The 56523-nt window shown below is 72.9% G+C and carries 47 protein-coding genes and 1 pseudogene (1 of these 48 only partly in view); 12 read left to right on the forward strand and 36 right to left on the reverse strand.

Annotated elements, in window-relative coordinates:
* A pseudogene (locus tag ACZ4SV_RS00005) lies at window positions 1-105 on the forward strand (ATP-binding protein); the annotation flags it as partial.
* Between the two features lie 67 nt (window positions 106-172).
* Window positions 173-478: a hypothetical protein gene (locus ACZ4SV_RS00010; protein ID WP_468000217.1), complete on the forward strand. Its 306-nt coding sequence runs from the start codon at window positions 173-175 to the stop codon at window positions 476-478.
* A gap of 92 nt (window positions 479-570) precedes the next feature.
* Here the strand turns inward: ACZ4SV_RS00010 and ACZ4SV_RS00015 are convergent, their stop codons facing one another.
* The 5 genes from ACZ4SV_RS00015 to ACZ4SV_RS00035 form a co-directional block, all read right to left on the reverse strand.
* Window positions 571-762: an acyl-CoA carboxylase subunit epsilon gene (locus ACZ4SV_RS00015; RefSeq protein WP_365877087.1), complete on the reverse strand. Its 192-nt coding sequence runs from the start codon at window positions 760-762 to the stop codon at window positions 571-573.
* Between the two features lie 35 nt (window positions 763-797).
* Window positions 798-2393 carry an acyl-CoA carboxylase subunit beta gene (locus ACZ4SV_RS00020; RefSeq protein WP_468000219.1) on the reverse strand — a complete coding sequence of 532 codons (1596 nt, stop codon included), beginning with the start codon at window positions 2391-2393 and terminating at the stop codon, window positions 798-800.
* A gap of 154 nt (window positions 2394-2547) precedes the next feature.
* Entirely contained in the window at window positions 2548-4866 is a 2319-nt protein-coding gene (locus ACZ4SV_RS00025) for a polysaccharide lyase 8 family protein (protein WP_468000221.1), read from the reverse strand.
* A gap of 19 nt (window positions 4867-4885) precedes the next feature.
* Window positions 4886-5392: a hypothetical protein gene (locus ACZ4SV_RS00030; protein WP_468000223.1), complete on the reverse strand. Its 507-nt coding sequence runs from the start codon at window positions 5390-5392 to the stop codon at window positions 4886-4888.
* A 112-nt stretch (window positions 5393-5504) separates the two neighbouring features.
* Entirely contained in the window at window positions 5505-5903 is a 399-nt protein-coding gene (locus ACZ4SV_RS00035) for an ATP-binding protein (protein ID WP_365877095.1), read from the reverse strand.
* A 112-nt stretch (window positions 5904-6015) separates the two neighbouring features.
* Between ACZ4SV_RS00035 and ACZ4SV_RS00040 the strand changes: the two genes are divergently transcribed.
* Both ACZ4SV_RS00040 and ACZ4SV_RS00045 read left to right on the forward strand, forming a co-directional pair.
* Window positions 6016-6837 carry a helix-turn-helix domain-containing protein gene (locus ACZ4SV_RS00040; protein ID WP_468000225.1) on the forward strand — a complete coding sequence of 274 codons (822 nt, stop codon included), beginning with the start codon at window positions 6016-6018 and terminating at the stop codon, window positions 6835-6837.
* Window positions 6834-7070, forward strand: coding sequence for a DUF397 domain-containing protein (locus ACZ4SV_RS00045; protein WP_468000227.1), 237 nt, complete (start codon window positions 6834-6836; stop codon window positions 7068-7070). Before ACZ4SV_RS00040 ends, ACZ4SV_RS00045 begins: the two co-directional genes overlap by 4 nt.
* Before the next feature lie 3 nt (window positions 7071-7073).
* On the opposite strand, the gene ACZ4SV_RS00050 is transcribed toward ACZ4SV_RS00045, so the two are convergent.
* Together ACZ4SV_RS00050 and ACZ4SV_RS00055 are read right to left on the reverse strand one after the other, a co-directional pair.
* A complete protein-coding gene (locus tag ACZ4SV_RS00050) occupies window positions 7074-8453 on the reverse strand; it encodes a hypothetical protein (RefSeq protein ID WP_468000229.1) in 1380 nt (459 codons plus the stop codon).
* Between the two features lie 53 nt (window positions 8454-8506).
* Window positions 8507-11521, reverse strand: coding sequence for a glycoside hydrolase family 3 protein (locus ACZ4SV_RS00055; RefSeq protein WP_468000231.1), 3015 nt, complete (start codon window positions 11519-11521; stop codon window positions 8507-8509).
* Window positions 11522-11645: 124 nt separating this feature from the next.
* Between ACZ4SV_RS00055 and ACZ4SV_RS00060 the strand changes: the two genes are divergently transcribed.
* Together ACZ4SV_RS00060 and ACZ4SV_RS00065 are read left to right on the forward strand one after the other, a co-directional pair.
* Complete coding sequence (locus ACZ4SV_RS00060) at window positions 11646-13508, forward strand: ricin-type beta-trefoil lectin domain protein (RefSeq protein ID WP_468000233.1); 1863 nt, start codon at window positions 11646-11648, stop codon at window positions 13506-13508.
* 95 nt (window positions 13509-13603) lie between these two features.
* On the forward strand, window positions 13604-14206 hold the full coding sequence (locus tag ACZ4SV_RS00065) for a GOLPH3/VPS74 family protein (RefSeq protein WP_468000235.1): 603 nt from the start codon (window positions 13604-13606) through the stop codon (window positions 14204-14206).
* Window positions 14207-14259: 53 nt separating this feature from the next.
* Here ACZ4SV_RS00065 and cimA read toward each other — a convergent pair whose 3' ends face one another.
* The 12 genes from cimA to ACZ4SV_RS00125 form a co-directional block, all read right to left on the reverse strand.
* The gene (gene cimA / locus ACZ4SV_RS00070; protein WP_468000237.1) at window positions 14260-15870 is read right to left on the reverse strand and encodes a citramalate synthase; all 1611 of its coding nucleotides are present in this window, start codon (window positions 15868-15870) and stop codon (window positions 14260-14262) included.
* A 285-nt stretch (window positions 15871-16155) separates the two neighbouring features.
* Window positions 16156-17466, reverse strand: a complete 1311-nt coding sequence (locus ACZ4SV_RS00075) for an MFS transporter (protein WP_468000239.1) — start codon at window positions 17464-17466, stop codon at window positions 16156-16158.
* A gap of 6 nt (window positions 17467-17472) precedes the next feature.
* A complete protein-coding gene (locus tag ACZ4SV_RS00080; RefSeq protein ID WP_468000241.1) occupies window positions 17473-18090 on the reverse strand; it encodes a TetR/AcrR family transcriptional regulator in 618 nt (205 codons plus the stop codon).
* An 18-nt stretch (window positions 18091-18108) separates the two neighbouring features.
* Entirely contained in the window at window positions 18109-19149 is a 1041-nt protein-coding gene (locus ACZ4SV_RS00085; RefSeq protein ID WP_468000243.1) for an agmatine deiminase family protein, read from the reverse strand.
* A gap of 11 nt (window positions 19150-19160) precedes the next feature.
* Window positions 19161-20885, reverse strand: a complete 1725-nt coding sequence (locus ACZ4SV_RS00090) for an urease subunit alpha (protein WP_468000245.1) — start codon at window positions 20883-20885, stop codon at window positions 19161-19163.
* Complete coding sequence (gene ureA, locus ACZ4SV_RS00095) at window positions 20882-21670, reverse strand: urease subunit gamma (RefSeq protein ID WP_468000247.1); 789 nt, start codon at window positions 21668-21670, stop codon at window positions 20882-20884. Before ureA ends, ACZ4SV_RS00090 begins: the two co-directional genes overlap by 4 nt.
* Before the next feature lie 192 nt (window positions 21671-21862).
* The gene (locus ACZ4SV_RS00100) at window positions 21863-22951 is read right to left on the reverse strand and encodes a branched-chain amino acid aminotransferase (RefSeq protein WP_468000249.1); all 1089 of its coding nucleotides are present in this window, start codon (window positions 22949-22951) and stop codon (window positions 21863-21865) included.
* A gap of 244 nt (window positions 22952-23195) precedes the next feature.
* Complete coding sequence (locus tag ACZ4SV_RS00105) at window positions 23196-24239, reverse strand: 3-isopropylmalate dehydrogenase (protein ID WP_468000251.1); 1044 nt, start codon at window positions 24237-24239, stop codon at window positions 23196-23198.
* Window positions 24240-24315: 76 nt separating this feature from the next.
* Complete coding sequence (locus tag ACZ4SV_RS00110; RefSeq protein WP_268744354.1) at window positions 24316-24447, reverse strand: hypothetical protein; 132 nt, start codon at window positions 24445-24447, stop codon at window positions 24316-24318.
* 266 nt (window positions 24448-24713) lie between these two features.
* A complete protein-coding gene (locus tag ACZ4SV_RS00115) occupies window positions 24714-25253 on the reverse strand; it encodes a GNAT family N-acetyltransferase (RefSeq protein WP_468000254.1) in 540 nt (179 codons plus the stop codon).
* A gap of 88 nt (window positions 25254-25341) precedes the next feature.
* Window positions 25342-26973, reverse strand: a complete 1632-nt coding sequence (pruA, locus tag ACZ4SV_RS00120; RefSeq protein WP_468000256.1) for an L-glutamate gamma-semialdehyde dehydrogenase — start codon at window positions 26971-26973, stop codon at window positions 25342-25344.
* Between the two features lie 39 nt (window positions 26974-27012).
* On the reverse strand, window positions 27013-27939 hold the full coding sequence (locus ACZ4SV_RS00125) for a proline dehydrogenase family protein (protein WP_365874731.1): 927 nt from the start codon (window positions 27937-27939) through the stop codon (window positions 27013-27015).
* Between the two features lie 164 nt (window positions 27940-28103).
* On the opposite strand from ACZ4SV_RS00125, the gene ACZ4SV_RS00130 reads away from it, so the two are divergent.
* From ACZ4SV_RS00130 to ACZ4SV_RS00140, 3 genes are all read left to right on the forward strand, one after another.
* Window positions 28104-29402: a PucR family transcriptional regulator gene (locus ACZ4SV_RS00130; RefSeq protein WP_468000258.1), complete on the forward strand. Its 1299-nt coding sequence runs from the start codon at window positions 28104-28106 to the stop codon at window positions 29400-29402.
* Window positions 29403-29520: 118 nt separating this feature from the next.
* Window positions 29521-29928, forward strand: a complete 408-nt coding sequence (locus ACZ4SV_RS00135; RefSeq protein WP_397943019.1) for a YciI family protein — start codon at window positions 29521-29523, stop codon at window positions 29926-29928.
* Between the two features lie 8 nt (window positions 29929-29936).
* Window positions 29937-31121, forward strand: coding sequence for an RNA polymerase sigma factor (locus ACZ4SV_RS00140; RefSeq protein WP_468001263.1), 1185 nt, complete (start codon window positions 29937-29939; stop codon window positions 31119-31121).
* Window positions 31122-31222: 101 nt separating this feature from the next.
* On the opposite strand, the gene serA is transcribed toward ACZ4SV_RS00140, so the two are convergent.
* The 6 genes from serA to ACZ4SV_RS00170 form a co-directional block, all read right to left on the reverse strand.
* Complete coding sequence (gene serA / locus ACZ4SV_RS00145) at window positions 31223-32812, reverse strand: phosphoglycerate dehydrogenase (RefSeq protein ID WP_468000261.1); 1590 nt, start codon at window positions 32810-32812, stop codon at window positions 31223-31225.
* A gap of 226 nt (window positions 32813-33038) precedes the next feature.
* On the reverse strand, window positions 33039-34037 hold the full coding sequence (gene ilvC / locus ACZ4SV_RS00150) for a ketol-acid reductoisomerase (protein WP_365874739.1): 999 nt from the start codon (window positions 34035-34037) through the stop codon (window positions 33039-33041).
* Between the two features lie 116 nt (window positions 34038-34153).
* Complete coding sequence (gene ilvN / locus ACZ4SV_RS00155; RefSeq protein ID WP_365874741.1) at window positions 34154-34678, reverse strand: acetolactate synthase small subunit; 525 nt, start codon at window positions 34676-34678, stop codon at window positions 34154-34156.
* Window positions 34679-34708: 30 nt separating this feature from the next.
* A complete protein-coding gene (locus ACZ4SV_RS00160) occupies window positions 34709-36559 on the reverse strand; it encodes an acetolactate synthase large subunit (RefSeq protein WP_365874743.1) in 1851 nt (616 codons plus the stop codon).
* A gap of 243 nt (window positions 36560-36802) precedes the next feature.
* Window positions 36803-40054, reverse strand: coding sequence for a putative bifunctional diguanylate cyclase/phosphodiesterase (locus tag ACZ4SV_RS00165; protein WP_468000265.1), 3252 nt, complete (start codon window positions 40052-40054; stop codon window positions 36803-36805).
* Between the two features lie 377 nt (window positions 40055-40431).
* Window positions 40432-41409 carry a 2-hydroxyacid dehydrogenase gene (locus ACZ4SV_RS00170; protein WP_468000267.1) on the reverse strand — a complete coding sequence of 326 codons (978 nt, stop codon included), beginning with the start codon at window positions 41407-41409 and terminating at the stop codon, window positions 40432-40434.
* 75 nt (window positions 41410-41484) lie between these two features.
* Here ACZ4SV_RS00170 and ACZ4SV_RS00175 point away from each other — a divergent pair, with 75 nt between their 5' ends.
* Both ACZ4SV_RS00175 and ACZ4SV_RS00180 read left to right on the forward strand, forming a co-directional pair.
* Window positions 41485-42483: an aldo/keto reductase gene (locus tag ACZ4SV_RS00175; RefSeq protein ID WP_398215683.1), complete on the forward strand. Its 999-nt coding sequence runs from the start codon at window positions 41485-41487 to the stop codon at window positions 42481-42483.
* Window positions 42484-42597: 114 nt separating this feature from the next.
* Window positions 42598-43770: a PQQ-dependent sugar dehydrogenase gene (locus tag ACZ4SV_RS00180; protein WP_468001265.1), complete on the forward strand. Its 1173-nt coding sequence runs from the start codon at window positions 42598-42600 to the stop codon at window positions 43768-43770.
* A 333-nt stretch (window positions 43771-44103) separates the two neighbouring features.
* Here ACZ4SV_RS00180 and ACZ4SV_RS00185 read toward each other — a convergent pair whose 3' ends face one another.
* From ACZ4SV_RS00185 to ACZ4SV_RS00205, 5 genes are all read right to left on the reverse strand, one after another.
* Window positions 44104-44409: a DUF6191 domain-containing protein gene (locus ACZ4SV_RS00185; protein ID WP_468000270.1), complete on the reverse strand. Its 306-nt coding sequence runs from the start codon at window positions 44407-44409 to the stop codon at window positions 44104-44106.
* Window positions 44410-44445: 36 nt separating this feature from the next.
* Entirely contained in the window at window positions 44446-47487 is a 3042-nt protein-coding gene (locus ACZ4SV_RS00190) for a helix-turn-helix transcriptional regulator (RefSeq protein ID WP_468000272.1), read from the reverse strand.
* A 227-nt stretch (window positions 47488-47714) separates the two neighbouring features.
* The gene (locus ACZ4SV_RS00195; protein WP_468000274.1) at window positions 47715-47903 is read right to left on the reverse strand and encodes a hypothetical protein; all 189 of its coding nucleotides are present in this window, start codon (window positions 47901-47903) and stop codon (window positions 47715-47717) included.
* Between the two features lie 181 nt (window positions 47904-48084).
* A complete protein-coding gene (locus tag ACZ4SV_RS00200; RefSeq protein ID WP_468000276.1) occupies window positions 48085-48765 on the reverse strand; it encodes a hypothetical protein in 681 nt (226 codons plus the stop codon).
* Between the two features lie 35 nt (window positions 48766-48800).
* Window positions 48801-49367, reverse strand: coding sequence for a GNAT family N-acetyltransferase (locus tag ACZ4SV_RS00205; protein WP_468000278.1), 567 nt, complete (start codon window positions 49365-49367; stop codon window positions 48801-48803).
* 184 nt (window positions 49368-49551) lie between these two features.
* Here ACZ4SV_RS00205 and ACZ4SV_RS00210 point away from each other — a divergent pair, with 184 nt between their 5' ends.
* A complete protein-coding gene (locus ACZ4SV_RS00210; protein WP_397943001.1) occupies window positions 49552-50349 on the forward strand; it encodes an SAM-dependent methyltransferase in 798 nt (265 codons plus the stop codon).
* A 50-nt stretch (window positions 50350-50399) separates the two neighbouring features.
* Here ACZ4SV_RS00210 and gatB read toward each other — a convergent pair whose 3' ends face one another.
* The 6 genes from gatB to ACZ4SV_RS00240 all read right to left on the reverse strand — a co-directional run.
* On the reverse strand, window positions 50400-51914 hold the full coding sequence (gene gatB / locus ACZ4SV_RS00215; RefSeq protein WP_468000280.1) for an Asp-tRNA(Asn)/Glu-tRNA(Gln) amidotransferase subunit GatB: 1515 nt from the start codon (window positions 51912-51914) through the stop codon (window positions 50400-50402).
* A gap of 16 nt (window positions 51915-51930) precedes the next feature.
* Window positions 51931-52170 carry a hypothetical protein gene (locus ACZ4SV_RS00220; RefSeq protein WP_365883766.1) on the reverse strand — a complete coding sequence of 80 codons (240 nt, stop codon included), beginning with the start codon at window positions 52168-52170 and terminating at the stop codon, window positions 51931-51933.
* Window positions 52167-53663: an Asp-tRNA(Asn)/Glu-tRNA(Gln) amidotransferase subunit GatA gene (gene gatA, locus ACZ4SV_RS00225; protein WP_365941844.1), complete on the reverse strand. Its 1497-nt coding sequence runs from the start codon at window positions 53661-53663 to the stop codon at window positions 52167-52169. The genes ACZ4SV_RS00220 and gatA overlap by 4 nt, the downstream gene beginning before the upstream one ends.
* 5 nt (window positions 53664-53668) lie before the next feature.
* A complete protein-coding gene (gene gatC, locus ACZ4SV_RS00230) occupies window positions 53669-53965 on the reverse strand; it encodes an Asp-tRNA(Asn)/Glu-tRNA(Gln) amidotransferase subunit GatC (RefSeq protein ID WP_006130840.1) in 297 nt (98 codons plus the stop codon).
* Window positions 53966-54059: 94 nt separating this feature from the next.
* A complete protein-coding gene (locus tag ACZ4SV_RS00235; RefSeq protein ID WP_397942998.1) occupies window positions 54060-54554 on the reverse strand; it encodes a cupin domain-containing protein in 495 nt (164 codons plus the stop codon).
* 140 nt (window positions 54555-54694) lie between these two features.
* A protein-coding gene (locus ACZ4SV_RS00240; protein ID WP_468000284.1) for a putative bifunctional diguanylate cyclase/phosphodiesterase crosses the window boundary here: on the reverse strand, window positions 54695-56523 show its 3' portion. 403 nt of this gene lie beyond the right edge of the window; 1829 of the gene's 2232 nt are visible here — the last part of the coding sequence; its start codon lies beyond the right edge, outside the window — the gene reads right to left on this strand; its stop codon occupies window positions 54695-54697.

Genomic DNA, 56523 nt, shown 5'->3' on the forward strand with positions numbered 1-56523 from the left:
GGCCCCGACACCCCCATCATCACCACCGACGCCCGCCACCGCGCCGACGCCAAGAGCGCCCTCATCACCCTCGTCGAACACGCCCTGATGGCACGGCTGCGGTAACACCGCCGGTCAGGGAACCCGTGAGGGCTCCTGTGACTCTTTTTTGAGTGACAGGAGCCCTTTCGTCATGTCTACGGGGATGAACGTGCTGAACGTGATCGAGATCGACGGCTGGCCGGCGCTGGTCTGGGCGGCGGTGCTGCTGGCGCCGAGCGCGCTGGTCTCCTCGGCCCTGCTGTTCCCGCTGCGGGCCCGGCTGCGCGGCAGGCTGGTCCTGGGCTGGCTGACGGTCTTCCTGACGGCCGTCCTGCTGTCCCTGTGGACCCCCGGCCTGCGTCTGACGTCCCTGTGGCCGGCCCTCTGCCTGGCCACCGTGTCCGTGCCCGTGGCCGCGTGGGCGCGGAAGCGGGACGGGGGACGCCGGGACGGCTGACCCCAGGTCCGGGCCGGAGCAGGGTGCCGTGGGTATGCCGCGGCCCCGCAACTCCCGGAGGAGTGGCGGGGCCGTGAGGGGCGCTCGGGGCGTCAGTGCCAGCTATGCGGGGCGCGGAAGCCGCCCTCGCGTTCCAGGCGGCGCCAGCCGGCCCGGGCGCGGCCGCGGTGGACCGGGGTCGTGGACGGCTGGGCGGCGGCGCGGGCCATGAGGATCGCGGTGATGGCGGCGACCTCCTCGGGCTCGGCGTGGCCCTTCTCGACGCGGATGTCAGCAGTGCTCATGGGTGTCAGTCTCCGGGAGAGAGGTGTCCGCTGGGTTACTGCGGGGGGTTGCCGTGCTTGCGCGAGGGCAGGTCGGCGTGCTTGGAGTGCAGCATCGCCAGGGACCTGACGAGCACCTCGCGGGTCTCGGAGGGGTCGATGACGTCGTCGACGAGGCCCCGCTCGGCCGCGTAGTACGGGTGCATCAGCTCGGCCTTGTACTCCTTGACCATCTTCTGCCGCATGGCCTCGGGGTCCTGGGCGGCGGCGATCTGCCGGCGGAAGATGACGTTGGCCGCGCCCTCCGCGCCCATCACGGCGATCTCGTTCGTCGGCCAGGCGTAGGTGAGGTCGGCGCCGATCGACTGGGAGTCCATGACGATGTAGGCACCTCCGTACGCCTTGCGCAGGATGAGGGAGATCCTCGGCACGGTCGCGTTGCAGTAGGCGTACAGGAGCTTCGCGCCGTGGCGGATGATTCCGCCGTGCTCCTGGTCGACGCCGGGGAGGAACCCGGGGACGTCCAGGAAGGTGACGATCGGGATGTTGAAAGCGTCGCACATCTGGACAAAGCGTGCAGCTTTTTCGGACGCCTCGATGTCCAGGACGCCCGCCAGGACCTGCGGCTGGTTGGCGATGATGCCGACGACCTGGCCGTCGAGCCGGGCGAGGGCGCAGATGATGTTGCGCGCCCAGCGCTCGTGGACCTCCAGGTACTCGCCGTCGTCGACGATCTCCTCGATGACCTTGGCCATGTCGTAGGGCCGGTTGCCGTCGGCCGGGACCAGGTCGAGGAGGACGTCCGAGCGGCGCTCCACCGGGTCGGAGGAGTCCGCCCGCGGCGGGTTCTCGCGGTTGTTCTGCGGCAGCAGCGACAGGAGGTAGCGCACCTCGGCGATGCACGTCTCCTCGTCGTCGTAGGCGAAGTGGCAGACGCCGGAGGTCTCGGCGTGCACGTCGGCGCCGCCGAGGCCGTTCTGCGTGATCTCCTCGCCGGTCACGGCCTTGACCACGTCGGGGCCGGTGATGAACATCTGCGAGGTCTCGCGGACCATGAAGACGAAGTCGGTGAGGGCGGGGCTGTAGGCCGCGCCGCCCGCGCACGGGCCGAGCATCACCGAGATCTGCGGGATGACACCGCTGGCCTTGGTGTTGCGCTGGAAGATGCCGCCGTAGCCGGCGAGGGCGGAGACGCCCTCCTGGATACGGGCGCCGGCGCCGTCGTTCAGGGAGACCAGCGGCGCGCCGGCCGCGATGGCCATGTCCATGATCTTGTGGATCTTGGTGGCGTGGGCCTCGCCCAGCGCGCCGCCGAAGATCCGGAAGTCATGGGCGTAGACGAAGACCGTGCGGCCCTCCACCGTGCCCCAGCCGGTGATGACACCGTCGGTGTACGGCTTCTTGGCCTCCAGGCCGAACCCGGTCGCCCGGTGCCGGCGAAGCTGCTCGACCTCCTGGAAGGACCCGGGGTCGAGGAGCAGCTCGATCCGCTCGCGCGCCGTCAGCTTGCCCTTGGCGTGCTGCGCCTCGGTCGCCTTCTCGCTCGGGCCGGCCACGGCCCGGGCGCGGATCTCGTGCAGTTCGGCGACCCGTCCGCGCGCGTCCGTCGGCTCGCCCGTCGGCTCACCCGTCGTCTCTTCCAAAACGGTCATGTAGCGACCTTACGAAGGACACGAAGAAAAGCGAGCCGTCGACTCTGTACAGTCTCCGGCCCGTTTTCCTGGTGCCAGTGAACAGAACCATCAGGCGATGCAGGCGTTCCGACTGCTCAGACGGGCATCCTTTTGTAGGGAAGCCACAAGGCGGTCAGCCGAGGGCCACCTCACATTCGTGGGTGGCGCATGCCATCCCCGGAGTGACACGGAGCCTCAGACGGCGGTCCGCCGAGAGCACCTGGACGCCGTCGCCGGCCCGGGTGACCGCGCGCACCGGATGGTCCCAGACCAGCTCCAGCGGGACGCCGGTGCGGGGTGGCTCGCTCACGCGCAGACTCGCCGTACGGCCCCGGCGGACGACGAGCACGCTCGCGCCGGCCGAGACGGTGAGGTCTCCTACCGTACCGCTCCCCCAGAAGGTGTACGCCGTCAGGCCCAGCCGGGGGACGGCGACGGCCTGGGCGGTGGTGTCGTTGGCGAGGACGGTCAGCCAGTGCGGGCCGGCGGCGCGGGCGGCGGTCTCGGCGCGGCCGGCGCCGGGCAGCAGGACGTAGGTGTAGCGGGCGTCCCGCGGGTCGGTGCCGTGGTCGAGCCAGAGGGTCTGCCAGCGCCGGGTGCGCCGCTCGGCGGTGCTGGTGGTGTTGATGTCGGACCAGGCGCCGGTGCGGTCCTCGCGCAGGGTGCGCAGGTCGCCGCCGTGCGGCAGGAGCCAGCCGCCGTGTCCTTCCAGGTGCGCCCATCCCGGGCCGCGCGCGAAGGTCTGCGTGCCGTTCTCGCCGAGGTTGCGGTTGTCCACGACCGTCACGGCCGGGACACCGTCGGCGGAGGTGATCCCGGCGCCGAGGCAGACCACGGCGTCGTCGAGGAAGAACCAGGACTTGCGGGCCTGGAGGGTGGAGCCGAGGCCCTTGAGGTGCTGGCCGACGGCCGCGTAGGTGCCGTCGGTGGTGCCGCCGACCCAGCGGACGTCCGGCCGGGGGGCGCCCCACTCGCCGCCGGCCCGGTCGGCCAGCGGGAGGGTCGACACGGTGGTGCCGGGCAGCCGGTACCAGTCGACGGTGGGCCAGTACCAGTCGGTGTACTGGTCGCTGCTCCCGGACGGCCACCAGTACAGCATTCCGGAGCCGGTGTGCCAGCCGCGCGGGTTCTCGCCGTTGCCGCACTCGTAGTGGGCGATGCGGTCGCCGGCCATGGCGAGGGCGGCGGTGAAGCGGGGCGTGCGGTGGACGGCGCGGTCCATGGCCGGGAAGAGGCGGTGGCCGGGGGGCTCGGGCGCGGCGGGGACCGGTGAGGCGGCGACGGCGTGCAGCCGCGCCAGGTCCGCGACCCCGAACTGACGGGACGTCAGCATCGGCACCACGGTGTCCCGTTCGATCCAGCCCTTGATCATGCCGTGCCAGCGCTGCCGTTCGGCCTCGCTCGCGCCGGCCGCGAGCAGCGCGAGGGCGGCGATCAGGGCCTGCCCGTGGTAGTGGTCGCTGCGCAGGACGTGCTGGTCGTCGGAGCGCAGGTAACCGCGGCTGATGGCCCGGCCGTTGACGCAGTCCATGACCAGTCCGTCGTGGATCAGCGGCGCGTAGGCGTGCTCGACGCTGTCGAGGACGTGCTGCCGGGCGGGGTCGGTGATCTCCCACGGCGATCCGGCGAGCAGCGCGAACAGCCGGCCGAGGCCGTCGAGCAGGACCTGGCCGTAGGTGCCCGAGTAGGCGACCCAGGTGTGCTGGACGAAGGAGCCGTCGGCGTAGAGCCCGTCGCCCTCGGTGACGTACGGGAAGACGGGCGAGAGGGCGTCGCGGGCGAGGGCGGTCTTCTCCGGGCTGCGGCCGAGGATGCCGCGCAGGGCGACCGAACGGCACAGGTCGACGCGGTTGGCGCCGGTGGAGGTGCCGGAGTAGTCGGCGAGCAGGGCGTCCGGGAGGAAGTGGTCGACGGCCGCGCAGGCCGCCGCGATCCGGTCCGGGCCCGCCTGCTCGTACAGCGCGGCCGTGATGTCCAGCAGGAGGCGGGGGCTGCCGATCTGCCACTCCCACCAGTTGCCGTAGCGGGTGGTGGCGGGGTGGTAGACGGTGGCGGAGAGGTGGTCCAGGCCGCGCAGTACGGCGGTGAGCAGCGCGGGGTCGCCGGTGGCGCCGGTGCCGGGCTGCGCGTACGCCTGGGTCATGGTCCACAGGCGGCCGTAGCTGAAGGTGATGCCGGACGGCGGGTCGAAGGGGTGGCCGGGCCAGAGGGAGGCGGGGGCCGGGGCCATGGCCGCCTGGAACTCCCGGGCCCGCTGCCCGAGTGCGGCGAGCCGGGAGGCGTACGGCTCGGCGGCCGGGTCGTATCCGGTGCCGAGCGCGATGCCGAGCCAGCGCCGGCGCAGCGTCTCGTACGGGTCCTCGCCGGCCGCCCGCGCGCCGGGCGCGGGGGCGGCGGCGAGGGCGGCGGCCAGCAGCAGCGCGCGTCGGGTCGGGCCCCGGGCCCCGGTCACCGCCTCTCCCCCGGCCGGCTCAGCAGCCGCCGCAGTTGTAGTAGAGGACGTCCCAGTGGCTGCCCTCGTCGGCGTAGATGTTGCCGGAACCCGACTGGTACTGCGGGGCGCCGTCGCCGCGCAGACCGATGTAGGTGAAGGTGTTCTTGACGTACGACGTCACGCACGTGTTCTTGCCGTAGTCCAGTTTGTAGCCGTTCCAGTGCGAGTAGGTGCCGGAGGCGTGGCCGGTCTCGGTGCCGCCGGTGATGTTGAGGGCGCAGCCGCTGGCGCCCTTGAGGGTCTGGGCGCCCTGGGCGGTGGCCAGGTTGAGCTGCTCGAACGACGTACAGGTGGAGTTGTTGCGGTCCGAGCAGTTGCCGGACGACGACCAGGTGATGCCGGCCTGGCGGAACATCGACGTGGCGGTCGCGTGGCTGATCTTCGTGACGGCGAACGCGTCGGTCGCCGTGCCGAGGACGGCGATGCCGGGCGCGGCGACGAGGGCGAGCGCGGTGACGAGCGAGCGCAGCGTGAACGGTTTCATGGGGACCTTCCTGCGGTGGGCCGTGGTTTCGCGGGGGGCGGCTGTGCAGGGGGTGCAGGCAGATGGTGCCCGAGGAGCCGGGGGCCGCGCCAGAGGGCGGACACGACCGGGCCTAGCCGAACTCGCACCACACGATCTTGCCCGGATCGCGTTCCCCCACGCCCCACTTGTCCGCCAGCGCGGCGACGAGGAGCAGCCCCCGGCCGTGTTCCGCCACCGTGGACGGCTCCGGGACGCGGACCTCGCCGGGACCGCTGTCGTGCACCTCCACCCGCAGGACGCCGTCGGCGTGCCGGGCCAGGCGGAGCAGGAAACCCCGGCCGGCGGGGACGCCGTGCAGCACGGCGTTGGTCGTCAGCTCGCTCACGCAGAGCAATACGTCGTCGCCGCGCTCGGTGGCGGCCCACTCGGCCAGCGTCCGCCGGGCGAACTCCCGTGCGAACCGTACCGACCTGCGGTCACGGCGGCAGAAGACCTGGCGGGCGTGGGGGTGCTGAGTCTGTGCGTTCACGAGGCGAGTGTCACTGTGCGTCACTACAGTGGGTCAGTGAGTGAGGTCGTAGTTCTCATTGCTACGAGTCCACTACGACAGATCGGCGTGCGTTCGGGGGAAAGGAACGGCCATGCACGCGGCATCGAGGCCCAAGAAAGTCGGTTCGTGGTACGCGGTGGGTGCGCTCGTGGCGCACTACAGGAAGAAGGCGCGTCTCACGCAGGAACAGTTGGCGGAGCTGGCCAGCATCTCCGTCGACACGGTCAGGTCGATCGAGCAGGGGAGGCTGGCCCTCCAGCCGGATCGCGCCGAGCAGTTCGACGAACTGCTGGGCACGGGCGGGGCGTTAACGGTGGTGGTGGCGAAGCTGCCGGTCCGGGACCGGATCGTGCAGTTCGCGCAGGGGCTGGTGGATCACGAGCAGGAAGCGGTAAGCGTCCTCTCGTACCAGAGCCTGGTGGTTCCAGGACTCCTTCAGACACCCGAGTACTGCCGTGCGGTCTTCGACTACCGCTATCCGGCGATCGGCAGCGAGACAGCCGAGCAGTGGGTGAACGCCCGCATGGAGCGGCAGGCGATCTGGCAGCGGGAACGGCCGACCGTGGGCCACTTCGTCCTGGAGGAGAGCATCCTGCGACGGGGGGTCGGCGGGCCGGACGTGATGCGGGCGCAGATCCGGCAGATCCTGGAGTACACCGAGCCCGTCCACATGAGCTTCCAGATCATGCCCACGGACCGGACACCGCATGCTTGTCTGGACGGCCCCATGGTGCTGCTGGAGACCCCCGAGTACGAGCGTCTTGTCTACCTGGAGGTACAGCGCGCCAGCTTCCTCGTCGACGACCCCGACGAGGTCAGCGATTACCACCTCAAGTATGGAATGCTGCGGTCCCAGGCCCTCTCACCCGACGAGAGCGTGCGCCTCCTGAAGGGACTGCTAGGAGAGTCATGAGCACCGCAGCACTGGCATGGTTCAAGTCGAGCTACAGCGGCAGCGAGGGCGGCGACTGCGTCGAACTCGCCTACACCTGGCGCAAGTCCAGCTACAGCGGCAGCGAGGGCGGCAACTGCGTCGAGGTTGCCGCGCACCCTGCCGCCATCCACATCCGCGACTCCAAGATCCCGACCGGACCCGTCCTCACCCTCTCCCCCGGCACCTGGAGCGACTTCCTCAAGGGCGTCTAGGGCTCAGTAGCCTCCGCCGAAGTCGCCGCCGCCCCCGCCGAAGTCCCCTCCGCCGCCGCCGTCGAAGCCGCCTCCGTCACCGAAGCCGCCTCCGAAGTCTCCGGGGTCGAAGTCGGTGCCGGAGACGTCTCCGCCCTGGTAGCCGCCCGCGCCGTAGTCGCCGAAGTCGCCGTACCCGGTGCCGTAGTCGGCGGCGTAGGCGGGGCCCGCCATCAGGCCGCCGAGCATGGTGCCGACGAGGAGGCCGGGCAGCAGGCCGCCGCCGAAGTAGCCGCCCGCCCAGGGGCCGTAGGCCGGGCCCGCGTCCCAGTAGGGGCGGCGGCCGTAGTCGGTGTCGACCTCGCGGACCACGGGATCGCGGCCGTCGGCCAGCCGGGTGGCGTCGGCGGCGCAGACCGGGACCCGGCGGTCGGCCCCGCCCGGCGGGGTCCAGGTGGCGTCGGTGACGGACGGGCCGTGGCGGGGGTCGAAGAAGCACGGCGGGCGGCGCTCCGGCAGCGGGCGCCCCTCCCGGCGGGCGGCGAGCTGGGCGAGGGAGAAGCGGCCGTCCTCCAGCGCCTCGGTGACCCCGCGCACGTCCTCCGGGCGCTCCGCCATGGCCATACGCTGCTTGGCGGTGTCGTAGGCGTCGAGCGCGTGCTCGTAGTCGGCGCGCTGGGCGTCGTCGGCGCCGGGTTCGGAGGGACGGAAGTCCAGGCGGTCCAGTTCCTCGCCGAACGCGGTGATGTCCTCGTCCACGACCACCCGCAGCCGGTCCAGGGCGGCCCGCTGCTCCTGCTCGCGCCGCCGCCGGTTGCGCCGGACCAGCGCGTAGGCGCCCGTGCCGGCGGCCACCAGGACCGCGGCCGTCGCGATCAGGGCCGTGCCGGACACGCCGTCGTTCCCGGCCGAGCCGCCCCAGCTCTTCGGGGCACGGCCGCCCATGTTGGCCAGGGCGCGGTCGGTGAAGTCGGCGAGCTGGGCCTTGGCGTCCTCGCCCTGGACGCTGGCGACCAGATTGCGCCGGGCCGTGGGCGACAGGACGGAGGAGTCGGCGCGGGCGTCGAAGCGGTCGCCGAGGCGGATGCCGTACAGACCGGTGACGCCGGTCGCGGCGCGCAGGTCGGAGAAGAGGTTCGCGGTGCGGTAGCCCGCCGGGAGGACCGCGATGAACACGGGTTTCCCGGCGTCCTTGATCCGCCGGCCGAGGGTGTCGGCGTCGGCCGCCGAGAGCTGGTCCCGGGCGGCCGGGTCGACGTAGACCGGGTTCGCCCGCAGGGCGCGGGCGATCTCGGAGACGCCGGTGTCCGCGCGGGCCCCGGGTGCGAACGTGGTTGTCAGCACCAGGACCAGCACGGCCAGCAGCAGTGCGGGGAGGCTTCGGTTCCGCGGCACGGCCTTCATACCTCGAACCTACCCGAAGCCTCCCCAAAGCGGTCGGTCGTCCGGCGTCCGGGTCAGGCCGCCCGGTAGGCCGCCGCCAGCTTCTCCACCGCCTTTCCGTACCGTCCGGTCAGCAGCAGGTGGTCGGCGTCCGCGAAGGGCCGGGAGACCGCCTCGGTGAGATGGCCGGCCGCCTTCTGCTGGACCAGCAGCCGGGCCCGGGCCACCAGCGCGCGTCCGGTCCGCCCGTCCCCGTGCCGTTCGGCCGCCGCCGCCCGGACGGCGAGGCCGCGCAGGGTGGCCGCGTCGCCCTTCGGCGCCGGGGCGAGGGTGGTCAGGCCCCAGCCGTACGGGAACTGCGGGTCGTACGCCGTGTCGCCCACGTTCACCGGGAGCTGCGCCTCGGACTTCGGCCAGGTGACCGGGAGCTGTCCGGTGAAGGCGCGCTTGCCGTAGAGGACGTCGGCGACGCCGTCGCCCTCGGTGCCGGGCAGCCAGGAGGCGACCAGCGCGTCGATCCGGTCCAGCCGGTCGCCGATGAGCTGCGGGCGGCCGGAGACGATCAGCACCGCGCACTTCATCGCCGCGCAGACCTTGTCCACGGCGGCCTGGTCGGCGGCGGACAGGGCCAGGTCGTGGCCGTTGCCGACATCGCCGGCGCCCTCGGCGTACGGGGTCTCGCCGACGACGACCACACCCACGTCGTAGCCGTCGGTCGGAGCGGAGGCGTCCTTGGAGTAGGTGACGTTCCCGCCCGCCCGGCGCATGCCCTGGAGGATGGTCGTGCCGGGCACGATGTTCCCGGAGGAGCCCTGCCAGGTGACGGTCCAGCCGCCGGTCTGGTTGCCGATGTCGTCGGCGTTGGACCCGGCGACGTACACCTTCTCGCTCTTCTTCAGCGGCAGCACCCCGCCCGCGTTCTTCAGCAGCACCTGCGACTCGGCGGCGGCCCGGCGGGCGACCGCGCGGTGGGCCGGCGAGCCGATGGCGGCGGCGCCGCGGGTGTCGGCGTACGGGTGCTCGAAGAGGCCCAGGCGGAACTTCTGGGTGAGGATGCGGGCGACGGCGTCGTCGATCCGCCGCTCGCTGATCCGGCCCGCCCGCACCTCGGCGACGAGATCGGTGGCGAACTCCTTGTACGAACTGGGCACCATCGCCATGTCCACGCCCGCGTTGACGGCCGTGCGGACGTGCGTGGCGTAGTCGCCGGGGAGCTGGTCGAGGGCGTTGTAGTCGCTGATCACGAAGCCGTCGAAGCCCAGGCGGCCCTTGAGCACGCCGTCGATCATGTCGCCGCGCGCGTGCATCTTCACGGCACCCCGGCCGTCACCGGCGATGTCCAGCGAGGAGTACGACGGCATGACCGTGCCGACGCCCCGCTCGACGGCCTGCCGGTACGGCGCGAGGTGGATGTCCTCCAACTGCTCACGGGTGACCTTGGTGACGCCCTGGTCGATGGTGTAGCTGCCCGTGGTGGAGGAGCCGTACGCGGTGCCGCCGTCGGCCACGAAGTGCTTGGCGGTGGCGAGCACCTTGTCGGCGCGGTCCAGGTCGGAGCCGTCGGCGCGGCCCTGGAGGCCCTGGATCACCGGCTCCATGGCCTGCACGAGCGCCGGGTCCTCGCCGTAGGACTCGTACGAGCGGCCCCAGCGTTCGTCGCGGCTCACGCACAGGCAGGGCGCGAAGTCCCAGGGGACGCCGGTGGCGCGGACCTCGGCGGCCGTCACCGCGCCGGTCTCGTAGGCCAGCCGCGGATCGCGGGCGGCGCCGATGCCGATGTTGTGCGGCAGGATCGTGGCACCGACGAGGTTGTTGTGGCCGTGCACCGCGTCCACGCCGTAGACCAGCGGTATCTGGAAGCGGGTGGCCTGCGCGCGGAGCTGGAAGCCGTCGATCATCCGCGCCCACGCCTCGGGGGTGTTGGGCGTGGGGGTCGAGCCGCCGCCGGACAGCAGGGAGCCGAGGGCGTAGCCGGTGATGTCGGCGCCCTGGCCCACGGCGCCGCGCTCGGCCTGGGTCATCTGGCCGGCCTTCTCCGCCAGGGACATCCGGCCCAGCAGGTCGGCGACCCGCTTGCGGACCGGCAGCCGGGCGTCCAGGTACGGCAGTCCGTGGGCGTCGAGGACGATCTGCGGGGTCTCGGCGGGTGCCTTGGCGCCGGTGACCGTCAGCTTCAGCGGGACGGTCTCGGCGGGTTCGGCGGCCTTGTCCCGGCGGGTGGGCACCTCGACGGTCCGCGCGGTGCCGGAGGCGGTGCCGGCCGGGAAGGTGAGGGTGCCGGTCACGGGCGTGTAGTCGGCGCCGGCGGTGGCGGTGCCGTCCGCCGTGGCGTAGGCGACGGTCACCGGACCGGCGAGCGGCTGGTCGCCGGTGGTGGCGACGGTGACCTTCACCTTCGCCGTCCCGCCCTCCCGCACCGGGTACACGGCCGCGTCCGTGGTGACGGAGGCGCGCAGTGCCGGGTCGGCCGTGCCGTACAGCTCCACGCCGTCCATGGCGAAGTCGCCCTTGGCGCCGGGCGGGAGGGTGACGGAGTAGCCCCACATGGCCGTGAGGCCGAGGACGTGGTCGATGCCGCCGACGGGCTGGTAGTCGGTGCGGTACGCGAAGTCCGTGAAGGGCAGTTCTATCTGCTTCCAGCCGGTGAAGTCGTCGGTGAAGGAGGCGTTCCACAGCTCGGACGCCTCGCCGTGGGCGCCGCCGTCCTTGATCTCGAAGGTGATCTTCCGGCCGTTGTTCCGGCCGTCCCACCAGAAGCGGATGCCCCGGCGGCCGGACCAGTCGTGGGCGGGCGCGGCGGCGGCGTAGTCGTGGGTGAAGCCGCCGTAGCCGCTGATGTCGTAGCTCCCGGCGAGCACCTTGGCGCCCTCGGGTGCGTCGGCGCGGTCGGCGAGGCGGAGCGCGGGCCGGTCGTCGGTGTCCCCGCCCCAGGTGAAGATGCCCTCGGCGGGCTGGGCGGCGAAGGGGACCTCGCCTTCGAAGCGGTCGACGGCGACGGGCGCCGGTGTGTCGGCGGCTCGCGCGGTCGCCGCCCAGGGCAGCAGACCGGCGAGGAGCGCGGCGGAGGCGAGCAGGGCGGTTCTGCGCATGGACCTTCCCTCGGCTCTCATGTTTCACTCATGGCTTAGCTCACGCCGTGAGTTAACTAGGGGTGCACATTCCCGTCAAGACGACCCGTCAGCTCGCCTGAGCCGACAGGAAGGGCGACGCACCATGAGGAGAACCCCCCGCGCGGTCCGGCTGCTTCTCGCCGGACTGCTCTCCGCCGCCGGCCTCACCCTGGCCGTACCTCCCGCGCACGCCACCGGTGAGCAGGTCACCGCCTGGCTCACCACCACCGACGACTCCGCCGGCCGGCACGTCGTGCGCGGCCTGCAACCGCAGACGCCGTTCGCCTTCCAGTCCGGGACGGGCGGCGGCGAGCACATCAGCGTGGACGAGAACACCCGCTACCAGACCTTCACCGGCGGCGGCGCGTCCTTCACGGACACCGCGGCCTGGCTGCTGAACAGCAGCGGGGCGCTGTCCCCGGCGACCCGGGACGCCACCCTGCGCAAGCTGTTCTCGCCCACCGACGGCATCGGCCTGTCGTTCCTGCGCAACCCGATGGGCGCCTCCGACCTGGCCCGCTACGGCTACACCTATGACGACGTGCCGGCCGGCCAGAGCGACCCGTCGCTGGCGAAGTTCTCCCTGGCGCACGACCTGGCCGACGTGGTCCCGCTGACCCGGCAGGCGCTCCAGCTCAACCCGTCCCTGACCGTGATGGCCTCGCCGTGGACGGCACCGGCCTGGATGAAGGACAGCGGCTCGCTCAACGGCGGCTGGCTGAAGGCGGAGGACTACGGGGCGTACGCCTCCTACTTCGTCAAGTACCTCCAGGCCTACAAGGACCAGGGCATCGACGTCCGGTACGTCACCCCGCAGAACGAGCCGACCTGCTGCTCCGGCTACCCGTCGATGAGCTGGAACGGCAGCGGCCTCGCCTACTTCACCAAGAACGAGCTGCTGCCCAAGCTCCAGGCGGCCGGCCTGAGCACCAAGGTCCTCGCCCACGACTGGAACTGGGATGTCTACGACTCCTACGCCGCCCAGACCGTGGACGACCCGGCCGTGCGCAACCACCCCAACTTCGGCGGCATCGCCTGGCACGGCTACGGCGGCGACATCGCCAAGCAGACGTCCGTGCACAACCAGTACCCGGGGCTGGACGCCTTCGGCACCGAGCACTCCGGCGGCACCTGGATCGCCGACCAGCAGCACGAGGACATGGCGAACATCATCGACTACACCCGCAACTGGGCGAAGTCGGTGACCAAGTGGTCGCTGGCCGTCGACCAGAACATGGGCCCGCACTACGGCGGCTGCGGCACCTGCACCGGCCTGGTCACCGTGCACAACGGCGACGGCGCCAGCGGGACCGTGGACTACACCGTCGAGTACTACGACATGGGCCACCTGACCAAGTTCGTCCGGCCCGGCGCCCAGCGGATCGCCTCCACCGCCTCCGCCACGGTGCCCAACGTGGCCTGGCGCAACCCGGACGGCGGCAAGGCGCTCATCGCCTACAACGGCTCCTCCGCCGCCCGCACGGTCACCCTCGACTGGGGCTCCCAGCACGCCACGTACACGCTGCCCGCGAGGACCTCGGCGACCTTCACCTGGTCCGGCACCCAGTCCGGCGGCGGCGCCCGCACCGGCGCGTTCACCGGACTGGCCGGCAAGTGCCTGGACGCGGCGGGCGGTTCCGCCGCCAACGGCACGGCGGCGCAGCTCTACGACTGCAACGGCAGCGCGGCCCAGCAGTGGACCGCGGGCACCGACGGCACCGTCCGGGTGCTCGGCAAGTGCCTGGACGTGACGGGCGGTTCGACGGCGGACGGGGCGAAGACGCAGTTGTACGACTGCAACGGAACCGGTGCGCAGCAGTGGTCGTACGACGCGGCCACCGGTGACGTGGTGAACACGGCGGCCGGCGAGTGCCTCGACGTCACCGACAACTCCTCGGCGAACGGCACCCGCACCCAGATCTGGAGCTGCACCGGAGCCGCCAACCAGAAGTGGACCCTGCGGTGAGACGGTAGGGCGGTCATGCGACACACGGGGGCCGCGGCGGCGGTGCCCGGTGTGCCGCGTCGCCGAACGGGCACCCGCGGACCATGGTGGTGACCATGACGACACCGCAGGATCTCTTCCTCGTGAGCCTGGACGTGCCCGGCGAGCACCCCGTCCAGCAGGGCGATCTGTCGCTGGCGCTGGCCGGCGCGGAGCTGATCGACCTGCTCGGGGTGCGCGCGCTCACCCTGGAGGGCGAGCGCATCGTGCCGGGACCGGTGCTGACCACGGGTGACCGGATGCTGGACGAGGCCGGCGCGAAGCTGGTCCGCGAGGAGCCGTACGAGACGGTCGAGGACTGGCTGTGGCGGCGCGGCGAGGGGCTGGCCGTGGCCTACCACGACGTCCTGGAGGCCGCCGGGCAGATCACCGGCAGGCGCCGGCACTGGTGGCCGGTGCGGGGCGGCGACGCCGTGCACGCCGACACCTCCGCCCGGCGCCACGCGACCGACCGCTGGGAGTCCCGCGACCCGGTCCTCACCGGGCTCGCGGACACCCTGGGCATCGGCGCCGGCCGGCCGCCCGGGACGGCCCCCGAGGACGAGGCCGTCGTCACCGTGCTGCTCGCGGTCGGCGACGCGGTCACCGAACTGGAGGCCGTGCGCGAGCGGCGCCGCATCGAGAACGTCGCCTTCGACAACATCTGGCGGGCGCCCTGAGCGGCCGGACGGCTGGACAGCGGCTCAGGGCGCCCACTTGAGCGGCCGGACGGTTACTCGGGGGGCTCCACGCCCGCCCGGAGCAGGCCGTAGGTGTAGGCGTCCTCCAGGGCCTGCCAGGAGGCGGCGATGACGTTCTCCGCCACACCGACCGTCGCCCACTCGCCCGAGCCGTCCGAGGTGGAGATCAGCACCCGGGTGGTGGAGGACGTGCCGTGCTTGCCCTCCAGGATGCGGACCTTGTAGTCGACCAGCTCCAGCCGGGCGAGCTGCGGGTAGATCTTCTCCAGCGCCACGCGCAGCGCCCGGTCGAGCGCGTTGACCGGGCCGTTGCCCTCGGCGGTGGCGACGATCCGCTCGCTCTTGGCCCACAGCTTGACCGTGGCCTCGTTGGCGTGGGTGCCGTCGGGACGGTCCTCCACGATGGCCCGCCAGGACTCGACGTCGAAGTACCGCAGCGGGCGGCCCTGGACCTCGGCGCGCAGCAGCAGCTCGAAGGAGGCGTCGGCGGCCTCGTAGGTGTAGCCCTTGAGCTCCCGCTCCTTGACCCGCTCGACCACCCGGCCGACCAGCTCCCGGTCGCCGCCCAGGTCGATGCCCAGCTCCTTGCCCTTCAGCTCCACCGAGGCGCGGCCCGCCATGTCGGAGACGAGCATGCGCATGGTGTTGCCGACGAGTTCGGGGTCGATGTGCTGGTAGAGGTCGGGGTCGACCTTGATGGCGGAGGCGTGCAGCCCGGCCTTGTGCGCGAAGGCGGAGACGCCCACGTACGGCTGGTGCGTGGACGGGGTGAGGTTGACGACCTCGGCGATGGCGTGCGAGATGCGGGTGGTCTCGCGCAGCTTGCCGTCGGGCAGCACCTTCCTGCCGTACTTCAGCTCCAGCGCCGCGACCACCGGGAACAGGTTGGCGTTGCCGACGCGCTCGCCGTAGCCGTTGGCCGTGCACTGCACGTGGGTGGCGCCCGCGTCCACGGCGGCCAGGGTGTTGGCGACCGCGCAGCCGGTGTCGTCCTGGGCGTGGATGCCGAGCCGGGCGCCGGTGGCGGCCAGGACGGCGGCGACGGTCGCGTGCACCTGGGCGGGCAGCATGCCGCCGTTGGTGTCGCACAGCACCACGACGTCGGCGCCGGCCTCGGCGGCGGTGCGGACGACGGCCTCGGCGTACCGCGGGTTGGCGCGGTGGCCGTCGAAGAAGTGCTCGCAGTCCACGAAGACCCGGCGGCCCTGGTCCTTCAGGTACGACACGGTGTCGCGGACCATCTCCAGGTTCTCGTCCAGCGTGGTGCGCAGCGCCAGCTCCACATGCCGGTCGTGCGACTTGGCGACCAGGGTGATGACCGGGGCGCCGGATTCCAGCAGCGCCCTGACCTGCGGGTCCTCGGCGGCTTTCGCGCCGGCTCGGCGGGTGGCGCCGAAGGCGACCAGCTCGGCGTGGCGGAAGTCGATCTCCTCGCGGGCGCGGGCGAAGAACTCGGTGTCCCGCGGGTTCGCCCCGGGCCAGCCGCCCTCGATGAAGCCGACGCCGAAGTCGTCCAGGTGCCGGGCGATGGCGAGCTTGTCCGCGACGGTGAGGCTGATCCCCTCGCGCTGCGCGCCGTCGCGCAGCGTCGTGTCGAAGACGTGGAACGAGTCGTCGCGCTCGCTGGTGGCCGTCTCGGTCATGTCTCAGGACTCCTGTTGTGAATCTTCGGTCTTACCGGAATGACCGGTTCCACCGTCCCCCCAATACTCCCGCGCGCTCCGCTCCCGGCCGAAGGTGGGGCCGTAAAACGAAAAAACCCCTCGCGGGTGCGAGAGGTCTGCGCGCGGGTCGAGGACGACGGTGGCCACCCGCACCTGGTTGTACGAGGTGGTCACTGCGGACCGGCGCGCCTGCTGCCCATAATCATGGCGAACGAGAACACGGGGGCAGTCTGGCACAGCCCCGCCCCCGGCTCACCGCCCGTCTCAGGATGCGGGCGTCAGGCTGGACTCCCCGGAGTCCTCGGCGGCCTTGACCCGGGCCAGGTCCAGGTCCTTGGTCTCGCGCATCGTGACGTACACGACCAGGGAGACGGCGGCGCAGGCGGCCACGTACCAGTAGAAGCCGGACTCCATGCCGGCCTTCTTGAACCACAGCGCGACGTACTCGGCGGTGCCGCCGAACAGGGCGTTGGCGAGGGCGTACGGCAGCGCCACACCGAGCGCGCGGATACCGGTCGGGAACAGCTCGGCCTTCACACAGGCGTTGATCGAGGTGTAGCCGGTGACCACGACCAGCGCGAGCAGGGCGAGGCCGAGGGCGGACCAGTAGCCGTCCGCGTGCCGCAGCAGCGTCATGACCGGCACCGTCAGGAAGGTGGAGCCGACCGCGAAGGTGATCAGCAGCGGACGGCGGCCGACGCGGTCGGACAGGGCGCCCGCGAGCGGCTGGAGGCAGGCGAAGACGATCAGCGCGGTGAAGGAGACCAGGGTCGCCGTCTGCTTGGACAGGCCCGCCGAGTTGGACAGGTACTTGGTGAGGTAGGTGGTGTACGTGTAGTACGCCACCGTGCCGCCCATGGTCAGGGCGATCACCAGGAACGCCTCCCGCCGGTGCCGCCACAGGGCGCGCAGCGTGCCCCGCTCGGCCGCGCCCGAGGTGTCCTCCGCGTACACCTCGGTCTCCAGCATGGTGCGGCGCAGATAGAAGACGACCGCCGCGCCGAGCGCGCCCACGATGAACGGGATGCGCCAGCCGTAGCTGTGCAGGGCCTCGTCGGACATGGTCCGCTGGAGGATGATCTGCAGGCCCAGGCCCGCGATCTGGCCGGCCGTCATGGACACGTACTGGAAGCTGGAGGCGAAGCCGCGCCGGGCCGGGTCCGACGCCTCGGTGAGATAGGTGGCGCTGGCCGCGTACTCGCCGCCCACGGACAGGCCCTGGAGCAGCCGGGCGACGAGCAGGACCAGCGCGCCGCCGTAGCCGGCGACGCCGTAGGTGGGGGCGACGGCGATGAGGAGAGCCGAGGCCGACATGAGCGTGACGGTCAGGGTGAGGGCCGCCTTGCGGCCCTTGCGGTCGCCGACCCGGCCCAGCAGCCAGCCGCCCACCGGGCGCATGAAGAAACCGACGGCGAAGATGCCGGCGGTGTTCATGAGCTGCGCGGTGGGGTTGCCGCTCGGGAAGAACGCGCCGGCGAAATAGGTGGCGAAGCTGGCGTAGACGAACCAGTCGAACCACTCGACCATGTTCCCCGCCGAACCGACCCAGATCTTCTTCCAGTGGTGACGTCCCATGGGCCCTTACCTGCCCGGCGGCACCGCCGACAACGCCTCCTCGACGAACTCCCGCACATGTCCGAGCACATGCTCCCGGTCGGTGCCGCGCAGCCCGATGGCCACGTGGATGGAGAACCCGTCGAGCAGCGCGCGCAGCCGCGTGGCGAAGCGGTCCGCGTCGACCGGGCGGAACTCGCCGCGCGAGACGCCCTCGGCGATCAGCGCGACCAGGTCGCGGTGCCAGGCCCCCTCGATCGCGGCCTGCCGCTCGCGCGCGGCCGCGTCGGCGTTCTGCGAGCGGTTCCAGACCTCCAGCCAGAGCGTCCAGTGCGGATCGCGGTGGCCGTCCGGGACGTACAGGTCGACGTAGGCCGCCAGGCGTTCCGGGGCCGTTCCCGGGCCGGTGAGCAGCCGGGCCCGCTCGGCGCCGAGCCGGCCCTCGCTCCACTCCAGGGTGCGCAGCAGCAGCTCGTCCTTGGAGCCGAAGTAGTACAGCAGATGGCCGCTGCTCATGCCGACCTCGCGGCCCAGCCCCGCCATGGTGAGCTTCTCCAGACCGCGTTCGGCGATCATGCTCATGGCGGTCGCGAGGACCTCCTCGCGCGGCGGCGCGTTCCTGCGCGCCCGGCCCGCACCGGCCATCTGCTGCTCCCGTGTGTGTCAGACCCTCGGCTGCTGCTGGGTGATGCAGTGGATGCCACCGCCACCGGAGAAGATCGTACGGGCGTCCACCAGGGTCACCGTCCGCTCCGGGAAGAGACGGCGGAAGATCCCGGCGGCGATCTCGTCGCGCGGGTCGTCGAAGCCGCACAGCACCACGCCGCCGTTGCAGAGGTAGTGGTTGATGTAGGAGTAGTCGGCCCAGTGGCCGTCGGCCTCCAGGGCGGTCGGGGCGGGCACCTCGACGACCTCCAGCGTGCGGCCCCGGGCGTCGGTCGCCGACCTGAGCAGGCCGATGACCTCCCGGGTGACCTCGTGGTCGGGGTGCGCCGGGTCCGGCTGGTGGTGCGCGACGACGACACCGGGGCGGGCGAAGGCGGCCACGATGTCGACATGGCCGAGGGTGCCGAAGCCGTGGGGCGGGTAGTCGCCGGTCAGGCCGCGCGGCAGCCAGATCGCCTTGCTCGTGCCGAGGTGGGCGTGGATCTCCGCCTCGACCTCCGCCTTCGACCAGTGCGGGTTGCGCTCGGGGCCGAGCTGCACGGTCTCGGTGAGCAGGACGGTGCCCTCGCCGTCGACGTGGATCGCGCCGCCCTCGTTGACCAGCTCCGAGGCGTACGTCCGCGCGTCCGCGCGTCCGGCGACGAACGCGCCGACCTTCGCGTCGTGCTCCCAGCGGGCCCAGTGCTGGGCGCCCCAGCCGTTGAACGTCCAGTCGACGGCGGCCAGCCGGCCCTGGCCGTCGGTCAGGAAGGTCGGGCCGATGTCCCGCATCCAGGCGTCGTCGAGCTCGTGCTCCACGGTCTCGACGCCGGGGCCGAGCAGGGCCCGCGCCCCGGCGGACTGACCGGGACCGCACACCACGGTGACCGGTTCGAAGCGGCGGACCGCGCGGGCCACGGACGCCCAGGCGGCCCGGGCGGCGGCCAGGTCCTCCGGGTCCTCGAAGGTGGGGTTGGGGCCCGGCCACGCCATCCAGGTGCGCTCGTGCGGGGTCCACTCGGCGGGCATGCGGAAGCCGTCGGCGGCGGGGGTGGTCATGCGGCGGGTCCTTAGAGGAAGTAGAGGCGGTTGAGGGAGACGGAGTCGGCGGGCGCGGAGGTGACCGGGTCGCCGTCGAGGGTGACCAGGCCGGTGCGCTGGTCCACGTCGACCGCTCCGGTACGGGCGTTCAGCCGCAGGTCGGCGGGGCCGATGCCCCGGGTGCCGCGCACCGCGACCCGGCGCCGGCGGGTGGGCAGCGCGTCGCCGCCCTGCTCGGCGGCGGCCCGCGCGACGAACGCCACCGACAGGTCGGCGGCCGTGGCGCCGTACGCCCCGAACTGCGGTCCGAGGACGAGGGGTTCGCAGGTGTCGGTGGCCGCGTTCGGGTCGCCGACCACGCCGTACGCCGGGAAGCCCGCCTTCAGCACGAGCTGCGGCTTGGCACCGAAGTACTCCGGGCGCCACAGCACGATGTCGGCCAGCTTGCCGGGCTCGATGGAGCCGACCTCGTGGGAGAGGCCGTGCGCGATGGCCGGGTTGATGGTCAGCTTGGCGATGTAGCGCAGCACCCGGGCGTTGTCGTCGCCCTCGCCGTCGCCCTCCAGCGGGCCCAGCTCGGCCTTCATCTTGCCGGCCATGGCGAACGTCCGGCGGACCGTCTCGCCGGCCCGGCCCATGCCCTGGGCGTCGGAGGAGGTGATGCCGATCGCGCCCAGGTCGTGCAGCACGTCCTCGGCGCCCATGGTGCCGGCCCGGATGCGGTCGCGGGCCATCGCCGCGTCGCCGGGCAGGTCGGGCTTGAGGTCGTGGACGGAGACGATCATGCCGTAGTGCTCGGCGACCGCGTCCCGGCCGAAGGGCAGGGTGGGGTTGGTGGAGGAGCCGATGACGTTCGGGACGCCGGCCATCTTCAGCACGTTCGGCACGTGTCCGCCGCCGCAGCCCTCGATGTGGAAGGCGTGGATGGTCCGGCCCTCCAGCACGCGCAGGGTGTCCTCGACCGACAGGCACTCGTTCAGCCCGTCGCTGTGCAGGGCGACCTGCACGTCGTGCTCCTCGGCGACCCGGAGCGCGGTGTCCAGGGCGCGGGTGTGGGCGCCCATGTCCTCGTGCACCTTGAAGCCGCTCGCCCCGCCCTCGGCCAGCGCCTCGATCAGCGGCGCCGGGTCCGAGGACGAACCCCGGCCCAGGAAGCCGATGTTGACCGGCCAGGCGTCGAAGGCGTTGAAGGCGTGGCGCAGCGCCCAGGGCGAGTTGACGCCGACGCCCCAGACCGGGCCGAACTCCTGGCCGATGATCGTGGTCACCCCGGAGGCGAGGGACGCCTCCATGATGCGCGGCGACAGCAGGTGGACATGGGTGTCGACGGCCCCTGCGGTGGCGATCAGGCCCTCGCCGGAGACGATGGAGGTGCCGGTGCCGACGACGACGTCCACGCCGTCCAGGGTGTCCGGGTTGCCGGCCCGTCCGATGGCCGCGATGCGTCCCTCGCGGATGCCGATGGACACCTTGCGGATGCCCTGGACGGCGTCGATCACGACGACGTTGCTGATCACGACGTCACAGGTATCGCGGACGGCGGCGGCCTTCAGGTGCAGTCCGTCGCGGGCGGTCTTGCCGAAGCCGGCCAGGAACTCGTCGCCGTACTTCTGGGCGTCGGACTCGACCCGGACCGTCAGTCCCGAGTCGCCGAGACGGACGCGGTCGCCGGCGCGCGGGCCGTGGGTGGCCGCGTAGGCGTGCGGGTCGACATGGACCGACCGGCTCACCTCGCGCCCCTTGGAGCGGCTCATCGTTCCTCGTCTCCTTCCGGTGCCGCCGGGCCTGCCGGCTCTTCCGGTCCTTCCGGTGCTGCCGGGCCTGCCGGGCCTGCCGGGCCTGCCGGGCCTGCCGGGCCTGCCGGTGTCGCTCCCAGGTAGCCGCAGGCGGCGGCACGGCGCAGGGCCTCTTGCCGGGCGCCGGGTGCGTCCAGCGGGCCGTCCACCAGGCCGGCGAAGCCGATCGCGACCCGCTCGCCGCCGATCGGCACCAGACCGACTTCCTCGCTCTCGCCCGGGCCGAAGCGGACCGAGGAGCCGGCGGGCACGGCGAGCCGCATGCCGTAGGCCGCGCCGCGGTCGAAGTCGAGCCGCGGGTTGGCCTCGAAGAAGTGGAAGTGCGAGGTGACGGAGACGGGCACGGTCGCGGTGTTGGTGACGCGGAGCCGGACCGCGGGCGCGGGGTCGGCGTGCGGGGGGCCCGGGAGCAGCGCGCCGGGGGCGTCCTCGCCCAGGCCGCCGCCGATCGGGTCGGAGACGACCGCGAGCCGGGAGCCGTCGTCGAAGACGGCCTCGACCATCACCTCGGTGACGACGTCGGCGACGCCCGGCAGCACGTCGCCGGGGCCGAGCACCGACCGGGCGGCCTCGACGGCCTCGGCGAGCCGCCGGCCGTCCCGGGCCGCCTCGCAGACGGTGTCCGCGATCAGCGCGGTGGCCTCCGGCACGTTCAGCCTCAGACCGCGCGCCCGGCGGGCCCGGGCCAGCTCGGCGGCGCCGAAGAGCAGCAGCCGGTCGCGTTCCGTGGGAGTCAGTCGCACGGCGCGGCACCTCCTTGTCCTCCACAGGTTAGAGCAACACTCTAAACGCAGAATCCGGGAAACCGAAGGATTGACCGGGGAACGCGCCCCATGCCACATCGAACGTCGCTCTAAAGCGAAGTGCCCCGCAGGAACGCGCGGGGAACCGCGCGCCCCTGCGGGGCACTTTCGGCCGGGCAGGCGGCCGGGCGCTTAACCGACCCGGTGCATCCAGCCGTGCTTGTCCTCGGTCATGCCGCGCTGGATGCCGAGCAGCGCCTCGCGCAGCCGCCGCGTCACCGGGCCCGGCGTGCCGTCGCCGTGGGACCAGGCGTCCGTCCTGGTCTTGACGTGGCCGATCGGGGTGACCACCGCGGCGGTGCCGCACGCGAAGACCTCGGTGAGGGCGCCCGACGCGGCGTCCGCGCGCCACTGCTCCAGGGTGACCACGCCCTCCTCGGCGGTGTAGCCGAGGTCGCGGGCGACCTGGAGGAGCGAGTCGCGGGTGATGCCCTCCAGGATGGAGCCGCTGAGCGACGGCGTGACGATCCGGTCGCCGTAGACGAACGCGACGTTCATGCTGCCGCTCTCCTCGACCTTGGTGCGGGTCACCGCGTCGAGGTAGACGACCTGGTCGCAGCCGTGCGCGGCGGCCTCGGCCTGCGGCAGCAGCGACGCGGCGTAGTTGCCGCCGGTCTTGGCGTCGCCCGTGCCGCCCGGGACGGCGCGGACGTGGTCCTCGGAGACCCAGATCGTGACGGGCTTGACGCCGCCGGCGAAGTAGGCGCCGGACGGCGAGGCGATCAGCATGAACAGGTACTCGTTCGCCGGGTGGACGCCGAGCGCGGCCTCCGTGGCGAACATGAACGGCCGCAGGTACAGGGACGCCTCGCCGCCGTGCGGCGGGACCCAGTCGGCGTCCTGGGTGAGCAGCGCGTCCAGCGCCGCGATGAACAGCTCCTCGGGCAGCTCGGCCATGGCCATCCGGCGGGCGGAGCTGCGGAAGCGGCGGGCGTTGGCCTCGGGGCGGAACAGCGCCACCGAGCCGTCGGGCTGCCGGTAGGCCTTCAGGCCCTCGAAGATCTCCTGGCCGTAGTGCAGGACGTGAGTGGAGGGGTCCAGGGAGATCGGGCCGTACGGGACGAGCTGGGCCTCGTGCCAGCCGCGGCCCTCGGTCCACTTGATCGTCACCATGTGGTCGGTGAAGTGGCGGCCGAAGCCGGGGTTGGCCAGGATCGCCTCGCGCTCCGCGGCGGCGAGCGGACTGGCGGACGGCTTGAGCTCGATCGTGGGCGTCGTCATCAGTGGTTGTCCTTCACCGGTTGTAGTGACGGGCCGCGCTCACGCCTGTACCGCTCGTCGTCGGTGCTTGGACGTCCGAGCATTCCCTCATATCGCGGCTCCGCGTTCGATTATCGCGCGGAGAGCGGCGGGGGACGGTACCGGGGTGGAGCGGCCCGGGCTTGATGGTGGCACCCGGCGGGGACATGACGAAAGCCGCCGGGCGCGGTGTCGCGACCCGGCGGCTTGGGCGAAGCGCGGCGGGTCAGCCGGCTACGCGTACGGCGAGCGCGTCGCCGATCTCGGCGGTGGAGCGGGCCGGCGTGCCGGTGCGCTCGGTGAGGTCGGCGGTGACCGCGGCGTCGATGCGGTCGGCCTCCGTGTCGTAGCCCAGGTGGCGCAGCAGCAGGGCGACGGACAGGACGGTGGCGGTGGGGTCGGCCTTGCCCTGGCCGGCGATGTCCGGGGCCGAGCCGTGGACCGGCTCGAACATGGACGGGAACTCGCGGCTGGGGTTGATGTTGCCGGAGGCGGCCACGCCGATGCCGCCGGAGACGGCCGCGGCGAGGTCGGTGATGATGTCGCCGAAGAGGTTGTCGGTGACGATGACGTCGAAGCGGCCGGGGTCGGTGACGAGGTAGATCGTCGCCGCGTCGACGTGGATGTAGTCGGTGGTGACCTCGGGGAACTCCTCGGCCACCCGGTTGAAGACGTTCGTCCACAGGTGCCCGGCGAAGGTCAGCACGTTGTTCTTGTGGACCAGCGTGAGCTTCTTGCGCGGGCGGGCCTGGGCGCGGGCGAAGGCGTCGCGGACGACGCGCTCCACGCCGTAGGCCGTGTTGACGGACACCTCGGTGGCGACCTCGTGCGCGGTGCCCTTGCGGATGGTGCCGCCGTTGCCCGTGTACGGGCCCTCGGTACCCTCGCGGACCACGACGAAGTCGATCTCCGGCTGGCCGGCGAGCGGGGTGGCGACGCCGGGGAGCAGCTTCGACGGGCGCAGGTTGACGTGGTGGTCGAAGGCGAAGCGGAGCTTCAGCAGGAAGCCGCGCTCCAGGACTCCGGACGGGACGCTCGGGTCGCCGATGGCGCCGAGCAGGATCGCGTCGTGCTGCTTGAGCGCGTCCAGGTCGGCGTCGGTGAGGGTCTCACCGGTGGCGTGGTAGCGCTGGGCGCCGAAGTCGTACTCCTTGGTCTCCAGCTTCACATCCTGCGGCAGGACGGCGGAGAGGACCTTGAGACCCTCGGCCACGACCTCCTGGCCGATGCCGTCACCGGGGATCACTGCGAGATTGATGCTGCGAGACATGCGGGCACCCTACTCCTCGTCCCAGGTGATGACACGCGGTGTCCGCGATACGGACACTCGGGCGGGGTGAGCCGGCTCAGTGGCCGGTCTCGCCGCCGTTGTCCCGGCGGTCCAGGGCGCGCTGGAGGGCGGCGGCGGCGTTCTTGCGGTCCGACTCGCTGGTGCGGGACGCGTGACGGACTCGGCGGTGGGCGGTCGTCTCGGCCATGGGGATCGACTCCTTCGGCAAACGGCGCACGCGGAAGCGCGGCAAGGGGATACGAGACGCCGGATGAGGCGGGGAGCGTCGGCCGCAGGGGTTGCCTGCGCGGGCCGGCTCACGGCCGCCATTCGCTGGATCGAGCGAGACGTTCGGCTCCTTTCACGTTAAGGGAGCCGCCCGCGTCTGTCTGCCTACTTACTCGGACTTCCTACTATCTGAGACGAGGACCGCCCTGAGCTGGGCTTTCCAGCCGTAGTCAGGCGAGGGAGCGGTCAGGTGACGTCGCCGTCCCGCCAGTCGAAGACCAGCTCGCCGGCCGGGTCGAGCGGACCGGCGAGCGCCGGCCGCACGTACACCCCGCCCTCCTCCTCCGCCAGCCGCACGACGCCGTCCGGGGAGAGGGCGTGCACCTGTCCGGGCCAGCACTGCCAGCCCCGGGCGGCGTACAGCGGCGCGCCCTCGTCGCTCGCCGACAGCGCCCCGAGGTCGTAGGCCCGGTCCACGATCCGCTCCAGCCCGGCCATCACCCGCCCGCCGAGCCCGGTCCGCCGCACATCGGCTCGCACGGCGACCGCCTCCACGTACCCGGTGCGCAGCCACCTCCCCCGGTGCCGCACCCGCCGCATCACCAGCGCCCCGTGCGCGGCGAGCCCACGGCCGTCCCGGACAAGCGCGTGGACGCCGCCCAGCCCGTGATCGAAGTCCTCATCCGAGAAGTCCCCGTCGAAGGCGTCGTCCAACAGCTCACGGATCTCCCGCAGTCCGGCGGAATCGAGGTCGGCGGTGTGCACGATGCGGGCAGGCTGGGTCATGCCGCCAGTATCCCTTTCCGCGGACATGGCGACGGCCCGGGAGGCCCGCTGCGTAGCGGGCCTCCCGGGCCGGGGATCGCGGGGCGGGTCAGCCCATGTGCGGGTAGCCGTAGTCGGTCGGGGGGACCAGGGTTTCCTTGATGGCGCGGGTCAGCGTCCAGCGCTGGAGGTTCTGGGGGGCGCCGGCCTTGTCGTTGGTGCCGGAGGCGCGGCCGCCGCCGAAGGGCTGCTGGCCGACGACGGCGCCGGTCGACTTGTCGTTGATGTAGAAGTTGCCCGCGGCGAAGCGGAGCTTGTCCATCGTGTACGCGGCGGCGGCACGGTCGTTGGCGACGACCGAACCGGTGAGGGCGTAGTCCGACACCGACTCCATCTGGGTCAGCATCTCGTCGTACCGGTCGTCCTCGTAGACGTACACCGCGAGGATCGGGCCGAAGTACTCGGTGGTGAACACCTCGTTCTCCGGGTCGGTGCACTCGATGACGGTCGGGCGGACGAAGTAGCCGACCGAGTCGTCGTAGGAGCCGCCGGCCACGATCGTGCAGGACGGGTCCTGCTTGGCGCGGTCGATGGCCGCCTTGTTCTTGGCGAAGGACCGCTCGTCGATCACCGCGCCCAGGAAGTTGGACAGGTCGGTGACGTCGCCCATGGTGAGGTAGTCGACCTCCGCGGCGAACTCCTCCTTGAAGCCCGAGTTCCAGATGGAGGCCGGGATGTAGGCGCGGGAGGTGGCGCTGCACTTCTGGCCCTGGTACTCGAAGGCGCCCCGGGTCAGGGCCGTCTTCAGCACCGCGCGGTCGGCGCTCGGGTGGGCGACCAGGAAGTCCTTGCCGCCGGTCTCGCCGACCAGACGCGGGTAGGAGCGGTACTTCTCGATGTTGTTGCCGACCGTCTTCCACAGGTACTGGAAGGTCTTGGTCGAGCCGGTGAAGTGGATGCCGGCGAGGTCCCGGTGCTCCAGGGCGACCTCGGAGACCGCGATGCCGTCGCCGGTGACGAGGTTGATGACGCCCTTGGGCAGGCCCGCCTCCTCCAGCAGCCGCATCAGCAGGACGGCGGCGTGGGTCTGGGTCGGGGACGGCTTCCAGACCACCACGTTGCCCATCAGGGCGGGCGCGGTGGGCAGGTTCGCGGCGATCGCCGAGAAGTTGAAGGGCGTGATCGCGTAGACGAAGCCCTCCAGCGGACGGTGGTCCAGCCGGTTCCACACGCCCGGGGAGTTCGCCGGGGGCTGCTCGGCCAGGATCTGGCGGGCGTAGTGGACGTTGAAGCGCCAGAAGTCGACCAGCTCACAGGGGCTGTCGATCTCGGCCTGCTGGGCGGTCTTGGACTGGCCCAGCATGGTGGAGGCGGCGATCGTCTCGCGCCAGGGGCCGGCCAGCAGCTCGGCGGCGCGCAGGATGATCGCGGCGCGGTCGTCGAAGGACATCGCGCGCCAGGCCGGGGCGGCGGCGAGGGCCGCGTCGATGGCGTCCTGCGCGTCCTGCCGGGTGGCGTGGCGGCCGGTGCCGAGGACGGCCTTGTGGTTGTGCGGCTGCACGACCTGGAACGGCTCGCCGCCGCCCAGCCGCTTCTCGCCGCCGATGGTCATCGGCAGGTCGATCGGGTTGTCGGCCAGCTCCTTGAGCTTGACCTCCAGCCGGGCGCGCTCGGGCGAGCCGGGGGCGTAGCCGTGCACCGGCTCGTTGACCGGGGTGGGGACCTGGGTCACAGCGTCCATGAGATCCGTAACTCCTTGTACGTGAGCGGGTGTGCGGGCTCAGCCCTTGCTGACCATCGAGCGGAGGAAGAAGCGCAGGTTGGCCGGCTTCTCCGCCAGGCGGCGCATGAAGTAGCCGTACCAGTCGGTGCCGTAGGCGGTGTAGACGCGCATGCGGTGGCCCTCTGCGGCCAGCCGCAGGTGCTCCTCGCTCCGGATGCCGTACAGCATCTGGAACTCGTATTCGGCCGGCTTGCGGCCCGCCTGGTGGGCCAGTTCCTGGGCGATGGCGATCAGACGCGGGTCGTGGGACCCGATCATCGGGTAACCCTCGCCCTCCATCAGTATCCGCAGGATGCGCACGTAGGCCTTGTCGATCTCGTGCTTCTGCTGGTAGGCGACCTCGGCGGGCTCCTTGTAGGCGCCCTTGACCAGGCGGACGCGGCTGCCGGCCTCGGCGAGGCGGCGCGCGTCGGTCTCGGTGCGGAAGAGGTACGCCTGGATGACGCAGCCGGTCTGCGGGAAGTCCTTCCGCAGCTCCTCGTGGATGGCGAACATCGAGTCCAGGGTGGTGTGGTCCTCGGCGTCCAGCGTGACCGTCGTACCGATGGCGGCGGCGGCCTCGACGACCGGGCGGACGTTGGCGAGGGCCAGCTCGTGGCCGCCGTCCAGCGCTTGGCCGAACATCGACAGCTTGACCGACATCTCGACCTTCTCGCCCAGCTCCAGTTCGGCGAGCCGGCCGATCAGCTCCAGGTAGGCGTCCCGGGCGGCGGTGGCCTGCTCGGGGGTGGTGATGTCCTCACCGACGACGTCCATCGTCAGCTCCAGGCCCTTGGCCGTCAGCTCCCTGATGATCGGGACGATGTCGGCCACGGTCTCACCGGGGATGAAGCGGTCGACGACCTGCTTGGTCACCGGGGCCGCCGAGATCAGGCGTCGCATCCGGTCGCTGCGCGACGCGGCGAGAATCACGGGACCCAGCACGGGGCACCTCCACAGACAAGCACCAATTCGGCCGGAGCCCGACGATTCGGGTACGGCACGGAGAACCACCGTGAAACCTAAGGATCTCTCCGATCGTGGGCCATCGACAGCTGTCACGCATCCGTGCCCGGGATCTCAGACACCTGTATGAAGGTGGCCGGAACATGGGGGAGAATGCCCGGGTGAAGGCCGATTCTGCTTCTTTCCACCGCGCGGGTGACTACCAGGAGCTGGTGGACGAGATCTCGGAGCTGCTGGGCGTCCCCGCGACCCTGGAGAACCGCGACTTCGAGCTGATCGCCTTCGGCGCCTACGACAGCGACGACGAACTGGACCCGTCCGCGCTGGACCCGGTGCGCACCCGCTCGATCCTGACCCGGCGCTCCACGGCGCCGGTCCGGGCCTGGTTCGAGGGCTTCGGCATCACCCGCGCCACCGCGCCGGTGCGCATCCCGCCGAGCACCGAGGCCGGCGTCTACCGCGGCCGGATCTGCCTGCCCGTACGCCACCGGGGCGTCGTCCTCGGCTACGTCTGGCTGCTGGACGGCGACCCCGGACCGACCGACGCCCAGCTCGCCGCCGCGATGCGGGTCGCCGACCGGATCGGCGCGCTGCTCGCGGACGAGGCGGAGGCCGGGGCCGGACTGAGCCGGGAGCTGCGGGCGGTGCTCACCGCGGACCGGGGCTGGCAGCGGGACATGGCGGTGGCCGACCTGCGCACCGCCCTCGGACCCCGCGCCGACGGCCCGCACACGCTGGTCTGCGTCGCGCCCTGGCCGGCGGCCGACCCGGACGACGCCCCGGCCCCGCGCACGGTCCCGCACGCCACCGCGCTGTGCACCCTGCCCTGGGGCGCGGCGGGCCTGAGCCTGGCGGTCCTGGTCCGGCTGCGCAGCACGGACGTGCCCGCCCCGGCGGTGGCCGCCGCCACGCGGCTGCTGAAGGAGGCCGAGGAGTCGCGGGGCGCGCGGGCGCGCGGAGCCGGCGCGCGGACGGCGGCAGCGGCGGCGGTCCGGGCGGGCGGGCCCGCCGGCCTGGCCGCCGGGACGGGCGGACCCGCCGCCGGCGTGGGGGAACCGGGGGCGGGCCTCGCCGAGCTGGGCACCATGTGGCAGCAGGCGTCCGACGCCGCGCGCGCCGCGCTGGCCGAGCCGCGGTTCGGGCCGGTCGCGCAGTGGGCGGCCATCGGGGCGTACCGGCTGCTGACCGCGCTGCCGCCGCAGGCCGCGCACGACCGCGTCACCGGCGCGCTCCTCTCCCCCGCCCACCGGGAGCTGGCCCGCACGGCGGAGGTCTATCTGGACTGCGCCGGACAGGCCGGCCGCACCGCCTCCGAGCTGGGCATCCACCGCCAGACGCTGTACTACCGGCTGTCCCGGGTGGAACAGCTCACCGGCCTGGACCTGGACGACGGCGAGGACCGCCTCCTGCTCCACATGGCCCTGAAACGCTCCCGGCTGTGACCGCCGCACACTCCGGCGGAAAAAAAATCCGGCGGTGATGTCGAGAACCCGGGACCGGCTCCGTCCCCGTGGTGGATGCGGCCACAATGGGTCGCACCGGCGAGGAGGAGCCCCGACGATGGCCAAGTACCTGCTGCTGAAGCACTACCGAGGCGCCCCGGCCGCGGTCAACGACGTACCGATGGACCGCTGGACGCCCGAGGAGATCTCGGCCCACATGCGGTACATGCACGACTTCGCGGCCCGGCTGGAGGAGACCGGCGAGTTCGTCGACGGCCAGGCACTCGCCCCGGAGGGAGCGTGGGTGCGCTACGACGGCGAGGGGCGCCCGCCGGTCACCGACGGACCGTTCGCCGAGACCAAGGACCTCATCGCGGGCTGGATGGTGATCGACGTCGACGGCTACGAGCGGGCCGTCGAGCTGGCCGGGGAGCTGTCGGCCGCGCCGGGGGCCGGCGGCAAGCCGATCCACGAGTGGCTGGAGGTGCGCCCGTTCCTGACCGCGCCGCCCACCATCACGGAGTGACGCCCCCGATGGACGAGGCCCTGCTCCGCGCTCTCGCGCCGAGCGTGCTCACCGTCCTCGTCCGCCGCGGAGCCGACTTCGCGGCGGCCGAGGACGCCGTGCAGGACGCGCTGGTCGAGGCGCTCCGGGTCCGGGCGGACGGTTCCGCCCCGGCTTCCGGGCCCGGCCCGGGCGGTGCGGAGCCGCTCCGGGACGCCAAGGGCTGGCTGGTCACCGTGGCCTGGCGCAAGTTCCTCGACGCGACGCGCGCCGACGCCGCGCGCCGCCGGCGCGAGGACCGTGCCGCGGAGGAGCCGGCGCCCGGGCCGGCGCCCTCGGCGGACGACACGCTCCACCTCTACTTCCTGTGCGCGCACCCGTCGCTGACCCCGGCGTCCGCGGTCGCGCTCACCCTGCGCGCCGTCGGCGGGCTGACCACCCGCCAGATCGCGCGGGCCTATCTGGTGCCCGAGGCGACCATGGCGCAGCGCATCAGCCGGGCCAAGCGCACCGTCTCCACCGTGCGCTTCGACCGGCCCGGCGACGTCGCCACCGTGCTGCGCGTCCTGTACCTGGTCTTCAACGAGGGCTACTCCGGCGAGATCGACCTCGCCGCCGAGGCCATCCGGCTCACCCGGCAGCTCGCGGCCGCCGTCGACCACCCGGAGGCGTCCGGGCTGCTCGCCCTCATGCTGCTCCACCACGCCCGGCGGGCCGCCCGGACCACGCCCGACGGCACGCTGGTGCCGCTCGCCGAGCAGGACCGGAGCCGGTGGGACACCGCGCTGATCGCTGAGGGCGTCGGCATCCTCCAGGCGGCCCTGGCCCGGGACCGGCTGGGCGAGTTCCAGGCCCAGGCCGCCATCGCCGCGCTCCACGCGGACGCGCCCGCCGCCGAGGAGACCGACTGGGTGCAGATCGTCGAGTGGTACGACGAACTCGTGCGCCTGACCGACAGCCCGGTGGTCCGGCTCAACCGGGCGGTCGCCGTCGGGGAGGCCGACGGACCGCGCGCCGGGCTCGCGGAACTCGCGGCGCTGGACCCCTCGCTGCCCCGCCACACCGCCGTGGCCGCGTACCTCCACGAGCGCGCCGACGACCCGGTGACCGCGGCACGGCTGTACGCCGAGGCGGCCCACCAGGCACCCCACCTCGCCGAACGCGACCACCTGACGCGCCAGGCCGCCCGGCTCCACGCCCGCCGGGAGCGCTGACCGGTCCCGGCCGGCACACCTCCCGCGCCGGGAAACGCCGGACGGACCGGCCCCGGGGCCGGTCCGTCCGGGAGGCGGGGCCGGTCGGCCCCCGTGCGTCGTCAGACCAGGTTCACCGAGCGGGCGGACGTGGCGCCGATCTCCGCGGCGAGCTCGGCCAGGACGGTGGCGGTCACCGTGTCGTCCACGGTCAGCACGGCCAGCGCCTCGCCGCCCACCGTGGCACGGGCGACCTGCATGCCGGCGATGTTGATGCCGGCCTCGCCGAGGATGCGGCCGACGGTGCCGACGACACCCGGACGGTCCTCGTAGCGCAGGACGAGCATGTGGTCGGCGAGCGCCAGGTCGACGTCGTACTCGCCGACCGCGACGATCTTCTGGACGTTCTTCGGACCGGCCAGCGTGCCGGAGACCGACACCTCCTCGCCGGTGCCCAGCGTGCCGCGCACGGTCACCACGTTGCGGTGGTCGGCCGACTCGGAGCTGGTGGTCAGGCGCACCTCGACACCGCGCTCCTGCGCGAACAGCGGCGCGTTCACATAGGACACGGTCTCGTCGACGACGTCCTCGAAGACACCCTTGAGCGCGGACAGCTCCAGCACCTTCACGTCGTGCTGGGTGATCTCGCCGTAGACCTCGACGTCCAGGCGGACCGCGACCTCGCCGGCCAGCGCGGTGAAGATCCGGCCCAGGCGCTCGGCGAGCGGCAGGCCCGGCTTGACGTCCTCGGCGATGACACCGCCCTGGACGTTGACCGCGTCCGGCACCAGCTCGCCGGCCAGGGCGAGGCGGACGGACTTGGCGACGGCGATGCCGGCCTTCTCCTGCGCCTCGTCCGTCGACGCGCCGAGGTGCGGGGTGCAGACGACCTGGTCCAGCTCGAACAGCGGGGAGTCGGTGCAGGGCTCCTTCGCGTACACATCGAGGCCGGCGCCGGCGACCCGGCCCTCCTTCAGCGCCGCGTACAGCGCCGCCTCGTCCACGATGCCGCCGCGCGCCGCGTTGACGATCCGCACGCTCGGCTTGACCTTGCGCAGCGCCTCGTCGCCGATCAGACCGAGGGTCTCGGGCGTCTTGGGCAGGTGGACGGTGATGAAGTCGGAGACCTCCAGCAGCTCGTCCAGGGAGAGCACCTTGACGCCCATCTGCGCGGCCCGCGCGGGCTGCACATAGGGGTCGTAGGCGACGACCTTCATGCCGAAGGCGGACATGCGCTGCGCGACGAGGGCACCGATGCGGCCCAGGCCCACGACACCCAGCGTCTTCTCGGCCAGCTCCACGCCCGTGTACTTGCTGCGCTTCCACTCGCCGTTCTTCAGCGCGGCGTTGGCCTGCGGGATGTTGCGGGCGGTGGCGAGGAGGAGACCGCAGGCCAGCTCGGCGGCGGTCACGATGTTGGAGGTCGGGGCGTTGACGACCATCACGCCGGCCTTGGTGGCGGCGGAGACGTCGACGTTGTCCAGGCCGACGCCGGCCCGCGCGACGACCTTGAGCTTCTTCGCCGCGGCAACCGCCTCGGCGTCGACCTTGGTGGCCGAACGGATCAGGATCGCGTCCACCTCGGCGATGGCCGGCAGCAGCTCGGAGCGGTCCGCCCCGTTGCAGTGCCGGATCTCGAAGTCCGGACCGAGGGCGTCGACGGTGGCAGGCGACAGCTCTTCAGCGATGAGTACGACAGGTTTCGAGCTCACGTGAGTCCTCACATGTGCGATGCGGACGGCCGTCCCGACGGCCGCAGGCGGAGGAGGGGCTAGCCGCGGAAGACGCACGACGCTGTGGGCCTGACGCGTGTTGTGCAGAAGTGTAGTGGCGCGAGGGGCGTCGTATTACGCCTCCGCGGAAGGATCACCCGTCCGGGGCTGGACGGGGTGGACAACAGGGGCCGAAGCAGTCGCTCCGGCCCCTGCCCCCCGGGGCTTACGCCTCCTCGTCGACCCACGACATCAGCTTGCGCAGCTGCTTGCCGGTGGTCTCCAGCAGGTGCTCGGAGTCCTGCCGCTTGTACTCGTCGTACTTCTTCAGGCCGCCGTGGTACTCGTCCATCCAGTTCCGGGCGAAGGTGCCGTCCTGGATCTCGGCGAGGACCTTCTTCATCTCGGCCTTGGTGGTGTCGGTGATGATGCGCGGGCCGGTGACGTAGTCGCCCCACTCGGCGGTCTCGGAGACCGACCAGCGCATCTTCTCCAGGCCGCCCTCGTACATGAGGTCGACGATCAGCTTCAGCTCGTGCAGGCACTCGAAGTAGGCGATCTCCGGCTGGTAGCCGGCCTCGACCAGGGTCTCGAAGCCCGCCTTGACCAGGGCCGCGGTGCCACCGCACAGCACGGCCTGCTCGCCGAAGAGGTCGGTCTCGGTCTCCTCGGTGAAGGTGGTCTTGATGACGCCGGCGCGGGTGCCGCCGATGCCCTTGGCGTACGACAGGGCCAGCGCGAAGGCGTTGCCGGAGGCGTCCTGCTCCACGGCGGCGATGCACGGAACGCCGCGGCCCTCCTCGTACTGACGGCGCACCAGGTGGCCCGGGCCCTTCGGGGCGACCATGCAGACGTCCACGCCGGCCGGGGGCTTGATGAAGCCGAAGCGGATGTTGAAGCCATGGCCGAAGAACAGCGCGTCGCCGTCCTTGAGGTTGTCCTTGATGGACTCCTCGTAGACCTGGCCCTGGATCGGGTCCGGGACCAGGATCATGATGACGTCGGCCTCGGCGGCGGCCTCGGCCGGGGTCACCACGCGCAGGCCCTGCTCCTCGGCCTTGGCCTTGGACTTCGAGCCCTCGTGCAGACCGACACGCACGTCGACACCGGAGTCGCGCAGCGACAGGGCGTGGGCGTGGCCCTGGCTGCCGTAGCCGATGACCGCGACCTTGCGGCCCTGGATGATGGACAGGTCGGCGTCGGCGTCGTAGAACAGCTCGGCCACTTTGGGTTCTCTCCTTGTGTGCAGGTGGTGCGTCCCACCGTATGACGGCGGGCGGGACGGAAGTCCGGGGGTCTCGGCATCCGGGCGACCCTGATCGCGGCCGCCCGGACGGGGTCTTACGCTGTCCGGTCGAGCGCGCGCAGCGACCGGTCCGTGATCGAACGGGCGCCCCGGCCGATCGCGATGGTGCCGGACTGGACCAGCTCCTTGATGCCGTACGGCTCCAGCATCTTCAGCATGGCGGACAGCTTGTCGGTGGAACCGGTGGCCTCGATGGTCACGGCCTCCGGGGAGACGTCCACCGTCTTGGCGCGGAACAACTGGACGATCTCCACGACCTGGGAGCGGGTCTCGTTGTCGGCGCGGACCTTCACCAGGACGAGTTCGCGCTGCACGGCCTGGCCGGGCTCCAGCTCGACGATCTTCAGCACGTTGACCAGCTTGTTGAGCTGCTTGGTCACCTGCTCCAGCGGCAGGTCCTCGACGGTCACCACGATGGTGATGCGGGAGATGTCGGGGTGCTCGGTGACGCCGACCGCGAGCGAGTCGATGTTGAAGCCGCGCCGGGAGAACAGGGCGGCGATCCGGGCGAGGATGCCCGGCGTGTTCTCCACCAGGACGGAGAGCGTGTGCTTGGACATGGTGTTCTGCTCTTCCTTGCCTGTTGACGGTCAGTCGTCTTCGTTGTCGCCGAAGTCGGGGCGGACGTCCCGGGCGGCCATGATCTCGTCGTTGGAGGTGCCGGCGGCGACCATCGGCCAGACCATGGCGTCCTCGTGGACGATGAAGTCGACGACGACCGGGCGGTCGTTGATGGAGTTGGCCTCCGCGATGACCTTGTCCAGGTCCTCGGGGCGCTCGCAGCGCAGGCCCACGCAGCCCATCGCCTCCGACAGCTTCACGAAGTCCGGCACGCGGGTGCCGCGGGCCGCGGGGTTGACGTCGTCCGGACCGCTGTGCAGCACGGTGTTGGAGTAGCGCTGGTTGTAGAAGAGGGTCTGCCACTGGCGGACCATCCCGAGGGCGCCGTTGTTGATGACGGCGACCTTGATCGGGATGTTGTTCAGGGCGCAGGTGGTCAGTTCCTGATTGGTCATCTGGAAGCAGCCGTCGCCGTCGATCGCCCAGACGGTCCGGTCCGGGCGGCCGGCCTTGGCGCCCATCGCGGCCGGGACCGCGTAGCCCATCGTGCCGGCGCCGCCGGAGTTGAGCCAGGTGGCGGGCGTTTCGTACTCGATGAAGTGCGCGGCCCACATCTGGTGCTGGCCGACGCCCGCGGCGAAGACGGTGCCCTCGGGGGCCAGCTTGCCGACGCGCTCGATGACCTGCTGCGGGGAGAGCGAGCCGTCGCCCGGCAGGTCGTAGCCGAGCGGGTAGTTCTCGCGCCACCGTTTCAGGTCGCTCCACCAGGCGGTGTAGTCGCCCCGGTGGCCCTCGGCGTGCTCCTTCTGCACGGCCTGCACCAGATCGGCGATGACCTCGCGGGCGTCGCCGACGATCGGCACGTCCGCGGCGCGGTTCTTGCCGATCTCCGCCGGGTCGATGTCCGCGTGGACGATCTTGGCGTACGGCGCGAAGCTGTCCAGCTTGCCGGTGACCCGGTCGTCGAAGCGGGCGCCGAGGGCCACGATCAGGTCGGCCTTCTGCAGCGCGGTGACCGCGGCGACGCTGCCGTGCATGCCGGGCATGCCGAGGTGCTGCGGGTGGCTGTCGGGGAAGGCGCCGAGCGCCATCAGGGTGGTGGTGACCGGCGCGCCGGTCAGCTCGGCCAGCACCTTCAGCTCCGCCGTGGCGTGCGCCTTGAGCACCCCGCCGCCGACGTACAGGACGGGCCGCCGGGCGGCGGTGATCAGCTTGGCGGCCTCGCGGATCTGCTTGGCGTGCGGCTTGGTCACCGGCCGGTAGCCCGGCAGGTCCATCACCGGCGGCCAGGAGAAGGTGGTCTTCGCCTGGAGCGCGTCCTTGGCGATGTCGACCAGGACCGGGCCCGGGCGGCCGGTGGAGGCGATGTGGAACGCCTGCGCGATCGTCCGCGGGATGTCCTCGGCCTTGGTGACCAGGAAGTTGTGCTTGGTGATCGGCATGGTGATGCCGACGATGTCCGCCTCCTGGAAGGCGTCCGTGCCGATCGCCTTGGAGGCGACCTGGCCGGTGATCGCGACCATCGGCACCGAGTCCATGTGCGCGTCCGCGATCGGCGTGACCAGGTTGGTGGCGCCGGGGCCGCTGGTCGCCATGCAGACGCCGACCTTGCCGGTGGCCTGCGCGTAGCCGGTGGCCGCGTGACCGGCGCCCTGCTCGTGCCGGACCAGGACGTGCCGCACCCGGGTGGAGTCCATCAGCGGGTCGTACGCCGGGAGGATCGCACCGCCGGGAATGCCGAATACCGTGTCCGCGCCGACCTCCTCGAGGGAGCGGATGAGGGACTGCGCACCCGTGACGTGCTCGACGGGGGCGGAGTGCTGTCCTCCGGAACGGGGCCGCGGCTGCGGATGGTGGGCCCCGGTGGCCTGCTCGGTCATCGGCATTCTCTTCTCGATGCTGAGGGTTTTTGCGAGGTTCGGGCGGAGTCGGGCCGCTGCACGGAAGGTGCCCGTGCAACAAAAAACCCCTCGTGCCGCAAGGCAAGCGAGGGGAGCGCGCCGGTGAGGTCGCTGGGGAGTCCGGATCGTCCTCCGGCGGTTCCCAGCTCAGCCGACGCGCTGTCCAAGTACGAGAATTCGGGTGCGCATGGCACTGACCCTCCCCCCGGCACGCACCACGTGTCAAGTGGGTGGGACGGGCGTCTCAGCATGTGAGCGAAGGCCACCTCCACCTCCGAACACGGCGGGCACACTTCCGGTGTACACCCCCTGCGGCTCTCGCGCACTGCCCGCGAACGCGGGTTCGGCCGGGGCGTGCGGCACCGGATAGTGGCCGGATCCCAGCGCCCGGCGCAGCCGGTACTCGTCCAGCGGACCGGCGAACGCCATGCCCTGCCCGTGGGTGCAGCCCATGGCCCGCAGCGCGACCACCTGCTCGGGCAGGTCGACGCCCTCGGCCACCGACTGCAGGCCCAGATCGCCGGCGATCCGCAGCAGACCACTGGTGATCTTGTACAGCCGCGCCGACTCCACCACGCCCTCGACCAGACCGCGGTCCAGCTTGAGGATGTCCACGGGCAGCCGCCGCAGCGCCGTGATGGCCGCGTAGCCGCTGCCGAAGCCGTCCAGGGCGATCCGCACGCCGAGCCGGCTCAGCGCGTTCAGCCGCCGCTCCAGCTCCTCCAGCGGGACCCGGGGATCGGTGTCGGACAGCTCGACGATCAGCGCCCCGGGCGGCAGCCCGTGCCGGGTCAGCAGCGCCTCCACCGAGGCCAGCGGCGAGGAGCGGTCCAGCAGCCGCCGGGCACCCACCCGGACCGCCACCGGGACGGCGACGCCGGCCGCGGCCCGCTCGGCCGCCTGCGCCACGGCCTCCTGGAGGGTCCAGCGGTCCAGCTCGGCGGTCTTGTCGCCGTCCTCGGCCACCCGCAGGAACTCGGCCGGGGTGAACAGCACTCCCTGGGAGGAGCGCCAGCGCGCCTGGGCGCTCACCGAGGTGATCCGGCCGCCGGCCAGCGACACCACCGGCTGGTGCAGCAGGGTGAACTCGCCGTCGTGCAGCGCGGCGCGCAGCCGGGTGGCCAGCTCCGCCTTGCGCACGACGTCCTGCTGCATCTGCGGCTTGTACAGCTCGACCCGGCCCTTTCCGGCCGACTTCGCGCGGTACATCGCCAGGTCGGCGTTGCGCAGCAGCTCGCCCGCGCCGAGGCCCGGTTCGGCGAAGGCGACGCCGATGGAGGCGTTGACCCGGACATCGTTGCCGTCGATGGCGTACGGCTGGGAGAGGGTCACCCGGAGGCGGTCGGCCAGCTCCAGGATGTTCCGCTCCCGGGCCGCTCGGTCCCGGGAGCCGTCCCCGACGATCAGGGCCGCGAACTCGTCGCCGCCCAGCCGGGAGGCGGTGTCGCCCTGGCGGACCGCGTCCTGGAGCCTGCGGGCGGCCTGGATGAGCAGTTCGTCCCCGGCCTGGTGGCCGATCGTGTCGTTGACCGCCTTGAAGCCGTCGAGGTCGATGAAGAGCACCGCCGTGCCGTGCAGTACGGCGCCCCGGTCGGTGGCCCGGCGGCCGGACAGGGCCTGCTGCACCCGCCGGGTGAACAGCGCCCGGTTGGGCAGGTCGGTCAGCGGGTCGTGCTCGGCGTTGTGCTGCAACTGCGCCTGGAGACGCACCCGTTCGGTGACGTCCCGGCTGTTGAAGATCAGCCCGCCCTGGTGGCGGTTGACGGTCGACTCCACGTTGAGCCAGCCGCCGTCGCCGGAGCGGAAGCGGCACTCGATGCGCGTGGTGGGCTCCTCCAGCGGGTTCGCGGCGAGGAAGCGGCGCACCTCGTGCACCACGCAGCCCAGGTCCTCCGGGTGGATCAGCCCGGCCAGTTCGCTGCCCACCAGTTCCTCGGCGGGCCGGCCGTACACCCCGGCGGCGGCCGGCGAGACGTACCGGAGGATGCCGTTCGGCGCGGCGATCATGATGACGTCGCTGGAGCCCTGCACCAGGGAGCGGAAGTGGTTCTCCTTCTGCGCCAGCTCCTGGGTGAGGGTGATGTTGTCCAGCAGCATGATCCCCTGCCGGATCACGAGCGCCAGCACCACGGCGCCCGCGGTGATCAGCACGACGTGGTCCGGCCTGCGGCCGTTGAGGACGTTGTACAGGATGCCGAGGGTGCACACCGCCGCAGCCAGGTACGGCGTGAGGGCGGCGAGGGAGCCGGTGAGCGGCCGGTCCGCCGGATACCGGCCGGGCTCGCCGCCCGGTCCGGGCAGCGGGGACACGGGCTGGTGGGCGGCGTGCCACCGGCCGGCGGCGCTCTGCCGGGCCGTATGCCACCGGCCGGTGTGCCCGTGGCCGTTGTCCCCTTGGCCGTTGTGCCCGTGGCCGTAGCCCTGGCTGGTGTTCCCTTGGCCGGTGTAGCCCTGGCCGGTGTGCCTTTGGCCTGGGGCGTGCCGGTCCGGGCCGTGCCGGTCGGTGCCATGCCGGTCCGGGCTGTACCGGTCGGTGCCGTGCCGGTCCGGGCCCCGCTGACCCGGTACGTGTTCGTGGACCACGCGTGTGTGCCGCTCGGCCGCGCGGGTCCGGGGCGCGCCCTGCCGGCGGGGCGCGGCCCAGGGGGCGTAGGCGAGCAGCAGCGAACCGGCGAACCAGCCCGCGTCCAGCAGCCGGCCGGAGCGGTAGCTGCTGTGCAGCAGCGGCGAGGTGAACAGGGCGTCGCACATCACGGTCAGCGCGAGCGCGCCGATCGCGGTGTTCACCGCCGTGCGGTTGCCCGGAGCCCGCCGGAAGTGCAGCGCGAGGACCATGCTGACCAGCGCGATGTCGAGCAGCGGGTACGCCAGCGACAGCGCGGCGTGGGCCACGCTCGACCCGTCGATCCGGGCCGCCTGGGCGAGCGCGAGGCTCCACGACAGGGTGAGCAGCGAGCCGCCGATCAGCCAGGCGTCCAGCGCGAGGCAGATCCAGCCCGCTCTGCTCACCGGCCGCTTGGCGAGGACCAGCAGGCCGACGATGGCGGGCGGCGCGAAGCACAGGAAGAACAGGTCGGCGTAGCTGGGGCTGGGCACGTCGGCGTCCAGGACCACCTCGTACCACCCCCAGACCGCGTTGCCGAGGGCCGTCATCGCCGCCGACAGGGCGAACAGCAGCCAGGCGGAGCGGAAGCGGACGCGCGTGCCGCGGGCGTACAGGAAGCAGGAGACGGCGGCGGTGGCCGCCGCCGCGCTCAGGCCGAAGTCGCCCATGGCGTCCGCGACCTGCTCCGTGCCCCAGCCGAACGCGGCGCCGGCGGCGTAGGCCGCGCAGACCACGGCCAGCGCGAGCTGCTCCGCCAGGCGCCGGTTCTCACCGGCGGCCGGCCGGCGGGGCGGCGGTGCCTCGTCGTGCGGGTGCGGCGCGCGCACCGCGTCGTCGAGGGTGGTCGTCATCGAGGTCGAAGCGCTCACCGGGGCCTCCCGGTGCGTGCCGCTCCCGGGTCCCGGCGGTCCCGCTGCGCCGGATACGCGTGCCGGCGACGCCCGCCGGTCCTGCGCTGGTGCTGGCTGGTGTACCGGCCGCGCCTGCGCGTGGCCGTGCGCCAGGGTCGCCGTCGGCGGCTCCGCCGCGTCGGATCGTTCGTCCATAGGCCGTGCATCGCCCGTCGCCCCCCTCACGAATACGAAATGTCCATCCCCAGCGCCGAACGGTCAGCGGCGCAGCCCCTGTCGGGGACGATACACCAGGATCGTCACTCAGGGACATAGCGTCTCTACGCTCCGTGACGACCAGCGGGTATGCGGGTACAGGCCGCGTCCGAAAGGTCGCGGAGGGTGCCGGAAGCGGGCTACCGCCCGTTTGCTCCCGCCGCGTCGGACCCGGTGGTGAGGATCACGTTCCGCAGCGGCTCGCGGTTCACATAGCGGGTCAACTGGTCCGCGATCAGCCGCTTGGCGCGTGGCAGGAAGGCCGAGGAGGGGCCGCCGACATGAGGGGTGATCAGCACGCCGGGCGCCTGCCACAGCGGGTGGCCGGCGGGCAGCGGCTCGGGATCGGTCACGTCCAGGGCCGCCAGGATCCGGCCGCGCTCCAGCTCGGCGAGGAGGGCGCCGGTGTCGACGACGGGACCGCGCGCGACGTTCACCAGGAGCGCGCCGTCCCGCATCCTGGCCAGGAACTCCGCGTCGACGAGGCCCTTCGTGGCCTCCGTGAGCGGGGTGCAGAGGATCACGACGTCCGCGTCCGGAAGCAGTGAGAGCACATCGGTGATCGGGTGCACGGGACCGCGCGCCGTCGTGCGCCGGGAGCGTGCGACGCGCGCCACCCGCGCGACCTCGAAGGGCGCGAGCCGGTCCTCGATGGCGGCACCGATGGAGCCGTAGCCGACGATCAGGACGTTGCGGTCGGCGAGGGACGGACGGAAGGCGCTCTCCCAGCGTTCCCGCTGCTGGGCGCGGACGAAGCCCGGGACACCGCGCAGCGCGGCGAGGGTCAGGGTGAGCGCCAGCTCGGCCGTGCTCGTCTCGTGCACGCCCCGCGCGTTGCACAGCCGTACGCCCGGCGGGAGCGCGGAGAGCCGCTCGGTGATGTCGTCGACGCCGGCGGTGAGCGTCTGGACGACCCGGACGCCGGTCAGGTGCGCCAGCGGCCCCACCCGGACCGACAGCCGCTTCATGTACGGCACCACATAGACGGCGCACTCCGCCGGGTCGCCGGGAAACGGCTGGTCGCCGTGGTCACCTCCGTCCCAGAACAGATAGCGGGGCCCGGCGGGCAGCCCCTCGATCTCCTCGGGCGGCAAGGGAAGCCAGACGTCTGCGCTCATGCCAGGAGGCTATGTCAGGCGTGCGCGGGCGCAGAGGTTAGGTTGGGGGCCGGGCAGAGGGAGGTTCACGAGCAGGTGGAGCGCAGGACGATCGGCGCGGGGGGACTCGCGGTGGGGGCCGTCGGACTCGGATGCATGCCGATGAGCTGGGCGTACAGCGGATCGCGGCGGCGGGGCGAGGAGTCCGTCAGAACCGTGCACCGGGCGCTGGACCTCGGCTGCGACCTGCTCGACACCGCGGACATGTACGGCCCGTTCACCAACGAGCTGCTGCTGGGCCGGGTGCTCAGGGAACGCCGGCGGGACGCCTTCGTGTCCACGAAGGTGGGGCTGCTGGTGGGCGAGCAGCACGTCGTGGCCAACGGCCGCCCCGGCTATGTGCGGCGGGCCTGCGACGCCTCGCTGCGCCGGCTCCAGACGGACGTGATCGACCTGTACCAGTTGCACCGCGCCGACCCCGAGGTGCCCGTCGAGGAGACCTGGGGCGCGATGGCCGATCTGGTGCGGGCCGGCAAGGTGCGGGCGCTGGGCCTGTGCGCGCTGGGGGCGCGCGGCGGGCGCCGCTCGGGCGGCGGGCCGCACGACGCGACGCTGCGCCAGTTGCAGCGGGTGCAGCAGGTGTTCCCGGTGAGCGCGGTGCAGGCGGAGCTGTCGGTGTGGTCCCCGGAGGCGCTGGGGGCGCTGCTGCCGTGGTGCGAGGCGCGCGGGGTCGGTTTCCTCGCGGCGATGCCGCTCGGCAACGGCTTCCTGACCGGCACGCTGACGCCGGGCGAGGGCTTCGAGCGGGACGACGTGCGCGCCCGGCACCCGCGGTTCACCGCCGAGATGATGGCGGCCAACCAGCCGATCGTCGCGGGCCTGAGGCGCGTCGCCCGCCGCCACGGCGAGCAGGTCACCCCGGCCCAGGTGGCGCTGGCCTGGGTGCTGGCGCAGGGCCGTCATGTGATCGCGCTGCCGGGCACCAAGCGGGAGCGCTGGGCCGCGGAGAACGCGGCGGCCGCCGGGCTGCGGCTGACCGCGCGGGACCTGGCGGAGGTGGCGCGGCTGCCGGCGGCGCAGGGTTCGTGGGACTGAGGTTTCGGGCCGTCGGCGGTTTCGGGCCGTCGGCCGCCGGGGAGGCGGGACGCGGCGGCGGGGGCGGAGGATGAGGGCGAAGCGCCCGCCGTGGGCCGCCGCCTCGAAGGGACTCTGATCGTGCGACGCCGAACCGCTCCGGCCGTGCTGGCCGCGACCGCCCTGCTGCTGACGGCGGGCTGCTCCTCGGGCGCGGGGGGCGGGCCGGGCCGGGCACCTGCCGCCACGGCGCCGGGCGGCGCCTCCTCGGCGGGGACCGCGCCGTCCGCGCCGTCCGCGCCGGCTCCTCCGGCCAAGGGCTCGGCGCGAGTGCTGCGCACGGTGGCCGAGGGGCTGAAGACTCCCTGGGGGCTGGCTCCGCTGCCCGGCGGCGACCTGCTGGTCTCCTCCCGGGACGAGGGCACCGTCACCCGGATCGACGCGAAGACCGGCCGGAAGACCGAGCTGGGCACGGTCCCCGGGGTCGCGCCGGCCGGTGAGGGCGGACTGCTGGGCATCGCCCTCTCCCCCGGCTACGCCTCGGACCACATGATCTACGCCTACTTCACCTCCGCCTCCGACAACCGCATCGTCCGGATGCGCTACGACGAGCGCCGGCCGGCCGGTGACCAACTGGACGCTCCCGACACCGTGTTCAAGGGCATTCCCAAGGGCACCATCCACAACGGCGGCCGGATCGCGTTCGGTCCGGACGGCATGCTGTACGCGGGCACCGGGGAGAGCGGCCGGCGGGGCCTGGCGCAGGACCGCGCGTCGCTGGGCGGCAAGATCCTGCGCATGACCCCGGAGGGCGAACCGGCGCCCGGCAACCCGTTCCCCGGCTCCGTCGTCTACTCCACCGGCCACCGCAACGTCCAGGGCCTGGCCTGGGACGGCCGGCAGCGGTTGTTCGCCTCGGAGTTCGGGCAGGACACCTGGGACGAGCTGAACGCGATCAAGCCGGGCGACGACTACGGCTGGCCCGAGGCCGAGGGCCGGTCCGGCGGCACCCGCTTCCACGATCCGCTGGCCCAGTGGCACACCGACGACGCCTCCCCCAGCGGGATCGCCTTCGTGAACGGCGTGATCTGGATGGCCGCTCTGAAGGGCGAACGCCTGTGGCGCGTCCCGCTGAACGGCACGGCGGCCGCCGCCACCCCGCAGGCGTTCCTCACCGGCGACTACGGCCGGCTGCGCACGGTGGCCCCGGCGGCCGGCGACCGACTCTGGCTGATCACCAGCAACACAGACGGCCGAGGCACCCCACACGAGGGCGACGACCGACTGCTGGAAGTCCAGGTGCGCTGACCGGGACGGTTCGGCAGGACCGGGCCCGGGACCCGGCGCCTTGCGCGGCCGTGCCCGGAGGGCCGGGCCGGGCGCGGACCGCCCGGCAGGGCCGTGCCCGGGACCCGACGCCTGCACGGCCGTGCCCGGGACCCGGGCGTCTGCACGGCCAGGCCCGGAGATCCGGGTCGGGCGCGATCCGCCCGGCGCGGCGGGCCCGCGCCCGCGCGCCGACGGCCGGAAGTCGCTACGGCGCCGTCTCCCTCTCCGTCCGCATCCGCCTCCGGGTCGGCGTCCGGAGGGTCGGCGCTCGGCGCCGCGGTCCCGTGCCCGCGCGCCGACGGCCGGGGACCGCTACGGCGCCGTCTCCCTCTCCGCCGCGTCCGCGTCCGCTTCCGGGACCGCGTCCGGGTTCGGGTCCGGGGCCAGGGCCAGGTCCGCGTCCGGGACCGCGTCCGGGGCCAGGTCCGGGTCCGGGACCGGATTCGCGTCCGGGTTCGCGTCCGGTAGGCGTATTACCGCCTTGCCCGAGGTGAGGTCGATGGGGCCGTGGCCCGGGTCGGTGTCGCCGACGTCCTCACGGGTCAGTTCCAGCCGGTTCTGCTCGTCCCGCGTGTGCTTGCGGCCGGGCGCGAACAGGTCCTCGAAGGCGTTGAACACGGCTCCCCCTCCTGCCGGTTTCCTCCAGCGTAGGTCTCAGCCGGGCGTTTCGGCAGCGAGCGTCCCGGCCACGAACAGGCCGAGCCGGTGCGCCACCGCCGCCGCCTCGCCCCGGCCCGAGACGCCCAGCTTGCTCAGGATGTTGGAGACGTGGACGCTCGCGGTCTTCGGCGAGATGAACAGCTCCTCGGCTATCTGGCGGTTGGTGCGGCCGGCCGCGACCAGGCCGAGGACGTCCCGCTCCCGGCTGGTCAGGCCGAACGCCGCGGCCGGGTCGGCGGCCGGCGCCCGCCGGGAGCCGCGGCCCAGCGGCAGCCGGGCGCGCTGGGCGAGCTGGGCGGCGGCGTCGGCGAGCGGGCGGGCCCCCAACTGGGCGGCGACCGCCGCGGCCAGCCGGAGCAGTTCCACCGCGCGGTCGCGCTCCTCCTCGCACCCCCCGGCCAGCAGCGCCGCGGCCAGCCGGTGCCGGACCCGGGCCAGGTCGTAGGGCCGGTCCAGGCACTCGAAGGCGGCGACGACCGGGGCCCAGGTCCCGGCCGTGTCCCGGCCCGCCGCGCGGAGCAGTTCGGCCCGGGTCCACGCGCTGTAGCCCTCCCACAGGGGCACGTCGGCGGTGAGGGTCCGCACGGCCGCCGAGACCCGGTCGAGCATCTCGGTGCGGCCGGGCAGGGCGGCGGGCAGGGTGCGGGCGTCGGCCTCGGCGGTGGCGGCGGCCAGCAGCAGCGGCCAGCCGTGGCGGTGGGTGCCGGGCGGGAACCCGGCGTCCAGGGCCGGGAGCAGCGCCGCGCGGGCGTCGGCGATCCTGCCCTCGGCGGCGGCGACCCCGAGGGTGATGCGGACCAGCGGCAGGGACTGCTGGGGTCTCGGGTCATGGGTGCCGTACCAGGCGCGGGCGGCGGCGAGCTGCCGGCCGGCCTCGGCGAGGTCGCCGCGGGCCAGGGCGAGATGGGCCAGGCGCAGGGCGCCGGCGGCCCGGGGCTTGGCGCTGTGCCCGACCTGGGCCGCGTGCGTGGCGGCCTCGGCGGCCTCGTCCCACCGGCCGAGCGCGTCCAGCGCGTCGGAGAGGTTGCCCCAGGCCCAGGCCCCGGAGTCCAGCAGGCCGTACCGGCGGCAGAACTCGATGCCCTCGCGCAGCAGCGGGACGGCCTCCCGGTCCCGGCCGACGCCGCGCAGCGCGGACGGCAGATTCACATAGGCGCGGCCCGCCACCGGGTGCACGCCCTCGTCCAGGGTGTCCCGCAGGACCTGCCGCATCTGCGTGAGCCCGGCCTCCGGGTCGCCGGCCTCCACGGTCAGGCCGCCCAGGGTGAGCAGGGCGTGCAGTTCGGTCTCGCGGGCGCCCACCATGCGGGCGTACTCCACGGCCCGCTCGGCGGCGGCGAGGGCCTCGGGACCGGGCCGGTGCTGCATCGACCAGTTGGCGGCGACCGCCAGCACCTCGGCGTGCACCTCGGACGGCGGCAGGCCGCGCACCAGCTCCTGGGCGGTGGCCAGTTCCTGCCAGCCGTCGCCGCGGGCCTGGGCCTGGACCAGCCGGGAGCGCTGCACCCAGAACCAGGCGGCCCGCAGCGGGTCCGGGTCCTCCTCCAGCAGGCGCAGGGCCCGCTTGGTGATCTTCAGGGCGCGTTCGCGTTCCCCGCCGAAGCGGCCCGCCACCGCCGCCTCGGCCATCAGGTCGAGGAAGCGCAGCGGGGTGGTGGCCGGGTCACAGCCGCACGGTGGATAGACCTCCGCGTAGTCCACCGGGCGCAGGGCGGCGCGCACCTCGCGCGGGGCGCTGTCCCACAGCTCCATCGCCCGCTCCAGCAGGCCCAGTTGCTCGGTGTAGGCGTGCCGGCGGCGGGCGACGACGGCGGCGGCCAGGACGGCGGGCAGGGCCTTGGCCGGATCGTGGGCGTGGTACCAGTAGGTGGCCAGGCGCATCACCCGGGCGTCGGCCGGGACGAGCGTGGGTTCGGCCTCCAGTGCCTCCGCGTAGCGCCGGTTGAGCCGGGAGCGCTCGCCGGGCAGCAGGTCGTCGGCGACGGCCTCGCGGACCAGGGAGTGCCGGAAGCGGTAGCCGTCGCCAGCCCGGGTGACGGTGAGGATGTTGGCGCCGACCGCGGCCCGCAGCGCCTCGATGAGGTCGTCCTCGGCCAGTTCGGCCACGGCGGCGATCAGCCGGTACTCCACCGTGGAGCCGCCCTCGGCGACGATCCGGGCGACCCGCTGGGCGCTCTCGGGCAGTGCCTCGACCCGGACGAGGAGCACGTCGCGCAGGGAGTCGGTGAGGCCGGTGCAGTTGCCCTGGCAGTCGGCGACGGCGAGTTCCTCGATGAAGAAGGCGTTGCCGTCGGAGCGGGCGTAGATCTCGTCGACCCGGGCGGGGTCGGGTTCGGCGGCGAGGATGCCGGCGATCTGGCGGCCGGCCTCCTCACGGGTGAAGCGGTCGAGTTCGATGCGGCGGACGGTGCGCAGCCGGTCCAGTTCGGCGAGCAGGGGGCGCAGCGGGTGGCGGCGGTGGATGTCGTCGGAGCGGTAGCTCGCCAGCACCAGCAGCCGGCCGGCGCGCAGCGTGCGGAACAGGTAGGCGAGCAGGTGGCGGGTGGAGGCGTCGGCCCAGTGCAGGTCCTCCAGGACGAGGACGACGGTGTGGGCGGCGGCGACCCGCTCCAGCAGCCGGGCGGTGAGTTCGAACAGGCGGGCCATGCCCTGTTCGTCGTGGCGGCCGGCCGGGGCCTCGCCGAGGTCGGGCAGCAGCCGGGCCAGTTCCTCCTCCTGGCCGGCCGCGGCGGCGGCGAATTCCGCGGGCAGCGCGTCGCGCAGGGCGCGCAGCGCGGCGGAGAAGGGCGCGAACGGCAGTCCGTCGGCGCCGATCTCCACACAGCCGCCGACGGCGACGACGGCTCCGCGGCCGGCGGCGGCCGTGGCGAACTCCTCCACGAGGCGGGTCTTGCCCACGCCCGCCTCGCCGCCGAGCAGCAGCGCCTGCGGCTCGGCGGCGCCGGCGCGGCCGAGCGCGTCGCTCAGCACGGCCAACTCGGCGGCGCGGCCGACGAACACGGGACTGACAGACCTGTTCTCCACGGGCCCGAGCATCGCACGAGGCCGGGAGGGCCCGGCACTGGTTTTCCACAGCCCCGGTGTGATGGTCGTACCGGTGCTCGGCCGATTCGTCCCGCCGTGTCCGGCCCCGGGCGACGGCACCGGCGAAGGCGCGGCGGCGGACGGGGACGGCGGAAGGGCCGTACGGCTCCGCCGGGAAGCCGTACGGCCCTCGGGCTCCGAGCGGCCGACCCCCGTCCGGCCGCTCCGTGCCCCTGCCGTCACGCGGTGCGGGGCCGGCCGTGCCGGCGGGGGCCGGCGGTATGCGACTCGGCGGCCGGGGCACCGTCGCCGGTTCGCTCGCGGCGCGCGGCGCGGCGGGAGCGGACGGCCTCGCGGGCCAGGCGCTCGCGCTGAGCCTCGCGGCGCAGCTCGGCGGAGCGGAGTTGGTGCAGTTCCAGGCTGTACATGGCGGTTCCTCCGGGAGATTCGGTGGGTGTGCGCCGCGTTCCGCGACGACTCCACTTTCGTCTTCACCAGGGGTGTGCCGCATCGGGAGGGTTCCGCATCTTCCCGCCGCCGCCGTCCGGCATCCGCGCGTAAGTGGGGCCTTACCGGCCGGTGCGGCGCGCGCGGACGCCCTAAGGCACCTCAGGCGGCGGAGGGCAGGCCCAGGAGCGCGTCGGAGTACTTCAGCACGGCCAGCAGCAGACCGACGACGCCGAGGCTGACGCCCGCCCAGGCGACCGACCTGATCCAGGCCGGCCGCGGCCGGCCGGGCGCGCCGAACGCGGGCCGGACCAGCACGACCACGCCGGTGACCAGCGCGGCCAGGGCGAACAGGCCGGCCCACAGGGCGGTGGCGTGCCAGGAGTCGCCGTAGACCTCCTTGAGCTGCGTGCCGACGCTCGCGCTGGTGGAGGTCCGAAGCTGGCCGACGAGCTGCTCGCGGGCGGCGGCGACGGTGCCGATCCAACTGCCGCTGAGCGAGACCAGGCCCAGCGCGGCGGAGACGACGGCACCCGCGCCCAGCCCGACCCCGGAGGACGCCTCGGCCCCGGCATCCGGCGCCCCGGCGTCCCCACCGGACACATCGGCCCCATCGGCCCCATCGGCCCCATCGGCGGCGCCGTCCTCGCCGGCCCGCGTCGACTCATCGGCCCCGGCGTCCCTGGCGGCCCGGGTGGTTTCGTCGGCGCCGTCCCCGGTGGCGGTCGTGGTTTCGTCGGCGCCGTCCCCGGTGGCGGTCGTCGGTGTCGTCTCGTCGTCCTCGCGCGTCCCGGCGCCGGTCCCGGAACCGGCCGCCGCGTCTCCCGCTGTCTTCGTTGCCATGTCCGGCACCGTACGGACGCTCTCTGAGAGGTCCCTTAACGTGCGGCACGCGCGCGTGCCGCACGCCACTCGGGTGCCAGCAGCGCCCAGATCTCGGTGCTGGTGCGCACGCCCCGGTGCGGGTAGTTCTCGCGCAGCACGCCCTCGCGGGTCATGCCGAGCCGCCGGGCCACGTTGATGCTCGGCTCGTTGGCGGAGGACACGTGCCACTCCACCCGGTGCATGCCGCGCTCCTCGAAGGCCCAGTCGCACAGCAGCCGCATACCGCGGGTGACCAGCCCGCGGCCGGCCGCGGCCGGCTCCAGCCAGCAGCCGGCCTCGCACACCCCGCTCGGGGTGTCCCAGACACGGAACAGCAGCCCGCCGGCCAACTGCCCGTCCAGCCAGATCCCGTGCAGGCCGCCGGCGTCGGCGGCGCGCTTGTCGGCGTACGACCTCAGCCAGGCGCGGGCGCCGTCGAGATCGCCGACCACATCGGCCAGGCCGACGTGCCGCCCGATGAACTCCCGTCCCCGGTCGATGTTGGCCAGCAGCTCGCCGGCGTGCCAGACCTCCAGGGGCCGCAGTTCGGCGCCGTCCGCACCCAGTGATATCGCGTACATCGTGCCGCTCGTCCTTCCCTCGGTCCGTCCGCCGGGGCCCGGCGGCAGAGCAAAGGTACGGGTGATCACCACTTCCGCCGGCGGCGCCCGGCCGCCGCGGACTCCGGCGCGTACGACCCCGCGGCCTTCCGGGCGGGAAAACCGGGTGCGGGGCGGTGTTCCCGGCTGCTAGGCATGGGTGCTTGTGACCGACACACCGACCGCATCCGACGCGCTCACCCAGCGCGTCACCCATCCCCGCTACCCCCGCAGCAACGGCTACGACGCCCGCTGGGCCGTCGAGAACCAGATGGGCCCGCACGCGTTGTGGCAGTTGGAGTGGCTCGCCCCCGCGCTGGGCCTGGAGGACCTGCCACCGGACGCGCGCGTGCTCGACCTCGGCTGCGGACGGGCGATGACCTCCGTCTTCCTGGCCCGGGAGTACGGCGTCCAGGTCGTCGCGGCCGACCTGTGGATCACGCCCGACGAGAACGCCGTACGCCTCGCGGAGGCCGGGGTGGCCGACCGGGTGCTGCCGGTGTCCGCCGAGGCGCACGACCTGCCGTTCGCCGAGGGCTCCTTCGACGCGATCGTGTCCGTCGACGCCTACCAGTACTTCGGCACCGACGACCTCTACCTGCCCACGCTGACCCGGCTGCTGAAACCGGGCGGCCGGATCGGAGTCGTCGTCCCCGCGCTGCGCGAGGAACTGCCGGGCAGCGAGCCGCCCGAGCATCTGAAGCCCTGGTGGGAGCCCGCCTTCTGGTGCTTCCACTCCACCGGCTGGTGGCGGCGCCACTGGACCCGCAGCGGTGCCGTGGCGGTCGAGACGGCCGACTGGCTGGAGGACGGCTGGCGCGACTGGCTGCTGTGGAGCGAGGTGGTCGCCGACGAGAGCCCGAGCGACCTGCACGTCCGCATGGCGGGCCGGTCCGTGGAGATGCTCCGCGCGGACCGGGGACGCACGCTGGGCTTCGCCCGGGTGGTGGGCCGCCGGGCATAGCCGTACGGCCCCGGAAGGACGTGCCTTCCGGGGCCGTACGCCTTGACTCGTCAGCCTTCGTCGACGCCCAATTGGGCGAGGATCAGCTCCTTGACGCGGGCCGCGTCGGCCTGGCCGCGGGTGGCCTTCATGACCGCGCCGACCAGGGCGCCGGCCGCGGCCACCTTGCCGCCGCGGATCTTGTCCGCGATGGCCGGGTTGCCGGCGATGGCCTCCTCGACGGCGGCGGTCAGCGCGCCCTCGTCGGAGACGACCTTCAGGCCGCGCTTGTCGACCACCTCGTCCGGGGTGCCCTCGCCCGCGAGGACGCCCTCGATGACCTGGCGGGCCAGCTTGTCGTTCAGGTCGCCCTTGGCGACCAGCTCGGTGACCCGGGCCACCTGCTGCGGGGTGATCGGCAGCTCGTCCAGGGCCTTGCCGGACTCGTTGGCGCTGCGCGCCAGCTCGCCCATCCACCACTTGCGGGCGGAGGCCGCGTCGGCGCCGGCGTCGATCGTGGCGACGATCGGGTCCAGCGCGCCGGCGTTGAGGATGGCCTGCATGTCCGTGGCCGAGATGCCCCAGTCGGCCAGCAGCCGGGTACGGCGGGCCAGCGGCGGCTCGGGCAGGGCCGCGCGGATCTCCTCGACCCACTCGCGCGAGGGCGCGACCGGCACCAGGTCGGGCTCCGGGAAGTACCGGTAGTCCTCGGCCTCCTCCTTCACGCGGCCCGAGGTCGTGGACCCGGTGTCCTCGTGGAAGTGGCGGGTCTCCTGGATGATCGTGCCGCCGGAGGAGAGCACGGCCGCGTGGCGCATGATCTCGTAGCGGGCCGCCCGCTCCACCGAACGCAGCGAGTTGACGTTCTTCGTCTCGCTCCGGGTGCCGAACTTCTCGCTGCCCTTGGGCATCAGCGAGAGGTTGACGTCGCAGCGCATCTGGCCCATCTCCATGCGGGCCTCGGACACGCCGAGGGCCCGGATGACCTCGCGCAGCTCGCGGACGTACGCCTTCGCCACCTCGGGGGCGCGCTCGCCGGCGCCCACGATCGGCTTGGTGACGATCTCGATCAGCGGGATGCCGGCGCGGTTGTAGTCCAGCAGGGAGTGGGACGCGCCGTGGATACGGCCCGTGGCGCCGCCGACGTGCGTCGACTTGCCGGTGTCCTCCTCCATGTGGGCGCGCTCGATCTCCACGCGGAAGGTCTCGCCGTCCTCCAGCTGCACGTCGAGGTAGCCGTCGAAGGCGATCGGCTCGTCGTACTGGGAGGTCTGGAAGTTCTTCGGCATGTCCGGATAGAAGTAGTTCTTCCGGGCGAAGCGGCACCACTCGGCGATCTCGCAGTTCAGCGCGAGACCGATCTTGATCGCCGACTCGACGCCGGTCGCGTTGACGACCGGGAGCGCGCCGGGCAGGCCGAGGCAGACCGGGCAGGTCTGGGTGTTCGGGTCGGCGCCGAGCGAGGTCGAACAGCCGCAGAACATCTTGGTCGCGGTGCCGAGTTCGACATGGACCTCAAGGCCCATGACGGGGTCGTACGCCGCCAGGGCGTCCTCGTACGACACCAGGTCGGTCGTGGTGGTCACGGTGAAAACTTCCCTCTCAGCCCAGCAGGACGTCGTCGTCGCCCAGCCGCTTCAGCTCGCGGTAGAGGATGGCGAGGCCGGTGACGATGGCGGCGGCGGACACGGTGGCGTCGATCAGCCGCAGCGTGTCGTTCTCCAGGCGGGCCTTCTTGATCTGCTTGACGACGCTCACGGCGCCGAAGGCAGTGGTGGCCATGGACAGGTACGTACCGGACTTCGACTTCTTGAAGTCCTTGGCCTTCGACAGCTTGCTCACAGCGACGGAGCCTCCTCCAGCAGCGGGTGACCCCACTTTTCCACGAAGGCGGCCTCGACGGCGGCCCCCACCCGGTAGAGGCGCTCGTCCTTCATCACCGGGGCGATGATCTGGAGGCCCACCGGGAGGTTGTCCTCCGGCGCGAGGCCGCAGGGCAGGGACATGGCCGCGTTGCCCGCCAGGTTGGTCGGGATGGTGCACAGGTCCGCCAGGTACATCGCCATCGGGTCGTCGGCGCGCTCGCCGATCGGGAAGGCGGTGGTCGGCGTCGTCGGGGAGACGATCACGTCGACCTGCTCGAAGGCCCGGTCGAAGTCCTGCTTGATCAGCGTGCGGACCTTCTGCGCGGAGCCGTAGTACGCGTCGTAGTACCCGCTCGACAGGGCGTACGTGCCGAGCATGATGCGGCGCTTGACCTCGGGGCCGAAGCCGGCCTCGCGGGTCAGGGAGGTGACCTCCTCGGCCGAGTGGCTGCCGTCGTCGCCGGTCCGCCGGCCGTAGCGCAGGCCGTCGAAGCGGGCGAGGTTGGAGGAGCACTCGGACGGCGCGATCAGGTAGTACGCCGACAGGGCGAGGTCGAAGGACGGGCAGTCCAGCTCGACGATCTCGGCGCCCAGCTCCTTCAGCAGCGCCACCGACTCGTCGAAGCGCTGGATGACGCCGGCCTGGTAGCCCTCGCCGCGGAACTGCTTGACCACGCCGACGCGCATGCCCTCGACCGAGCCGTTGCGTGCGGCCTCGACGACCGGCGGGACCGGGGCGTCGATGGACGTGGAGTCCAGCGGGTCGTGGCCGGCGATCACCTCGTGCAGCAGGGCCGCGTCCAGGACCGTACGGGCGCAGGGGCCGCCCTGGTCGAGGGAGGAGGAGAAGGCGACCATGCCGTACCGGGACACCGCTCCGTACGTCGGCTTCACGCCGACCGTGCCGGTGACGGCGGCCGGCTGGCGGATGGAGCCGCCGGTGTCGGTGCCGATGGCGAGCGGGGCCTCGTAGGCGGCGAGCGCGGCGGAGGAACCGCCGCCGGAACCGCCGGGGATCCTGGTGAGGTCCCAGGGGTTGCCGGTCGGGCCGTAGGCGCTGTTCTCGGTGGAGGAGCCCATGGCGAACTCGTCCATGTTGGTCTTGCCGAGGATGACGACGTCGGCGGCCTTGAGCTTCCGCGTGACCGTCGCGTCGTACGGCGGGATCCAGCCTTCGAGGATCTTCGAGCCGACGGTCGTGGGCACGCCCTCGGTGGTGAAGATGTCCTTCAGCGCGAGCGGGACGCCGGCCAGCGGGCCCAGCTTCTCGCCGCGCGCCCGCTTCTCGTCCACGGCACGGGCCTGGGCGAGGGCGCCCTCGCGGTCGACGTGCAGGAAGGCGTGGACCTTCTCGTCCACGGCCTCGATGCGGGCGAGGTGGGCCTCGGTGACCTCGACGGCCGTCAGCTCGCCGGAGGCGATCTTCTCGGCGGTCTGCGCGGCCGTGAGCTTGATGATGGTGTCCGTCATGATGGTCACTCCTCCCCCAGGATCTGCGGCACCTTGAAACGCTGCTGCTCCTGGGCGGGGGCGCCGGAGAGCGCCTGCTCGGGGGTGAGCGAGGGACGGACCTCGTCCGCCCGCATGACGTTCGTCAGCGGGAGCGGGTGCGAGGTCGGCGGTACGTCTTGGTCGGCGACCTCGCTGACGCGGGCTACCGCGCCGATGATGTCGTCCAGCTGGCCGGCGAAGTGGTCGAGTTCTTCGGGCTTCAGCTCCAGACGCGCCAGCCGGGCGAGGTGGGCGACCTCCTCGCGCGTGATGCCAGGCATGCAGCGATCCTCTGGGGTGAGAGTGTGTGGTTTGGGCTCAATCCTATGGGGCCGGGCCCCGTGCCCGTGAAACGGTTTGCCGCGGGGGCGGACCTCAGCGGTGCCGGCCGTCCCACGACTCGCTCTTCAGGAAGTGATTGTCGTACAGCTCCTGGACCTCCAGCAGGCTCTCCCGGGTGGCCTCGCCCAGGCGGACGCGCTGGAGGTGGCGGAAGTAATCGAAGCGCTCCACGCCCGGGGCGATGACGACGAGCAGGTCGGCGGTGCTGCCGGGAGCGGCGGCGAAGGCGTGCGGGCGGTCCGGCGGGACGATGATCAGGTCGCCGCGCGCGGCGGTGACGACGTCGTCGCCGGACAGCACCTCGGCCTCGCCGTCGAGCAGGTAGAACATCTCCGCCGAGCGGTGGTGGACATGCGGGCGGGCGCCGTCGGCGCCCTCGGCGAGCGTGACCCGCACGGTGGACAGCGCGCCGCCGGCGGCGCTGCTGTCGGCCAGCAGCCGTACGGCGACGGGGGCGTCGCCGACGACCTCGGCCCCGGCGTCCCGGACCAGCACGGTGTCGTCGAACCTGGGCACGAACAGGGACATGGCGCTTCTTTCCGTGGAACTTGCGGGGCTCGGGGCCCCCATCGGAGCTGGTGTAACCGGTGGTCCGCGCGGGCCGGTGGTCCGGTGAGCCACGCGGGCCAGTGGATCACGCGGGCCGGTGGTCCGCGTGGGCCGGGCGGCTAGTCGGCGGCCGGGAGCGCGGCGGGCGGGCGCTGCCAGCCGCGGGAGCCGCGCGCCAGCAGCCACGCGGTCGCCTCCTCCGGCGGCATCGCCGCGGCGACCAGCCAGCCCTGCACCGCGTCGCACCCGAGGTCGCGCAGCCGCTCCCAGGTCTCGTCGTCCTCCACGCCCTCGGCGACGACCAGCAGGCCCAGCGAGTGGGCGAGGTCCACCGTGCAGCGCACGATCTCGGCGTCCTCGGTGTCGACGGCGAGCCGGGCCACGAACGAGCGGTCGATCTTCAGCTCGCTGACCGGCAGCCGCCGCAGGTGCACCAGGGAGGAGTACCCGGTGCCGAAGTCGTCCAGGGACATCTTGACGCCGTGGGCGGTGAGCCCGGCGAGGGTGTCGGCGGCCCGCTGCGGGTCCTCCAGCAGCACGTGTTCGGTGATCTCCAACTGGAGCGCCCCGGCCGGGACGCCGTGCCGGGCCAGCCGGGCGGCGACGGAGCCGGCGAAGCCGGGCGTGTGGACGTCGCGCGGGGAGACGTTCACGGCGACCGGGACCCGAAGGCCCTGCGCGCGCCACCGGGCGACCTGGCCGAGCGCGGTCTCCAGCACGTACTCGGTGAGGTGGGGCATCAGGCCGGAGGACTCGGCTATCGCTATGAACTCGTCCGGCGGCACCTTGCCGCGCTCCGGGTGCACCCAGCGGACCAGCGCCTCCAGGCCGGCGACCTGCCCGTCGAAGCGGACCTTGGGCTGGTAGTGCAGCTCGACCTCCTGCGCGTCCAGCGCGCGGCGCAGGTCGCCCAGCAGGCCGAGGCGGTCGGGGGTGTTGGAGTCGCGCTTGGACTCGTACACCTCGACGCCCGTGCGGTCCCGTTTCGCCTGGTACATCGCGACGTCGGCGCGGCGCAGCAGGCCCTCGGCGTCGAGCGCGTGGTCGGGGAAGACGGCGACGCCGGCGCTGGCCTCCAACACGAGGGTGAGCCCGTCCAGGTCGAGCGGGGAGCTGAGGGCGGTGACGAGGCCGCGGGCGACGCGGGTGGCCGACGTGGTGGAGTCGGCGACGGGGAGTAAGACGGCGAACTCGTCACCGCCGAGCCGGGCGGCCTCGGCGCCGCGCGGCAGGGCGAGCCGGAGCCGGTCGGCGATCTGGAGCAGCAGCCGGTCGCCGGCCAGATGACCGAGCGTGTCGTTCACCGACCGGAAGCGGTCGAGGTCGATCAGCATGAGCGCGGCGCGCGCGCCGATGCGGTCGGCGTCGTCCAGGGCGGTCCAGATGCGCTCCAGCAGCCACTGCCGGTTGGGCAGCCCGGTCAGCGGGTCGCGCAACTGCTCCTCGGCGCGGGCGCGCGCCATCCACAGCGTGGAGTCCAGGGCGATCAGCGGGATGGCGAAGAGCGGCAGCAGGACCGGCTGGGCGTCGGCGACGACGCACAGCAGCGGCGCGATGCCGAGCAGCGCGACGGCCACCAGGCCCTGCCTGACCAGGGCGGTGCGGGTGACCGTGGGCAGGGCGCCGCGTCCGCGCGGCGCGTGCAGGTACCACAGCAGGCCGCGGCTGACGGCCAGGTAGGCGACCGCGGCCAGGACGACCTCGGGGACCGTGGTGACGCTCCAGCCGGCGGGCCGCCAGGGCTCCTCGACGGTGGGGACCGGGCCGCACGCGCCGAGCAGCAGGGCGCCGACGCCGATGCCGAGGACGTCCACCGCGCCGTGCAGCACGCCCTGCCGCCAGCGGTGCCGGCGGGCGATGCCGACCAGCACGACGACGGTGAGGCTGACCAGGCCGGCGGGCACCCAGCCGTACAGCAGCAGGACGGCGAGGGTGAGGGCGGCGCCCG

It is taken from the genome of Streptomyces sp. NPDC027672 (genome assembly GCF_055566335.1).

Excerpts from the sequence above, each read along its gene's own strand:
- ACZ4SV_RS00130 (WP_468000258.1), top strand. The coding sequence starts at position 28,104 with ATGGGGGAGAATGCCCGGGTGAAGGCCGATTCTGCTTCTTTCCACCGC.
- ACZ4SV_RS00100 (WP_468000249.1), bottom strand. The coding sequence starts at position 22,951 with ATGACGACGCCCACGATCGAGCTCAAGCCGTCCGCCAGTCCGCTCGCC.
- ACZ4SV_RS00015 (WP_365877087.1), bottom strand. The coding sequence starts at position 762 with ATGAGCACTGCTGACATCCGCGTCGAGAAGGGCCACGCCGAGCCCGAG.
- gatC (WP_006130840.1), bottom strand. The coding sequence starts at position 53,965 with ATGCCTGGCATCACGCGCGAGGAGGTCGCCCACCTCGCCCGGCTGGCG.
- ACZ4SV_RS00030 (WP_468000223.1), bottom strand. The coding sequence starts at position 5,392 with ATGAAACCGTTCACGCTGCGCTCGCTCGTCACCGCGCTCGCCCTCGTC.
- ACZ4SV_RS00170 (WP_468000267.1), bottom strand. The coding sequence starts at position 41,409 with ATGAGCGCAGACGTCTGGCTTCCCTTGCCGCCCGAGGAGATCGAGGGG.
- ACZ4SV_RS00135 (WP_397943019.1), top strand. The coding sequence starts at position 29,521 with ATGGCCAAGTACCTGCTGCTGAAGCACTACCGAGGCGCCCCGGCCGCG.
- ACZ4SV_RS00140 (WP_468001263.1), top strand. The coding sequence starts at position 29,937 with ATGGACGAGGCCCTGCTCCGCGCTCTCGCGCCGAGCGTGCTCACCGTC.
- pruA (WP_468000256.1), bottom strand. The coding sequence starts at position 26,973 with ATGGACGCTGTGACCCAGGTCCCCACCCCGGTCAACGAGCCGGTGCAC.
- ACZ4SV_RS00160 (WP_365874743.1), bottom strand. The coding sequence starts at position 36,559 with ATGACCGAGCAGGCCACCGGGGCCCACCATCCGCAGCCGCGGCCCCGT.
- gatA (WP_365941844.1), bottom strand. The coding sequence starts at position 53,663 with ATGACGGACACCATCATCAAGCTCACGGCCGCGCAGACCGCCGAGAAG.
- ACZ4SV_RS00200 (WP_468000276.1), bottom strand. The coding sequence starts at position 48,765 with ATGGCAACGAAGACAGCGGGAGACGCGGCGGCCGGTTCCGGGACCGGC.
- ACZ4SV_RS00085 (WP_468000243.1), bottom strand. The coding sequence starts at position 19,149 with ATGACCACCCCCGCCGCCGACGGCTTCCGCATGCCCGCCGAGTGGACC.
- ACZ4SV_RS00010 (WP_468000217.1), top strand. The coding sequence starts at position 173 with ATGTCTACGGGGATGAACGTGCTGAACGTGATCGAGATCGACGGCTGG.
- cimA (WP_468000237.1), bottom strand. The coding sequence starts at position 15,870 with ATGACCGAGACGGCCACCAGCGAGCGCGACGACTCGTTCCACGTCTTC.
- ACZ4SV_RS00080 (WP_468000241.1), bottom strand. The coding sequence starts at position 18,090 with ATGGCCGGTGCGGGCCGGGCGCGCAGGAACGCGCCGCCGCGCGAGGAG.
- ACZ4SV_RS00045 (WP_468000227.1), top strand. The coding sequence starts at position 6,834 with ATGAGCACCGCAGCACTGGCATGGTTCAAGTCGAGCTACAGCGGCAGC.
- ACZ4SV_RS00205 (WP_468000278.1), bottom strand. The coding sequence starts at position 49,367 with ATGTACGCGATATCACTGGGTGCGGACGGCGCCGAACTGCGGCCCCTG.
- ACZ4SV_RS00110 (WP_268744354.1), bottom strand. The coding sequence starts at position 24,447 with ATGGCCGAGACGACCGCCCACCGCCGAGTCCGTCACGCGTCCCGCACC.
- ilvN (WP_365874741.1), bottom strand. The coding sequence starts at position 34,678 with ATGTCCAAGCACACGCTCTCCGTCCTGGTGGAGAACACGCCGGGCATC.
- ACZ4SV_RS00115 (WP_468000254.1), bottom strand. The coding sequence starts at position 25,253 with ATGACCCAGCCTGCCCGCATCGTGCACACCGCCGACCTCGATTCCGCC.
- ACZ4SV_RS00055 (WP_468000231.1), bottom strand. The coding sequence starts at position 11,521 with ATGCGCAGAACCGCCCTGCTCGCCTCCGCCGCGCTCCTCGCCGGTCTG.
- ACZ4SV_RS00075 (WP_468000239.1), bottom strand. The coding sequence starts at position 17,466 with ATGGGACGTCACCACTGGAAGAAGATCTGGGTCGGTTCGGCGGGGAAC.
- ACZ4SV_RS00190 (WP_468000272.1), bottom strand. The coding sequence starts at position 47,487 with ATGCTCGGGCCCGTGGAGAACAGGTCTGTCAGTCCCGTGTTCGTCGGC.
- ACZ4SV_RS00020 (WP_468000219.1), bottom strand. The coding sequence starts at position 2,393 with ATGACCGTTTTGGAAGAGACGACGGGTGAGCCGACGGGCGAGCCGACG.
- ACZ4SV_RS00105 (WP_468000251.1), bottom strand. The coding sequence starts at position 24,239 with ATGTCTCGCAGCATCAATCTCGCAGTGATCCCCGGTGACGGCATCGGC.
- ACZ4SV_RS00195 (WP_468000274.1), bottom strand. The coding sequence starts at position 47,903 with ATGTACAGCCTGGAACTGCACCAACTCCGCTCCGCCGAGCTGCGCCGC.
- ACZ4SV_RS00090 (WP_468000245.1), bottom strand. The coding sequence starts at position 20,885 with ATGAGCCGCTCCAAGGGGCGCGAGGTGAGCCGGTCGGTCCATGTCGAC.
- ACZ4SV_RS00040 (WP_468000225.1), top strand. The coding sequence starts at position 6,016 with ATGCACGCGGCATCGAGGCCCAAGAAAGTCGGTTCGTGGTACGCGGTG.
- ACZ4SV_RS00235 (WP_397942998.1), bottom strand. The coding sequence starts at position 54,554 with ATGTCCCTGTTCGTGCCCAGGTTCGACGACACCGTGCTGGTCCGGGAC.
- ACZ4SV_RS00060 (WP_468000233.1), top strand. The coding sequence starts at position 11,646 with ATGAGGAGAACCCCCCGCGCGGTCCGGCTGCTTCTCGCCGGACTGCTC.
- ACZ4SV_RS00050 (WP_468000229.1), bottom strand. The coding sequence starts at position 8,453 with ATGAAGGCCGTGCCGCGGAACCGAAGCCTCCCCGCACTGCTGCTGGCC.
- ACZ4SV_RS00065 (WP_468000235.1), top strand. The coding sequence starts at position 13,604 with ATGACGACACCGCAGGATCTCTTCCTCGTGAGCCTGGACGTGCCCGGC.